The sequence below is a fragment of the Mycoplasma anseris ATCC 49234 genome, assembly GCF_000702805.1.
Lineage (GTDB): Bacteria > Bacillota_I > Bacilli_A > Mycoplasmatales > Metamycoplasmataceae > Metamycoplasma > Metamycoplasma anseris.
Genome location: NZ_JNJX01000006.1, coordinates 1 through 55858, shown reverse-complemented (window position 1 = coordinate 55858; position 55858 = coordinate 1). Strand labels below are relative to the sequence as shown.

Here is a 55858-nt window from a genome sequence, read left to right as displayed (position 1 = left end):
CTTTCTGATGAAGAGTCTTTCTTTTCAAAATATTTATATATTAAATCATAAACTTCTTTGAAATTAAATTGATTATTATTGATTGCTGTTTTTAACTTCTCAAACTGTTTTTTTTGATTAATATAGTCATTCAATTTAATATTAACTTCATTCATTAACACTTTAATATCGCTCATATCTTGTATTAATTTAGTTTGATTATCAAACAAATAATAATTATTTTCTATATTTTCTTTAAATTCTTTCAATTTAGCAAGAAACTTGTTAGTTTCTTCTGTGCTAAATTCTAAACTTTCTAATTTATTTTTTAATATATTTGATTCATTAAATAATGATAATGCATCATTAAAAATAATGTGATAATTTCTTATTTTTTCAAAAAACCTGTTTTTTTCTTGTTCATTGTCCAAATTAGCTATAGTATTAACAAATTCATTTTTAATACTTTCTATTTGATTAGCACTCAGACTTGTAAAATCATTAACAATCTGGTTTGTTTGCTCAATAAAATTGTGAGTACTACTAATATATTTATCTAATTTTGTTCTTGTTAAATTATATTTAGAAATTGAATCATTGAATTCTTCAATATTATTGCTTCTTAAAACTAATAATAAGCAATCTTCTACTTGGGTTTTTATTGAATTAAGATTTGCCTTATAAATTTCTATACCTCAAATATTATTATTGAAAAGATTTCATGAATCTAAAACAATTTCGTCAACATTTTTATTTTCAATGGCCTTTATTTGAAAACTATTTAAAATCTTCTTTACTAATTCAATTTGATTTTTAAAATCAATATTTTTTTCATTAAAATTATCATTAAATAAATTTTGATTTAAAATTTTGAATTTGTTAATTATTGAATCTCATATAAAAGATAAATGGTTAGTTACTTGAATATGTTTTTCAAATTTATTAGATATATTATCATTGATATTTTTAAATATGGTTGATAAATCTTTAAAAATTGAAATTCAATCAGTATACATGTTATTTAACGTTTGAAATTTATTTTGAATTGAAGCAAATAATTCTTCATTATGTGAATCTTGGGCTTTGTTTATGTTGATTAAATTATTTAATTCCTCAACGATATATTTATTAACAGAAAAATTAAAAATATCTTTAACTGAATTATCTAAGAAAGCATTATTATCTTTAAATTTCAAGACAAAATTTTTATAGTCTGATAATTTTTTCATTCAAATAAGATTTGGTTGAACATACATTGTCTGATGTATTTCATTATATTTAGTTTCTTTATAAAAATCATTATGTGGTGTTAATTTATAAAAATAAAATTTTAGATTTTGATTATATTTTATTTTTTTTGATAATTTAATTTCTAGATTTTCACCAATTACTGATGAACCAATCAATTCATCTTCTAAATAAACATTGCAATGAAAATTCTTAGCACTTTGACTAAACTGAACAAAATCAGTATTATCTTGCAACGATGTAATTTCAATATTCTTATTTATTATAGGATCAAACAAATTTCTTGTAATTTCTTTTGGTTTGACAGCAAAATTTCTTTTAATAATTTCACTAACTAAATTTTCTACTGGAAAATCCATTGGCAAAATTCCTAATCTGACGATTTCAGGATGTTCTCTTAAATAATTTAATAGCCATGGGTTTAATTCTTTTGCAGTATATCAAGGTTTTTCTCCATTGGCTCTACTTATAAAATTAACATATGTTTTAAGATTGATTTCATTATTAGACATATTTAAAGTATCAGAAATTGCTACTTTTTTATTTTCATGATTAAGGTTATATAGGTCTTGAAAAATAATATTGTTATTTCTATAAAGTGGACCGAAATCAGCATTTGTAGTAATTAAATGATGAAAATGATTAAAAGTTAAGATTTTTCCTCTTAATTCTTTAACTGAAGGGTTTGCATTTTTATTTTTGTTACTGTTTTTGAATAAATAGTCATTATATTTAGGTTTCTTCATTACATTTAAAAAATATTTTTCTCATTCCCTATCTTCAGCCTTAACAGATGTATTTTCATCTTTAACACGAATAATAATAAATTCAGTGGGATGATTTTTTAAAAATTCAACAAAACTGTCTAAAGTTTTCTCTAAATTTTGATTGTTTGCTCAAACAACTCCGTGAGCCATTCACAATTCTGGATTTCTTGTCAATCTTAAATCAAAAAAACGAATTCCTAATTTTAATTGTTCAGCAAAATTTGCTCCTTGAGTAAGAGCATATCATTTTCCAAAAGTACAAGCAGCTCCTACACAATCAAACATGGCAGAATCATGAGTTCCTGGAATATTTAAATCACTTAATAATTTCTTGTCATTCAAATCGCTCATTCAATCTGATAAATCATGGGTAATATTATGACTATCATTGAATGATTTATTACCATTTAAATTTTCATTTGATAATTTAGCGCTAATTAAAGATGAGGCTGAACCTATTATAGCTATACTAGTTAAGAGTAGTTGATTTAGTTTTTTCATTATGTCCTTTCTAAAAAATCATACCAAAATTAATTTATAAGAAATTATAGAAAATAAATTATATTACCTTTTATTATAAAAAACCAAGATTAAATCTAATCTTGGGAATTTCAGGAATTTTAGTTATTTTTTTATACCTTTATTATGACATTTTCTGCATCTAGCTTCATATTCATTAAAGTTTCCTAATACTTGGGTTTCATCAGATTCGATTTTTCTAAATGAAGTAGAAGCAGCATGTTGGCAAACAACGCAAATGGCTTGTAATTTAGTTACCCTTTCAGCAATGGCCATTAATTGTGGCATTGGTCCAAAAGGTCTTCTTTTATAATCTTGATCTAACCCTGATATAATCACTAATAAGCCCTTATTAGCTAAATTGTCTGCTACTTCAATTAAATCATTACCAAAAAAATTAGCTTCATCAATTAAAACAGCTTGATAATCATCTTGCTTTAATAAATCATAAATTTGGTTAGCATTTTCAATTGTATGAGTTTTATGTCTAACCCCACATCTTGAGACAATTTCAGTTTCTGAAAACCGTTTATCAAAAACAGGTTTAACTACCAATGATTTAAATTTAGCATATTCTAAAATTCTTAATCTTTTTAATAATTCTTCACTTTTTCCACTAAACATTGGCCCAACAATGACCTCAATCATACCTTCATTAAATGTCTTGTACATAGCTCTCCCCTTTGGTAAATAAATTTTAATAAATTTAATTAATTTTTTAGAATATTTTTTTATTTTTTCTCTGGTTTTAGCAAATATATTAAAATTATAAAATATGAATCGAATTGAAGAATGATTAGAATTTTATAAAGATAATAAGAAAGCTACAAATCAAATTAAAAAAAACGCTTTGAAATATGGAAATGAAATTTATAATGATAGCAATTTAAAAGTTGTAAATAATGCTTTTGTTGCCCAATATTTATATTTACCTTTGGGTTTTAATGAATTAATAATTAAAAAAATTGCACAATGTTTTTTAAATTATTTACGTTTAAAAAACCTTGATATTGCAAATTATTATGTTGTTTTGGCAACTAATGATTATCAAAACCCAATTAAAAAACAGATTTTATCATATTTAAAAGAAGTCCTACAATCTTCAAAATTAAAAGTATTAGAATTTGAAAATAACAACAATTCGTCTTATTCATTTTTACAATACAGTATTTTAAAAATGGAAAATGTTGATTATGCTTTTTTTATTGATGATTTTTTAATTGAGCAAAAATATTTTGCTCTTAATATTTTAGCATGTCAAAATCCTGAATTACAACAAGAAATTATTAGTTATATTCAAAAGCAAATTAATGATTTATATTTTGAAGATATTAGTGATTTTCATGATGATTCTATTAAAATTAACACCTCAAAATTGATTAATGAATACATTAACGACATTTTAAATTTCAAATTTAACAAAAATGCTAATCGTATTATTAAATTGGGTATTATTCCTAATAAATCCAATAAACATTTGATTAGAAAAGCATTAGGGAGAGATGATATTTCTTATCAATTTCTTCATACACAGATTAATAATAAGCAAAATAAAATCATTTCATGACATCAAAAATTTGATTATATAATTCATTTTTTAAATGATGATCAATCAATTAAGATTTTTGCTCCTGAAAAAAAGGGGTTGAAAACAATTTATAAGTCAATTGAGTTTTCTAATCTTTTAGCAATATATCTAAATTTTATATACACCAATAAATCAAAAAACGAAAATTCCATTAAAATTGAAAATTTAATATATTCTTTTGGCACTAATAATTTTTTATTAAATTTCATTGCCAAAAAAATGGATTTAAATCAAAAAGAATTAAAATTATTAAAAAATGAAAAGGCCTTTAATATTCCCAATTTATTATATTTAGATGAAGAACAAAAATTTTTTATTACAAATCCAAAGATTAAAGAATTTGATCAACTTTTACAAGCAGTTATATTGGTTGATATGTTAAATTATTATAAAACCCAAAACATGAATATTACGAATTTAGAAAACGATTTAGAACAAGAAATTAATATCACCAATCTTTCGAAATTTGAAATTAAATCGTTAAATACCAATTTAGACCATTTTAAAACGAAATTATTTGCCCAAACTGAATTAGCCAAACTTAATTATAATGAATTAATTGACCTTTCTAAATATCAAAATGAAACAGAAAAATTTGTTGCCAAATATGAATTTGAAGAAGAAGAATGATTGGTTATTAAACAAGATTTAGTTAATGAAAGATTAGTTTTCTTTGTCAATGAAACAAAGAAAACAAAAAATAATATTAGCAATCGTTTGCAGAAATTCTTTTTAAGGTTTTTAAATAAATTTAATTTTAATTTTTCTTTAGATTAAAAAAAGTTGAAACACTATTAATCAGTTTTCAACTTTTTTTGTTCAGCGATTTCAATTGCTTTATTTGTTGTTTTAAAAGAAATTTTTGCAATTTGATTTAAAGTATCTATACCATAATGAAGAATAATTTCACTAGCTACTTCATCAACTATTTTGGATGCTCCTAATGGAAAAACTAAATTTCATTCTAGATTTTGTTTTTCCATTAATTTCAATAAATAATATCTAGCAATAATTGAAGCACAAGCAACTGATAAAGCCTTATCTTCCGCTTTGGTTTCCAATACAATTTGAACTTTTGGAATTTTTAATTTTATTCAATCGATATTATTTAATTTAAATAAATGATGATCAAAAATATTTCTTGAACTAGTATATTGATCAATAATGACAGAATTATTCAAATCATGTTTTTTAAGAAAATTGTTTAAGGAATTAATATGTAAAAGGGTTTTAATTTCATTGTTATTGATTTTGCTTTGAATTAATTTATTATAACCACCCTGTGTTAAAACAGTTTTTTGGAAATGGACTAAATTAATTAATAACGGGGCAATCTCACAGATTTTTTTATCACTTAATTTCTTACTGTCCTTAACATTTAATTCGATCACTTTTTGATAATTTTCTTTTGGAATAAAACAAGCAACTGAAACAATTGGAGAAAAATAATCACCTACTCCAGTTTCATCTATTCCAATAAAATCTTTAAATAATTCCATATCGATCATCATTTTATTGTTCTTCCTCTTCTGAATAGAAATTATCTGCACTTACAACTTGTAATTTATCTTTGTTTTTATTAGCACGAGTTAAACCCATTTTAATGTATTTTTCTGGGTTTCTTAAAAATGCATTAATGAAATATCCAACTGCACCCTCTTTATTCGTTTGTTTCATAACAACTGTTGATAATTGTTTAATAAAAGGCTCAGCATTTGCTGGCGCTACTCCAACATTTCCAACTTCGTACATTGAAGCGTCATTGAATGAGTCTCCAATAACAACAGTGTCTTGAATATCAATATTGTAGTATCTCATAATTAAGGAAATTACTTTTCCTTTACTTACTCCTATTGAAGTAATATCAAATACAGGGCTTAATCCAGCACCTTTTGATCATGATGAGAATTCACCTAAATCACCATATCTTTTTCTTAAATAGGTTAAAAGCTCAAAAACATCAGTATCCAATTTACAATCAAAAACAATTCCGGTTGGTTTTAAAGGTAATTTTTGTAAATTGATTTCTTCTCTAAATTTTGTCGCTTTATCAAAACCAAAGACTCTTTCTAAGTTTTCATCACGATGAGCAAGTTGAACTCAGTCCGGTCCTTCAATTGCATAATTTACAATTTCTTGTTTAACCTTAGGATCCCCTAAGATATATAGAACTTCATTTAAGTCTAAATATGAAATAGTAGGAATGAAAAATGGATCAATTGGGTTATGGATGTGTGCTCCGTTATAGTTTCCAACAATTGCATTAAGACCTAATTTTTCATAAATTGGTTTAGTAGATCTTCAAGGTCTACCAGTAATAATGCAGACAATATGCCCTTCTGCAACAGCTTTCTTAATTGCTTCCTCCGTCTTTGGATGTACAGTACCAGTTGCTGAATCAGCAAGCAGTGTTCCATCTAAATCTAAAGCAAAAAGAAATCTTCTTTTTTCTGAAATTTTGTTTTTTGCCATTATTATCCTTTGTGTAATTAAAATGTAAATTTATAAAATAAATTTTAACATAAATATTTGATATTTGTTTTAGTTAATCTCCAAGGGTAGATTATGGGTAGATTTCATTTATATTTACCAGTGTATCTCAAATCCCGATTTTTTCTTTTTGCGCTAGATTTTGTGCATGTTGTAATTGATTGAAAAATTCTTCATTATCAGTATAATATCGATTATTTTTATTGAGGGAAATATAAGCCATTTTTGCCTTACCTTTTCTTACTAATTCTAAATTTAAATTAAAGAAATTCTCTTTAATTTTTACAATTACAATCACCAATACTCTTCCGTATTTATCTTTGAAATCATGTGGATCTTTGGAATAAAAATTTCTTTGTGGAACAACATAAATTTCATCAGCGTCTTCCAATATTTTTTTAGAAAATAGACTTGCTATTTTTCCATATTTTTCTTGGATAGAATTTTTAGCATTATATTTTTCAGGCGTGTCTATCCCAACAAAGCGAAAACCCAATTCATCTAAATAAAAAGTGTCCCCATCAGCAATATTTGTTGGTTTAATTTTAGTCATCTTATTAATAGTTAAATTAGAAGAAACCTCATATTTAAGATTTTTTATTAAACTATAAAAACTAATGGTTTCAAATAGCCCAATTTGAATTGTTTTTTCAAATGTTAATAATAATTTCTGGTTGTTTTCTTGATAAGCTTCAAATTTTAATATTGCAATTTTTTGCTCTTTTTGAATTTTGGTTTCAATTAACTTGAAATTGATCTCATTGGTCTTAGATTTAAATGTGACTTTATCAATTACAATATTTTGTTCAGAATTTCGAAATTTAACATCAATAATTTCCAAATTATGAATAATTTTTTCTTTGGATTCTTTAGTGTTATTGCAACTTATAACAAGAACACTAGGTAAAGAAATTCCAATTATATTTCCTAAAGTTAGCAAACCTTTTAATAATTTTTTCATATTTAATTTTATTTTAATTCAATAAGTTTTTTCTTTTTAAAAATTAGTAAAAAATAAAAACAAAACTAGGAAACTCCTAGTCTTGCTATATTAGTATATGAATTGATTTTTTCTTAATCAATGTCTGGTCTTATTGTTGTTCAGGTGCCATTTTCATTTCTAAAGAAACGACCATCAATGGTTAGTAATTTATACAACTCGCCTCTTTTTATTTCCAACATTTTTTCATCTGATATTGATTCTATAGTTTCTTTTCTTCATTTAGAAAAAAGAATTTTTGCTGTTTCATCAAATAATTTTGCGAAATCAGCTTTACCATGAGAATTCAAAATAGATTCAGCAACGTCAGCCATTGTTCTTGCTTCCATATTAAACCCCTTTGTATTATTAAGAATTAATTATATAAAATTTATAGATAATTGAACACAATTTGATTGTGTGTAAGAAATAAGAAAAAGAAAGGGAGAAAAATAATCAATGATAAATTTCCTTATACAAATGATTATTTGAAAAATTTTAAAAAATAAAATAATAATAAGATATTGAAAAGTGATTTATTACGGAGATTTCACAATATTTACATACTCAAATTTAAGAAAAGAGTATAATTAAAGTTGTATAAATAAAACCCGATAAACCAAGGTAGCAATACCTATAGTCTCAATAATTTTGCAGACGTTATCATTTTACTACAAACTAACAAATCTTTTTTAAAATTGAAAATAGTTAGGGGGAAATTTATACAAAAAATTAAAAATCTTAAAATTTGAAAGGATACAAATATGTCTGTATTTGACAAACGCTTTAAAGGTATTCATGTTTACTCAGAAATTGGTGAATTACAAACCGTTTTAGTACACGAACCAGGAAGAGAAATTGACTACATTACTCCTGCTCGTTTAGACGAATTATTATTCTCAGCTATCTTAGAAAGTCACGATGCTAGAGCAGAACACAAAAAATTCGTTGCAACACTAAAAGAACAAGGAATTAACACTGTTGAACTAACAGATTTAGTTGCTGAAACATACGATTTAGCAAGTCAAGAAGCTAGAGATAACTTATTAGAAGAATTCTTAGATGACTCAGCTCCTGTTCTATCAGAAGAACACAAAGAAATTGTTAGAACATACTTAAAAGGTATTAAAGGTACAAGAAAATTAATCGAAACAATGATGGCTGGTATTACTAAATATGATTTAGGTATTGAAGCAGAACAAGAACTAATTGTTGACCCAATGCCAAACCTATACTTCACACGTGACCCATTTGCATCAGTTGGTAATGGTGTAACAATCCACTACATGAGATACAAAGTAAGACAACGTGAAACATTATTCTCAAGATTCATTTTCTCAAATCACCCACAATTAGTTAACACACCATGATACTACAACCCTGCTGAAGGATTATCAATCGAAGGTGGAGACGTATTTATTTACAACAATGACACCTTAGTAGTTGGTGTATCAGAAAGAACAGATTTACAAACCATTACTTTATTAGCTAAAAACATTAAAGCTAACGAAGAATGTGAATTCAAACGTATCGTTGCAATTAACGTTCCAAAATGAACAAACTTAATGCACTTGGATACATGATTAACAATGTTAGACACAAACAAATTCTTATACTCACCAATCGCTAACGACGTATTTAAATTCTGAGACTACGATCTAGTTAATGGCGGAGACGAACCTCAACCAGTAGATAATGGTTTACCTCTAAATGAATTACTAAAATCAATCATTGGTGAAGAACCTATCTTAATTCCTATTGCTGGAGATGGTGCTACTCAAATTGAAATCGAAAGAGAAACTCACTTTGATGGAACAAACTACTTAGCAATTGCACCTGGAGTTGTTATTGGATATTCACGTAATGAAAAAACCAATGCTGCTTTAGAAGCTGCTGGAATTAAAGTATTACCATTTAAAGGACACCAATTATCTTTAGGTATGGGAAATGCACGTTGTATGTCAATGCCTCTATATCGTAAAGATGTTAAATAAAAATCCATTTATAGTAAAAGGCCTGTAGGAAACTACAGGTTTTTTATTCAAGAAAACATTATATGATTGTTTCTATTTTTTAATTTATTGTAAATTATTAAAATTAATATAGAATTTTAATATGGAAGGTTTTAAATGAAAAAAAGAAAACAAGAATTAAATATACTAAAAAAGGCTGAAATTAAATCACTTTGATTTTGAATTTTATCAATGTGTATTGCTGCTGGATGTTTGTTATTATTAGCATATGTTGGCATCATTTTAAAAAATAATTATGCAAACACTCCGTCTTTAGAAAGAATTAACGATGTTGTTTTAACAACATTTATTGGGATTGTTATTGGTCTTGGATTGGTTATCTTTTCCTTTATTTTCCTAAATGTATTTAAAAAATTACATATTAAAGATTTTTTTGAATACTATTGTTATTTAAATTCTTTGAAAAACAAGTCAAAGTTGATTTTAATAAAAGATAAAAGAATTATTGAATTTTATTCAGTTAAAAAACAATATTTAACTCGAACCCAATTTATTGATGTGTTAGCCGAAATTTTTAATTATTCTAAAACTTCATTGGAATATAAAAACCTAATCAATGAAGTTGTTGAAGATTTTGCTAAACATATGTTTTTAGATCCTAATTTCAAAATGCAAAAACGCAGTGGTTTAATTAAAGCGGTTGTTTTTGAATTTGTTATTCCATTGCTAGTAAACATCATTATTATTGTCTTTTTAATTGTTTATAATTGAAAATTACAACAAGGTTCTTTAAAAGCTCTATCAAGATTTTTAATTATTTGCATTAACATTATTTTTACTTTATCAATATCACTTTTTGTATACGAATTGTATTTAATTAAACATGTAAAAAATGTAAAAAGTTTTAATGATTATTATTTCTTATCTTTCAATAATTATTCTTTTAAATATTTAAATTCTTCATGAGTTCAATCATATTAGTTGCATGATTCTATTTCAAAATGAAATAGAATTTTTTTTATTGATTATTGTTATAATTTATGCGACTTTAGAATTTAATTTTAAAGTCATGTTTTTAAAATCTTAAAGAAAGGAAAGTTATGAACGACGAACAATTAACTACTACCACTAGTACCAAGAAAAAAATCGGCTTTTTCTCAGCGATTTTACTTGTTATGGGTGGTTCAATAGGTGTTGGAATTTACTTACGGGCAAAATCAGTTCTATCTGCTTCAGCTGGTAATTTAGTTTGAGCTGTTATGATCTGATTAATCGCTGGTTTTTCAGTTATTGTTATGGCTTTAGCATTAGTTGAAGTAACCTCTGGACGTAATGACAACTTAGGTATAATTGGATGGTCAAAAGCATTTAACACTCTTTATATTTATAAGGGATGTAAATTCTTCATGGTATTTATTTATTTACCATTCTAATTCTTCTTCATGCCTTATTATGCTATCTTACAATTCCAAGATGGTTTCGGTGGATTAGGTGTTGATACAACATTTGGTGGCTCACAAGCTGCTCCTTGATTCTATTTCTTAATTGGTTTAGCAATCACTGTATATTTCTTATTAACCTCTGGTCTATCTTCACGTATCGGTAATATCCAAAACTGAATCGTTATGTCAGTTAAGTTTATTCCATTAGTAGTTGCTGTGATCATTGGTTTTGCCTTTGCTGGTAGAAATGGTGTTGATTACCAAAGAGTTACTTTAGCTTCATTATTTGATTCTGAAAGTTTAACATTATTTGGCCTTTCACCATTCTTTGCCTTCTTTAGTGCAATGGGTGGAATTTTCTTCGCCTTTGACCAATTCTATGCTGCTGCTGGAATTCAATCAGAAATGAAACACCCTGAAAAAACTGGAGCCGCTTTAGTTTACGGTCTTTCAGGAATGACATTCATTTTTATCTTAATTGCTATTGCAATGTCTGTTGGTGCTAAAACCGGAGGATTCTATGACTACGGAGATCTTTTAGGAGATGCTGGTTATAGTTGAGCCTTTGGTGTAATCAACATCATGATTGCCATTGGTGTGTTAGGTGTGCTAAATGGTTTTGCGCTATGATGTACAAGATATGTAGAAGATCTTGTAAAAGAAGGAGAATTACAAATTCCTTCAAGAGCATATAAATATATGTTAAATTCAAAACTACCAGTTGTTGGTATGGTATTCTCATTAGTATTATCATTACCACTAGTTTTACTATTTACTATTTTAGGTGCTTATTTTTACAAGGACTTCTCAGAATATGGAACAGGTTATGGATATAAAATTGGAGAATTATTATCATTCTCAGACTTATTAGCTAACTGAACTGCTGTTATTGCTTATTCATTTATTGCATTCGCCATTGTTGGATGCATTAAGAACAGAAAACAAAACTTCATTCCAGTTGTTAAAAATAAACATACTATTTGAGCAGGATACACCTCAGTATCAATCGTTCTTGTTGTTATGATCTTCTTAATCCTTGACCCTATTATTTCAATTGGTATAGCTGGTTCATCATACATGGCTGGAAATGAAGCTGCTAAATCAACTTTAATTGCACAAGGATTATTAGTATTAGTATTTATTGTGTTTATGGCAATTATTTTTGGACCAATTCCTGTTGAAAAATGATTGGCAAAAAGAACATTAATGAAATTAAGAAACAAATGAGAAAATGAAAAAGATATCATGACATTTAGAGAAATGGAAGATGTTCAAAATGGTATTAAACTATCTGAATCTATTCTAAAAACTTTCAAAGAAGCGCGTTTAGCATAAATATATACAAAAATAAATAGGGTGTTTTAAACACTCTATTTTTCATTTATTTTAATTTTTATTTGTCAAAAGAAACAAAAAAAATTGCCCAAACAAGGATAAAAAAATGTCTTTTTTCATTTTTGTTTTTATTTATAAATAAAATTAACTTTTTAACTTTACAATTAAAAAGATACTTTAAAATCGCTTAACAAATCAAGCGAGTATCATTCTGGATTTGTAAAACTTAAATATATATTTAACTTTTAGAAAGGAAAAACTAATGAACGACGAACAATTAGTTGTTACATCCGACAATAAGAAAAAAATTGGCTTTTTCTCAGCTATTCTTCTTGTTATGGGTGGTTCAATAGGTGCCGGAATTTTCCTACGTGCTAAATCAGTTCTTCAAGCAGGAGCTGGAAACATCGTTTGAGCAATTATGATTTGATTAATTGCAGGATTTAGTGTTGTAGTTATGGCTTTAGCACTTGTTGAAGTTGCATCAGGACGTAATGATAACTTAGGTATAATTGGTTGATCTAAAGCATTTAACACCCTTTACATTTACAAGGGATGTAAATTCTTTATGACTTACATTTACTTACCATTCTCATTCTTCTTCATGCCATATTACGTAATTCTACAATTCCAAGACGGATTTGGAGCATTAGGTGTTAACATCAATTTTGGTGGCTCAACAGCAGCACCTTGATTCTACTTCCTAATTGGTATGGCAATTACCCTATACTTCCTATTCACTGCAGGATTATCTTCACGTATGGGTAATATCCAAAACTGAATCGTTATGTCAGTAAAATTCATTCCATTAGTAGCTGTTGTTATTGTTGGATTTGCTTTTGCTGGAGTTAACGGTGTTACTTACAATAGAGTTACTCTTTCAAGCTTATTTGAAGGTTCAAGTTTAACTTTATTTGGTATGTCTCCATTCTTTGCTTTCTTCCAAGCTATGGGTGGTATCTTCTTTGCATTTGACCAATTCTATGGTGCTGCTGGAATTCAATCAGAAATGAAAAACCCTGAAAAAACTCCTGCTGCTTTAGTTTATGGTCTATCAGCAATGACTGGTATTTACATTATTATTGCTATTGCTATGACCTTAGGTGCTAAAACCGGAGGATTCTACGACTATGGTGATTTATTAGGTGGCGTAGGACACAGCTGAGCATTTGGTGTAATTAACATCATGATTGCTATTGGTATCTTAGGAATTCTAAATGGATTCTCAATGTGATGTACAAGATGAGTTGAAGACCTTGTTAAAGAAGGTGAACTACAAATTCCTGGTAAAGCTTACAAATACATGTTAAACTCAAAAGCTCCAGTTGTTGGTATGTTATTCTCATTAATCTTATCATTACCATTAGTTCTATTATTTACTATTTTAGGAGCATATCTATACAAAGACTTCGGAGGTTATGGAGATTCTCCATTAACTAACGAATGATACTATGGATACAAGATCGGTGCTTTATTGTCATTCTCAGACTTATTGGCTAACTGAACTGCTGTTTTAGCTTATGTATTCATCGCATTCGCAATCATTGGATGCATCAAGAACAGAAAACAAAACTTCATTCCAGTTGTTAAAAATAAACACACCATTTGAGCTGGATACACCTCAGTATCAATCGTTCTAGCTGTTATGTTATTCTTAATTTTAGACCCAGTTGTTTCAGTATTCATAGCAGGTTCTGCTTTAGCTGCTGATGCTAAAAATGAAGATGCTCAAACTACTTTAATTTCACAAGGTCTATTAGTAGCTGTATTTATTCTATTTATGGGTGTAATCTTCGGACCTACTCCAATTGAAAAATGAAATGCAAAAAGAATAATCTTAAAATTAAGAAACAAATTAGCAAACGAAAAAGACTTAATGACTGCTTCAGAAATCGAAGCTGCTAAATTGGAATTAGAACTAAACTTAGAAGTTTTAAAAACTTTTAAAGAAGCTCGTTTAGCTTAATAAAATTAAAACAAAAATAGAGCCTATTAATTAAGGCTCTATTTCTTTTTCCTTATTTTTTCCTATTTTTTTGTTTTAAAACAATAATGAAATTAAAATGAAATATGAAGGAGGAAAATGGAAGGTTTTGAAAAATTAAATGAACAAGAATTAAATGAATATGAAGGTGGTTTTGCTATTTCTTCAGTAATTAGTGCAATTATTTCTTTTATTCCTACTGGAATTTCGATTGCTTCTTCAATTGCTGGATTAGTTAAATCCGTTAATTCGCCAAAAGGAGAAATTAAAACTAAAGATTTAAATTTTAAATGAGATAGTTCTCAACCTAATATTGAATTTAGCACAATGCTTCATTATTGCAATTAAAAAACAGGAAATTCCTGTTTTTTTATAACAAATCTTATTTAGCAGTTTGTTTAGACTTTTCTAATATTTTGTTAAATCTTTCTACACGACCACGGGCTTTAACTGTTGAACGATCACCGGTGTAGAAAGCGTGACAATTAGAACATACATCTAAAGAAATTTTTTCTGCTGTTGATCCAAATTCATGTTCAGCATTACATGAAGTACATGTTGCTTTAACTTGTGAATATTGTGGATGAATGTCTTTTTTCATATATGCTCCTATATAGATTTATAAAATATGTTAATTAACTGTTAAGTATTTTACCATAAAAAAGATTTTAGATTATTTTATTTTTTTAAGATTTTCCCATTTTCAATTGTTGATTTCAGGTAGGTCATAACCATATTCACGAATATAAGCGGTGTGTTCTTCAATTTTTTGGTCCATTTGTTGCATAAACTCTTTACCATTGTTGCCAAAAACTCTTTCAATTGCATCTTTGGCAATGTGGAATCTGTCCATATGACTTAATTGACGAATATCAAAACTTGTAGTAATATCACCATTTTCTCTATAACCATGAATAATTAAATTGTGATTATGACGAACAAAGAAAATGTCTCTAATTAATCCTTCAAAACCGTGGAAAGCAAAGATAATTGGTTTATTTTTTGTAAACACTTTATCAAATTCTTCATCACTAATTCCACGAGGATCTAATTTTGGATGTCTCAATTTCAATAAATCTAATACATTGACAAATCTAATTTTTAAATCTGGATAAGCTTTATTGATAATAGAAATAGCAGCTAGAGTTTCTAAGTTTGGTTCAACCCCAGAAGCTACAAAAACAACATCTGGTTCTTCATTAATTGAAACATTTGAAGCTCAGTCGATTACTTTATAACCTTTCTCAACCATTTCTCTAGCTTCAGCAATTGAATAGAATTGGTCTCTTGGTTGTTTTGAAGCAACAATTAAATTAATTACATTTCTTTCTTTAAATGCTTTTTCCATTGTTGCTAATAAACAGTTAGAATCAGCAGGTAAATATTCCCTAATTAATTCTGGTCTTTTATCTGCTAAATGTCCTAAAATCCCCGGATCTTGGTGTGTATAACCATTGTGATCTTGTTGGAAAGCAGTAGAAGTAGCAATCACATTTAATGATGGAAAATCAGCTCTTCAAGGCAATTCTAATGATTTCTTCATTCATTTCATATGTTGAGTTAACATTGAGTCAATAACTCTTAAGAATGATTCATAACTTGCAAAGATTCCATGACGACCTGTAATTACATATCCTTCTAGAAAACCTTCTGCTTGGTGTTCAGAAAGTTGTGAATCAATAACTCTACCTTCAGGTGACATTCATTCATCTAATTTAGTGTCATATGGTTCTAGTCATTGTCTTTTAGTTACATTGAATACATCATACATTCTGTTTGATTTAGTTTCATCTGGTCCAAAGATTCTGAAATTATCTTTATTTAAAGTAATCAATTGTGTAAATCATTTACCTAATTGAACCATATCTTGATTTTTAATTGAACCGGGTTTATCAAATTTTAGAGCAAATTCTTCTCAATTTCCTAAGTTTAACACATGGGGATTAATTCCACCGTTGGTAATAGGATGCATTGCCATTCTTTTGCTACCTTTAGGCGCTAATGCTTGAATTTCTTCTAAAATTCTTCCGTTTTCATCAAATAATTCTTCTGGTTTATATGATCTTAGTCAATCTTCTAATTTATCAACATGTTTCATATTTAAACCACTTACTGGAATTGGAACTTGGTGTGCTCTAAATCCACCTTCAACTGCTTCACCATTTCATTCTTTTGGTCCAGTTCACCCTTTTGGTGTTCTGACAAGTAAAACAGGTCAAGCAGGTCTTTTTGCTTCACTTGCAGGTTTTTTTCTTGCTTCTGTTTGAATGGCAAGAATTTTTTCAATTGCTTCATCTAATTTTGAAGCCATAATTTTATGCATTTCTTTTGGGTCACTACCTTCAACGAAAATTGGATCTCATCCAGCTCCCATGAAGTAATTCGTTAGTTCGGCATTAGATTTTCTAGCCAAAATGGTTGGGTTTGAAATTTTTCCACCATTTAAATGAAGAATAGGCAATACAGCTCCATCATTTACAGGGTTGATGAATGCATTTGAGAATCAACCGGCACATAGTGGACCAGTTTCTGCTTCTCCATCCCCGATAACAGTAGCTGCAATTACATTAGGGTTATCTAAAATTGCACCTGTTGCATGGCTTAAAGCATATCCAAGTTCTCCACCTTCATGAATTGAACCAGGTGTTTCTGGTGCAGCATGACTTGCTGTTCCACCAGGGAATGAGAATCTTTTAAACATTTTCTTCATTCCTTCTTCATTTTGTGAGATTTCTGGATAGATTTCTGAATATGAACCATCTAGATATGAGTTTGAAATCATAACTTGTCCACCATGTCCAGGACCTTCAATGTAAAACATTTCTAGATCATATTTGTTAATAACTCTATTTAAGTGTGTGTAAATAAAGTTTTGTCCAGGAATTGTTCCTCAGTGACCGATTGGATATAATTTAACGTCATCAGCAGTTAATGGTTTTCTTAACAAAGGATTGTTTCTTAAGTAAATTTGTCCTACACTAATGTAGTTAGCTGCTCTAAATCATTTATCCATTAAATTAAAATATTCTTGCGTATCAAAAATATTTTTTTTCATTTTTCACCTCTTATTAAATTATTGTTTTTGTAAATTATCTTAAAACGTTTTTAATATATTAAAAAATAACTTGTATTAATTTTACCCTAACTTTATTTAAAAACAAAGATTTTGATTGTATTTTGATAATAAACACGTTAGGAATTGTAATTTTTTAGTTTTTCATTTATCTTGACAATAATATATTAATATATGAATATATTAAATAAAAAGAGAGAGGAAAATTACAAATAGAATATGTATGATGTAGTTGTTAAACAAAACGAAAATCAATATTTGCTAAATAAATTCAGTTTTTTAAATAAACAAATGTTAAAAATAAACAAAGATTTTAATTTAGAAAAATACATTGATTATTTTAGTTTGGAAATGTATAAATATCATAAAGAACAACATTATGAAATCAAAAACATGAGACTTGTGTATGATAATTATTTAAATCCATACATAATGGTTGAATATAATCCAATAGGTATGATTCTATTTTCAATGATTAATAATGAATCTGTTGTTTTAGACTTATTCAACACCCATAATGTTTTAGAACAATTTAATGAGGATGATAAATTACTTTTTAATTTCGATGACTTTTCAGTTAAAAAAGTTTATTTTCCAAAAGGAATATTAAATGTTGAAAATGAAATTAAAGATAAATTAAAAAATAATGTTATTGATATTAATGAGACAATTAAAAACAATCAATTAATAGACATTGAAAAAAAATTAAGACTCTCAAAATGAAAGTTGAAGATGGGAACTCCGGCAGAAAGTTACTCATATGATTCTTCAAAAATAATAAAAGCTGAGAAAGAAGTTTCAAATGCATGATGATTTAAGACTGCTGTTGATGATGATGATTTTGGTTATGCAGATGATAGAGATAGTGTTTTACCACCAGGAAGATCTAAAGGCCTTTGTCATTACGTTGCTGGTGCTATGCTTTTACAATATGCTGAATTTTTTTGAAGTAGTGATGTATTTAGTGAAAATCAATATAACAAATATTTTGGGAGTATGGGTAATAATTTAAAAATTAGAAATTATGGAAATAAAATGAAAATTGAATGTCCCAGAATTAATACTAGGTTAACAGTCGATTTATATGAAAATAAAAAATATGGTAATGGAGCTAAGGCTACAACTTCCGTTTATTTTAGAGATGCACTTATTGGTTTTTTAAATAATTCAGAACAAGAAAATTATACTAAGAAACCAAATGTAACTTTTCATAGAAGAAGCGCTGGTTGAATAAAACCTTGAAAATGAATTAGAGATGATAAACCATGCATTGTCTTTGGATTAGTACCAGGATTTGATGGAATAAAAAATTGACATGCTGTTACAGTTTATGGTTTATTTGATAACGGAAATAAAGTGTTATGTCACTATGGTTGATCTAATAAATCTCAAGTAATATTGTCAACAAGTTTATCTGGACAATTGTGATTGATAGGAATGAGTAAAACCGGAAATGACATGCCACCAAAAAAATATTTTAAATATAATAATAACTTTTATTCAGGACCAGAAATCACTGAAATTTTAAGAAAGATGGATAATGAATAATTCTTATTTTAGTTTTGCAAACGATTTATCTTTTAATAAAAGTCAGAATAAAAAAACACATTATATTTTAAATATTTCGTCATTTGTTTTAATAGTAATTTTTGGAACAACAAATTTTATATATGGTTTAAAAAATTCTTTGTTTTTACAAGCAAATATTATTATCAATAACGGTATTAATATATTGATACCATGAATGATTATTTCAATAATTTCAATACTTGCATTATTGATAATTGGAACGTTAAATTATTTATTAAAATGTAATGATAAAAATTCAATAAATAAATTTAATGCTAATTGAATAAAAACTATTGTATTTGTGTCATTTTTTGCGTTTATAATTTCATTTTTAATGGTGATTTTTCCATCACAATTTAATGAATTTATTGGAAATATTTTAGTTGTTACAAATGCATTTTTACTTGTTAATATGTTAAGTGTTTGATTTGTTTTAATGAACAACGCAAATCAAGAAATATTAGTTAAAACGAATCTAGTTAAATATTACAAAATTGATTCAATTGTAAGACAGGTTTTTATATTTGTGAATGCAGTAATTTTATTTACAATGTTGTTTATCGAAATTATTAGTCAATCTAGAAATTTCACATACATTTTGTTTTATGCTATATTATTTATTCCCATTGTATTATTAGTTATCTTTTGGATTACTCAAATAATTTACACCTTCATAGTTTTAAGAAAAACAACACCTCAAAAACCTTGAATCGTTTTATTAACAATCGGTTTTTATAATCCGGTTTTAAAATAACACCTCATATTTTCAAAAAAAGAATGATTAAATTAGATTTAAATATTCAATTAATCATTCATAAATGTTTAATGATATAACCTCTTTATTTGCCAAAAATTGAGAGGATTTTTTATATAAAATCATTTTTTAATAATCTAGGTTATTTTAAATAAAAAACATAAATATAGTTGCTAAGGTAAAAAATATTTAAAATTATTTTAATTTTTAGCTATTTGCTGCTCATTTTATAAATAAAAAATTCAAAATCATTTAAAAAAAATGGTTTTTGGTATAATTAACACTGCAACTACAACTTTGAAACATAAGGTTACGGTATTCCGAGCTTAGTTGTTGTTCGTCTCGGATATTGAAAAATTTATGTGGAGTTAGTTCAAAATAAATGAACAAGGAGAACAATATGCAATTACAAATTAAAATCAAATCTTTTGATGCTTATCAAATTGATGACGCTGCTAAAAAAATTGTTTTATTAGCTAAAAGTGAAAAAGCTAAAGTTAGTGGACCTATTCCATTACCTACTAAAAAAGAAATTATTACAATTTTAAGAAGTGTTCACGTTAATAAAAAATCTCGTGAACAATTTGAAAGCAGAACTCACAAACGTTTAATCATTTTAGACAATGTAAGTGAAACATTAGTAGATAAAGCTAAAAGATTAGAACTTCCTGCCGGAGTTCAAATCAACATTAAATCTGTTAACTAAAACAGACTTTTGTTTTTTTAAAAAAGAAATTTAGAAAGGATAAACATGAAAGGAATCTTAGGAAGAAAAGTTGGAATGACTCAACTATTTACTGCTAACGGTGATTTAATTCCTGTTACAATTGTTGAAGTTAAACCAAATGTTGTTACTAAAGTTCTAACTAATGAAAAAAATGGTTATGTTGCAACCCAATTATCATTAGAAGACAAGAAACAATCAAAAATTAAAAAACCTGAAATTAACTATTTCAAACAAGCAAACACAACACCTAAGCGCTTCGTTAAAGAAATCCGTAATATGTCTGGATATAACTTAGGTGATACTATTGATGCTTCATTATTTCAAGCAGGAGAAATAGTTGACGTTACAGCTATATCAAAAGGAAAAGGATTTGCTGGTACTATTAAGAGATGAAACCAACATATTGGTCCTAAATCTCATGGTGGTGGTGGTGGATCACAACCTATTAGACAAACTGGTTCAATTGGGGATATTTCTGGAAACAGAGTTTGAAAAGGTATGACAATGCCTGGACACCTTGGATGTGAACAAGTTACAATTCAAAATTTAGAAATTGTTAAAGAAGATGTTGAAAACAATATGTTAGTAATTAAAGGAAGCGTTCCTGGAGCTAAAGGTGCTTTATTAGTAATTAAGAAAGCAAGAAAAACTTCAGTAAAAAGAACTCCTATTGAATTACTAAACTTAAAAGAAGCTTTATTAAAAAATGAAATGTTTGAACAAGCTAAAAAATACAATGCTGAATTAAACATGGATATGTCAGTTAAAGAAATGAAAGCCGCTTTAAATGAAGCTATTGCAAAACAACAAGCAGAAGAAGCAAAAGTTGAAGAAAATAAAGGAGATGAATAGTCATGGCTGAAACTAAAAAAACAACAACAAAAAAATCAACCACAGCTGCAACAAAAAAAGTAACAGCTCCTAAAGCTACTTCAACAAAAACAACTTCTAAAAAAACAACAATTACTAAAGAAGAATTACCAAAAATTCAAAAAAGCACAACAACTAAAAAAGTAACTTCAGAAGTTAAATTACCAAAAACTGTTTTTGGATTAGACAAAATTTATACTCAAGCTATTTTTGATGCTATTTTATCTGAAAGAGGATCAAAACGTTTAGCTACTCATAAAGTAAAATCAAGAGCAGAAGTTAGTGGAACTGGTAAAAAACCATGAAGACAAAAAGGAACTGGTAATGCTAGAGCTGGTTCATTAAGAAGCCCAATTTTTGTTGGTGGTGGAAGAGTTTTTGGACCAACAACAGCAAGAAACTATAATTTAAAAATTAATAAAAAAGCAAGAAAAAATGCTTTATTCTCAGCTTTAACATTATTAGCTCAAAACAATAATGTTCTAGTTAAAGAATTAAAAATGGAAAAACCATCAACAAGAGATTTATTAATTGAATTAAACAAAGATGGTTTAGCACTATTAAATAATGTATTACTTGTATCAAACGAAGAAAATGTATTTTTATCAGCAAGAAACCTACCAAATGTTCATGTAGTGAAAATAACAAGTTTATCTGTTGAATCATTAATTGCTGCTGACGTTTTAGTTTTAAGTGAATCTGATGTTAAATACTTAGAAGGGTTGGTTAAATAATGAACGTAAACCACGTTATTAAATATCCTGTTTTAACAGAAAAATCAGAATTACAAAGAGCAAACTCAAACGTATACACTTTTGTTATTGATAAACGTTGCAACAAAACTGAAGTTAAAAAAGCAGTTGAATACATTTTTGATGTAAAAGTTTTAAAAGTAAACATTATGAACTATGACAAAAAACCAGCTAAATTAGGAAGATACGAAGGATACAAAAATGCTGTTAAAAAAGCGATTGTATACCTAAGTGAAGATTCAAAAATCTTCTTATTTGCAGAAGAAGCAAAACAAGCTGAAAAAGAAACCAAAAAAGCTGAGAAAGCTACTAAAGAAGAAGCTCCAGCTGAATTAAGCGAAGTTGAAAAGAAAGCTGCTGAAAAAATCGCTAAAAAATCAACTAAAAAAGCTGAAAAATAATAATTAACTTTGCATTAAATATAAAGTTAGTTTAAAAAAACAATGAATTAAAATCTTAAAAGAAATAAATATTTTTAAGAAGGAGAAATTATTATGGCAATTAAAAAATTTAAAGCCTATACAAATGGTCGCCGTAATATGTCATCTCTTGATTACAAAGCAAACCTAACAGGACATAAACCTGAAAAATCATTATTAGTGGTTTTAGCAAACCATTCAGGTAGAAATAATCAAGGGAAAATTACAACTCGTCATCACGGGGGAAGATTAAAAAGATTTTATCGGATTGTTGATTTCAAAAGAAATAAGGACAATATCCCCGGAATTATAAAAACTATTGAATATGATCCAAACAGATCAGCAAACATTTCATTAGTTGCTTATAAAGATGGTGAAAAAAGATATATTATTAGCCCTAAAGGTATTAAAGTTGGACAAGAAATTATTTCAGGAGAAATGGTAGATATTCAAATTGGTAACTCTTTACCATTAAAAAATATTCCTGAAGGTACTTATGTTCACAATATTGAATTACAACCAAAACAAGGTGGAATTATCGCTCGTTCAGCTGGTTCATCAGCCCAAATTTTAGGTAAAGATGAATCTGGAAGATATATTATCTTAAGACTTAAATCAGGTGAAGTAAGAAAAGTTTTAGGCGTATGTAGAGCAACTGTTGGTGAAGTTGGAAACGAAGAACACTCTTTAGTAAATATAGGTAAAGCTGGTAGAAATAGATTAAGAGGTATTAGACCTACAGTTAGAGGTAGTGCGATGAATCCTAACGATCACCCTCATGGTGGTGGTGAAGGACATCAACCTATTGGTAGAAAAAGTCCTATGACTCCTTGAGGCAAAAAAGCTCTTGGTGTTAAAACAAGAAAAACCAAAAAAGCATCTAATCAATTTATTATTAGAAGAAGAAAGGAAAGTAAATAATGGCACGTTCATTGAAAAAAGCACCTTTTGTTGATGATCACTTAATGAAAAAAGTTGTTGCTATTTTAGATGGTAAAGCACCAAAACGTCCAATTAAAACTTGATCAAGACGTTCAACAATTTATCCAGATTTCGTTGGGTTAACATTCCAAGTTCACAATGGAAAAGTATTTATTGATGTATTTGTTACAACCGACATGGTTGGTCATAAATTAGGAGAATTTGCTCCAACAAGATACTTTACAGGACATGGTTCAGATAAAGGGAAGAAATAATTATGGCATTACACGATATTTTAAGTAAAACTGTAAAAGCATCAGTAAAAATGCAAAGAATTAGTGCTAGAAAAGCAAGATTAGTAGCTGATTTAATTCGTTATAAATCTGCAACTCAAGCATTAGTTATTCTTCAAAACACCAACAAAAAAGCTGCTCCAATTCTTCTAAAATTATTAAACTCAGCAATTGCAAACGCAACAAATAATAAAGGATTAAATGCAACCAAATTAGTGATTACTAAATTACTTGTTAACGAAGGACCTACTTTAAAAAGATTTCAACCTCATTCACAAGGTAGGGCATACCCAATTTTAAAAAGAACAAGTCATTTCTACATTGAATTATCAGAAATTAATTATGATGAAGAATTAGAAAACATCATGAAGGAAACTAAAGTCGAAGAAAAAGTGGAAGAATCAAAACCAGTTGTGAAAAAAGAAACTAAAAAAACAACAACTCCTAAAAAATCAACCACAACCAAAAAAGCTTCAACAACAAAGAAAACTACTACAACTAAAAAAACAGCATCTAAAAGTAAAGGAGAAAAATAATGGGTCAAAAAGTTAATCCAAATGGATTCCGTTATGGAATTACAAAAGAACATAACACAACTTGATATGCTGACAAACAAAATTTTGCTACTTTACTATTAGAAGATCAAAAGATTTATGATTTATTAGATAAAAAAGTAAGAGAATTCCAAATTGGTAAAGTTCAAATTAAAAGAGATCAAAGCGGACACATTTTTGTTTATGTATATACCGCAAAACCAGCAGCTGTTTTAGGTACAAATGGTGATAATGTAAAAGCATTGAATGTTCAAATGCAAAAAGCAATTAAAAACAAAAATGCTAAAATCACTATTGAAGTTATTGAACTAAAAAGACCTAATGTTAATGCAAGATTATTAGCAGAAGATATTGCTATTAAATTAGAAAACCGTGGAAGTTTCAGAATTGCTCAAAAATACGCTATTAGAACTGCAATGAAAGCCGGAGCTAAAGGAATTAAAACTTCAGTTTCAGGACGTTTAAATGGGGTTGATATGGCAAGAACCGAAGGATATACTGAAGGTGAAATGAAACTACACACCCTAAGACAAAATGTTGATTACGCAGTAACTACTGCTAAAACTACATATGGTATTTTAGGAGTTAAAGTTTGAGTTTCTTTAGGAGAAATTCTTTCAAACGATGATCAAGAAGAACCAAAAGTTGAAAAAAGAGTAGGAAAGGGCGGTGAAAAACATGCTTCAACCAAAAAGAACTAAACATAGAAAAATGTTTCGTATCCGTCATGATAAAACCAAAGCTCATAGAAACAATACAGTAACATTTGGTGAATTCGGATTGAAATCAACTAGTTCAGCATGAATTAGTGCAAGACAAATTGAAGCGGCTCGTATCGCTATTACTAGACGTATGGGTCGTGAAGGAAAAGTATTTATTAAAATTTTCCCACACATGTCAAAAACATCTAAACCAATTGGTGTTCGTATGGGTTCAGGTAAAGGTAGTCCAGAACAATGATTTGCAGTTGTAAAAGAAGGAACTGTAATGTTCGAAGTAAAAGGTAACAGTGTTGAAACAATGAAAGATGCTTTAAGATTAGGTGGACATAAATTACCAGTTACTTGAAAAATTGTTGCTCCTGAAACAGAAGTGGAGGCTAAATAATGTCTTATTCAGAATTAACAAAAAAATCAATTAAAGAATTAAACACTTTATTAGAAGAATTAAGAGCTGAATTATTCTCATTAAAATTTAAAAACACAACCCGTGAATTAGATCAAACTCACAAAATTAGTCTTGTTAAAAAAGATATAGCAAGAACTTTAACAGCAATTAATATGAAAAAGCAAGAAGCTAAAAAGGGAGATAAATAATGGAACAAGCAGTTAGAGAAAACCGTCGTAAAACATTAGTTGGGACCGTTGTAAGTACCAAAAATGATAAAACTATTATTGTTTTAGTTGAAACTTATGAAAAACACCCTCTATATGCAAAACGTTTCAAAAAATCAAAAAGATTTGCTGTTCATGATGAAAAAAATGAAGCACAACTTGGTGATTTTGTAAAAATTCAAGAAACTCGTCCTTTATCTAAAACCAAACACTTTAGACTAGTAGAAATCAAATCACATGCTATCGGAGGAAATAATGCTTAGAGAATTTTCTAGATGTAATGTGGCTGATAATTCAGGTGCTAAAGAAGTTATGATTATTAAAAATTTAGGTGGATCAGTTGTTAGAAGTACAAACATCGGTGATGTTGTTGTAGTTACTGTTAAAAAAGCAATTCCTACCGGAGTAGTAAAAGAAGGTCAAGTATTAAAAGCTGTGATTGTTAGAACTAAAAGAGGAGTAAGAAGAGAAAACGGTTCATACATCAAATTTGATGATAATGCTGTTGTGTTAATTAAAGAAGATGGATCATTAAGAGGAACTCGGGTATTTGGTCCAGTTGCAAGAGAATTAAGAGATAAAGGCTACACTAAAATTATTTCATTAGCACCGGAGGTATTATAATGGCTCAATCAAAAATCAGAAAAAATGATGCTGTCGTAATTATTTCAGGTAAAGCAAAAGGAAAAACTGGTGTTGTTATCGAAACCAACAAAAAAGCAAATACTGTTATTGTTAAAGAAGTAAACATTAAAACCAAACACCACAAACCTAACCAAGAAAACCAAGAAGGTAAAATTGAGAAAAAAGAATACCCAATTCATGTTTCAAACGTTGCTTACTTAGTAAAGAAAAATGCTAACGGACAAGCAGCTGTAGGAACAAAAATTGGTTTCCAAGTAGATAGCAAAACAAACAAAAAACAAAGAGTTATGAGAAAGGTAAACAAATTAGTTTAGGAGGAGGCATATATGGAATCTAAAAAATTAGCATTAGAATTAAAATATTTAAACGAAATTCGTCCAGAACTTGTTAAAGAATTTAATTATTCATCAATTATGCAAGCTCCTAGAATTGAAAAAATCGTTATCAACATGACTGCTGGTAATGAAGTATCAAACTCAAAAGCTATCGAAGAAGTTATGACTGAGTTAACTCAAATTACCGGTCAAAAACCATTTCAAACCACCGCTAAAAAATCATTGGCTTCATGAAAATTAAGAGAAGGTATGCCAATGGGCGGAAAAGTTACTTTAAGACGCGAAAAAATGTGATCATTTTTAACCAAATTAATTAATGTTGCATTACCTCGTGTTCGTGACTTTAATGGAATTAGTACCAAAAGCTTTGATGGAAGAGGAAACTATGCTTTAGGTATTAAAGAAGAAATCATTTTCCCAGAAATCAGTTTCGATAAAATCCGTAAATTAAAAGGAATGGATATTATTATTGTAACCACTGCTAAAACCAATAAAGAAGCACTATCATTATTAAAACATTTAGGAATGCCTTTTGCTAAGGCACAACAATAAGAAGGGATTAATATATGGCAAGAAAAGCATTAATGGTTAAAGCAGAACGTCAACCTAAATTTAGCGTAAGAAAATATACAAGATGTCAAATTTGTGGAAGAGTTCATGCCGTTTTGCGTAAATATAAAATTTGTAGAATTTGTTTTAGAGAATTAGCACATGAAGGTAAAATTCCTGGTGTAAAGAAAGCGAGTTGATAATTATGGCTATCATTACAGATCCAATAGCAGATATGTTTGTTAGAATGAAAAATGCTATTTCAAGAAAATATCATGAAGTAGTTTTACCTCATTCTAATAAAAAAGTTAAGATTTTGGAAATCATTAAAAAAGAAGGTTATATTACCGATTTCGAAGTATTAGAACCAAATGAAAAAACTCATTTCAAGCAAATCAAAATTACTTTGAAATATAAAGGATTAAACCAAAATCAATCAGCAATTTCAGGAATTAAAAGAGTTTCAAAACCAGGATTGAAAGTATATTCACAAGCAGATAAATTACCAAAAGTTTTAAGTGGATTTGGTACAGCAATTATTTCAACTTCAAAAGGTTTATTAACTGATAAAGAAGCAAGAAAGGAAAATGTTGGTGGCGAAATTGTTGCCTTCATTTGATAAGATTGTATGTCAAGAATTGGTAAAAGAATTTTAAGCATCCCTAGTGGTGTTGAAGTTAATTTAAATGCTAATCATATTCAAATAAAAGGTAAATTAGGAGTATTAGAATATACATTTTCACCATTAATTCAAGTTGTAGTTGAAAATAACGAAATTAAAACTCTAAGAACAAATGAATTAAAAACCACCAAACAATTACATGGTACAACCAACGCAATTATTAAAAATATGTTAATCGGTGTTTCTGAAGGTTATAAAAAAGAAATTGAAATTAAAGGGGTAGGTTATAAAGCAACCTTAAAGGGAAATGAAATTGAAATCATTGCTGGTTATTCACATTCAGTAATGGTAAATATTCCTCAAAACTTAAAAATTGAAGTTCCAAAACCAACTAACATTGTTATTTCAGGAATCGATAAACAAGCTGTTGGTGAATTTGCTGCAAATGTAAGAAAAATTAGAAAACCTAGTCCGTATTCAGGAAAAGGAATTATGTATAAAGATGAAGTTGTACGTCGTAAAGAAGGAAAAACTGCTTCTAAATAGTAGTTTGTTAAGGAGAAAATTATGTTATCAAGAAATTTAAAACGTAAAGCAAAACACTTAAAAATTACAAACAAACTTTCAAAAGGTACAAATGAAGTTCCACGTGTTTGTGTTTATAAATCATTACACAATTTCTATGTACAAGCAATTAACGACTTAACTCATACAACTATCGTTTCATCTTCAACAAAACAATTAGCAGCAGAAAATAAAGGTAATAATATTGCATCAGTTAAATTAGTAGCAAAACTATTTGCCCAAGCTTTAAAAGCTAAAAAAATAACCAAAATTGTTTTTGATCGTTCAGGTTATATTTATCATGGAAAATTAGCAGCATTTTGCGATGTATTAAGAGAAGAAGGGATTAATTTCTAATGGCAGAAGAATTAAGAAAAGCAGAAGTTTCTGAAGCTAAAGCAACCAAAGTTGTTTCAGCTCCAAAACAAAATAAAGAAGAACAACTAAATCCAAAACCACAACGTAGAGTTAAATCACAAAACTCATTTAAAAAACCATTATCAACTCCACAATTTGAAGAAAAAGTAGTTGATATTGCCAGAGTTACAACCGTTGTTAAAGGTGGAAGAAGATTCTCATTCTCAGCTTATGTTGTTGTTGGTGATAAAAAAGGCAAAGTTGGTTTTGGACACGGAAAAGCAAATGAAGTACAAGATGCTATTAAAAAAGCTATCAAAGATGCACAAAAAAATATTATCAATGTTCCAATTGTAAAGGGAACCATTCCTCATGAAGTAAAAGAAAAATTCTTAGCTTCAAAAGTACAACTACGTCCTGCTCCTAAAGGTGCCGGAATCATTGCTTCAGGTACAGTTAGAGCAGTTGTTGAATTAGCTGGATACACCGATATTTCTACAAAAACTTACGGTTCAAGAACAAAGCAAAATATTGTTCAAGCAACAATTAATGCTTTAAAAAATGTAAGAACAGCAGAAGAAATTGCTAAATTACGTGATATTGACGTTAAACATTTACTTTCAAAATAATCAATTAATAAGAAGGGAAGATTAAAATGGAATTACATAATTTAAAACCAACTGCTGGTTCAAGAAAAGAAAAACACCGTGTAGGTAGAGGTCATGCTGCTGGTAAAGGAAAACAAGCTGGTAGAGGACAAAGTGGTCAAAGAAAAAGAGGAACAGTAAGATTAGGATTTGAAGGTGGACAAAACCCATTATTCAGAAGAATTCCTAAAAGAGGTTTCAATAATGTTAACCATGTTGAATACCAAGTTGTAAATTTAGCTCAATTAGAAGCAAAATACAAAGCAAATGAAGTTGTTTCATATGAAACATTAAAAAAACATAATTTAATTAAAGGTTCTTTACCAGTTAAAATTTTAGGTAACGGAAACTTAAGCAAAAAATTAAATGTACAAATTCCTGCGCTTTCACTAAAAGCTAAAGAAGCAATTGAAAAAGCTGGAGGAAAAATCGAGGTTAAATAATGGCTAAAAGAAGAAGATTAGCAAAAGAGAAAAACAGCGATAAATTAGAACGTAAACTGGCAATTGATAAGTTTATTAATAATAGTAGAAATTCTTGACAAGAATGATGAAAAAATCATGATTTATTCAAGAAAATTTTATTCACGCTTTTAATTGTTACTCTTTTTCTAGCTGCTGGAACTATTACCATTCCAGGAGTTAACTTAGTCAATAAAGATAAGCTTAACCAAGGCGATTTTATTGGAATACTAAATCTAGTCGGTGGAGGAGGGATTAAGAACTTCTCCATTGTTGCGTTAGGAATTAGTCCTTTTATATCCGCTAGTTTAGTAATGATGATTTTGCAAACAAAAGCCTTTCCTGCGATTCATCGATTAAGTCAATCAGGACCACAAGGAAGAATTAAAATTAATTTAATTACTTATGCTTTCACTTTTATCTTTGCAATTATTCAATCATTATTATTAACAAAAGCATTAATTAATTCCCGTAAAGGGTTTGGTATTACTTTTTCAGAGCAAATTAAAGTTTTCTTAGGACCAAAAGGTTTTGAAATATATGGATACTTTATTTTGCCTGCAATCTTAATTGCTGGTTCCTTCTTCGCTTTATTTTTAAGTGAACAAATTACTAATAAAGGGGTTGGAAACGGAACTAGTTTATTAATTTTTGTTGGAATAGCAAGTGGGTTAATTCCAACATTCAAACACGCTTTTGAATTCTTTGTTCCAAGTGCTACAAAAGATATTCCTGTTTTAAAAGAAATCATTGAATTTTGTGTTTATTTATTAGGTTATGGTTTAACTATACTGATAGTAATTATTTTTACCATTGCTGAAAGAAGAATTCCTATTCAACAAGTTGGGGCTGGACTTTCAAAAAATGAAAAGGAACTAAGCTTTTTACCAATTAAAGCTAATCCGGCCGGAATAATGAGTGTTATTTTTGCCTTGATGGTATTAAGTGTTCCTACCATGATTGCTAATGTTATGGATCCGAACACTTCAAAATATTACAATTGAGTTTATAGCAATTTCCAATTAACTCAACCATTAGGCTTCTTCTTATTTATCTTAATCACTTTTGGATTAACAATTTTATTAGGAATTCAACAATCCAGAATTGATAAGATTAGTGAAGATTTCGCCAAAAGTAGTACTTTTATTCCTGGTATTCGTCCAGGAGATCAAACAGAGAGTTATCTTTTAGACACTGTTATTAGATTATCTTTCTTTTCATCTGGTTATTTAATCGTGTTAGGGGCAATGACCTATATTGAACAAATGTTAGGTATGCCTGCTTCAATTTCCTTTGGTGGAACTAGCATTATGATTCTTGTATCAACTGCTTATGAAACTGTTCAACAAGTTAAGGCAAGATATAAATCACAAGAATTAGCAAGAAAAAGAAAAATGATCAAAGAACTAAAAGAAATGTATGGAGAGGAAGAAGAAGATTTAATATGATAACTAAAAATGAAAATTTAGATTGTCATTTGACAAACGAAGAAAAACCAAATATTATTTTTCTAGGAGCACCTGGTGCTGGAAAAGGCTCAATTGCTTCTAGAATTGTAAAAGAATATGATTACTATCAATTATCGACTGGGGAAATGTTTCGAGAAGAAATTCGCAAACAAACTCCACTTGGTTTGGAAATTAAATCTATTCTTGACTCAGGAAAATATGTTGATGATTCCTTGACTAATCGTTTAGTAGAACAAAAAGTAACAGAATTAGTCAATAATCACAAACCATTTATTTTAGATGGTTATCCAAGAACAATTGATCAAGCTAATTTTTTAAGATCTTTAGAACAAAAAGGAATTAAAATTGGCAAGGTTATTTTGTTGAACATTACTAGTGAACAAGTGATTGAACGTTTATCAAAAAGAAGAGTTTGTTCAAATTGTAAAAAAATTTACCATTTACAATTCAATCCTCCTAAACAAGAAGGTATTTGTGATAAATGTGGTGCTAGCGTTGTAAAAAGAGCTGATGATGAACCAGAAGTTATTAAAAAACGTTTAGCAATTTATTCAGAACAAACTCAATGTTTAATTGGTTATTACAAAGATTTATCAATCTTAAGTGAAATAAACAGTTATCAAGAATACGAAAGTGTTTATAGTGACGTAAAGAAGGCTTTGAAATGATTTTAATTAAATCTCAATATGAAATAAATAAAATCAAAAAAGCTTGTTCTATCTTGGCAGAAGTCAAAACAATTGTTTATGACTTTATAAGACCAGGCGTTTCTTTAAAAGAAATTGATAGCGTCGCTTTTAAAGAAATAAGAAGTCGAGGTGGTAAACCAGCATTTTTGGGACAATATGGTTTTCCTAATACATGCTGCATCTCAGTTAATGAAGAATTAATTCATGGCATTCCTTCAGATTATATTGTTAAAGACGGAGACATTGTCAAAGTTGATTTAGGAGTAATTTGAGAAGGATATTATTCAGATTCCGCTTTTACTAAAGGTGTTGGTAATATTACAAAAGCTGATAAAGAATTAATTCAAGTAGCAAAAGACGCTTTTTATGCCGGTTTTAATGCAATTAAAGTTGGCAAAAGAATTGGCGATATTTCATATGCAATTGGTTCATATATTAAACAAAAAGGTTATTATACCCCTGATGAATATTCAGGACATGGGATTGGAAGAAGTTTACATGAAGATCCATATGTTTATAATGATGGATTACCAAATACTGGTGCATTAATTAAAAATGGAATGGTAATTTGCATTGAACCAATGATTTTACAAAAATCAAAAAATGTAGCAACTAAGGATGATGAATGAACAGTCTTCGATCCACTTGGTTATAATACTGCTCATTATGAACAAACTATATTGATTGATAATGATCAGGCTTACATTTTATCAGGAGATAATATTTAATGGCAAAAGACGTAATTAAAGTGACTGGAACAATTACTAAAATGCATTCCTCAAGAGATTATGACGTTCTAATTGAAATGCCTGCTTCAGACATGACAATGGAAATCAAAGGGACTATTTCAGGAAAAATGGCTCTAAACAACATCAAAATGATTCCTGGTGATAAAGTTGATGTCAAATTAAGTCCATTTGATATGACTAGAGGAAGAATTGTCTTCAGACACAAATAAAGGAGAAAATATGAAAGTTAGAGCTTCAATCAAACGCATTTGCAAAGATTGCAAATTAATAAAAAGACATGGTGTTAATAGAGTAATTTGCATCAACCCAAAACATAAACAAAGACAAGGATAATAATTATGGCTAGAATTTTAAATATCGAAATTCCTAATAACAAGAGAGTTATTATTTCATTAACATACATCTATGGAATTGGAAGAACATTAGCTTCAAAAATTTTAAAAGATGCAAATGTTGATGAAAACAAAAGAGTTAAAGAATTAACAGAAGAAGAATTAACACGTATTAGAGATGAAGCTAAAAAATACACCACAGAAGGTGATTTAAGAAGAGAAGTTAACTTAAACATTAAAAGATTAATGGAAATTAAATCATATCGTGGAATTAGACACAGAAAAGGTCTACCAGTTCGTGGTCAATCAACCAAGAAAAATGCAAGAACTAGAAAAGGGCCAAGAAAAACAATAGCAGGAAAGAAAGGTAAATAATAATGGCTAAGAAAAATAAAAAAGTTGTTACACAAGGTCTTGCTCATATTCACTCAACCTATCAAAATACTATTGTTTCATTTACTGATTTAAAAGGTAATGTGTTTGCATGAGCTTCTTCAGGTTCAATTGGATATAAAGGAACTAAGAAGAAAACCCCATATGCTGCTGGGTTAGCTGCAGCCGCTGCTTTAGAAAGAGCAAAAGAATTTGGTTTAAAAGAAGTATCAATTTTTGTTAAAGGTGTTGGTCCAGGAAAATCAACAGCAAGAAAACAAATTGAAACAAGTGGTTTAACAATTAAAGAAGTTAAAGACGTTACACCAACTCCACATAATGGAACTCGTCCTCCAAAGAAAATTCTTAAAAGAGCATAGAAAATAATTTAGGGAGGCATATATGGAAAAAATTCAACAAATTAGTTATAAAGAATTAGTAGCTGAAAAAGTAAATGATTTTGAAACCACATTTGTAATTGAACCTTTAATGAGGGGATATGCAAATACTATGGGAACTGTAATTAGAAGAACTTTATTATCTTCAATTACATCAACAGCCCCATTCGCTATCAAAATTAATAATGTTGATCATGAATTCGAAACTTTAGAAGGTATTAAAGAAGATGTTATTACTTTAATTGCTAATATTAGAAAAATTCGTTTTACTTATGAACCAGAAATTTTTGAAAAAGACAATTTAGTAAGAGTATCTTTTAAAACCAATAAAGAAGGCGAAATTATTGCTAATGAATTAGAAGCACCTGCTGGTTTAGAAATTGTTAATAAAGATCAATATATTTGTACAATTTCTAAAGGTGGTTCATTAGAATTTGATTTATTTTTAAGAACTGGTAGAGGATATATTGATTTTGAAGAAAACAAAAACATTATTGATGAAAATATCAGTAAATTAGAATCAAAAATCAAAAATGGTCATTTCTTAGCAATTGATAGTGATTTTAGTCCAGTAAAAAAATGTGGTATTTTCTGTGAAGAATTAAATACCTCATCAAAAACCATTGAAGAAAGATTAAAAATTAAAGTTCAAACTGATGGAACTTTATTAGCAAAAGATGCAATGGAACAAGCAGCTAAAATTATTGTTGCTCATTTCCAAATCATTGGAAACATTGATCAATTAAAAACAATTGAATTATTTGATGATTCAAAAGATAAGAAAAAAGAAGCAATCAAAATTTCATTACCAATTGAAAAGTTAAACTTAACAATCAGAAGTTTAAACGCCTTAAGAAGAGCAAATTATAATTCAATTGATGAACTTTTAAAATTAAATGAAGAAGAACTTTCAAACATTAAAAATCTTGGTAAAAAATCAGTGCAAGATATTATTGATAAATTAGCTGAATGAAAAGAAAGACACCAAGATGAAAATTATGAAGAAGTTGATTTAAACGATAGTTTAACAAATGATTCAGATACTAATGAAGAAGGAGAAGAATAATGGCAAATCCAAAACAAGTATTTCGTAGAAACACTGAATGATGAAACCATGTGGAAAGATCATTAGTTACTGATCTATTAATTCACGGTGAAATTAAAACTACTTTAGAAAGAGCGAAAAGAATTAAACCACAAGCTGAAAAAATGATTACCTTAGGTAAAATCAATACTTTAGCAAGCCGTAGACAAGCTTTAAGATACTTAAGACTAATTCCTTCAAAACAAGCTGGAAAAGACTCAGTTCAATATTTATTTGATGTTTTAGCACCAAAATACAAAGAACGTAATGGTGGATATACAAGAATTATCAAAATAGCAAATCGTGCTGGTGATAATGCTAAAATGGCTATTATTCAATTAGTTTAATATTAATTATTAAAAAATATAATTAAATAACAATTTAAGGAGAAAAAATGGCTATAGTACCAAAGAGAAAAACATCAAAACAAAGAAAACATTTACGTAGATCACACCACGCTTTAGAAGCCAATACTTTAGTTGCTTGTGCAAATTGCAAGCAACAAATCTTGCCACACATGGCATGTAAATATTGTGGTTTCTATAAAGGAATTAAAGTTATTAAAGAAGCTTTAAATGACAAAGTTAAATAATTAAAAAACCAAATTGAATTTTTTTTAAAAAAACATCCATCAAACAATGTTATGGATGTTTTTAATTTTCTTTTAATTTTAATTCAATATCAAATTCTTCATCATATTTAACTAAATCGATTCCAAAGGCATCAAAAATTTTTTTAGAAGCCAGAAAATCATCAGCTTCAGGACGATATGCTTGTTCGTAAATAACTTTGCCGATTTTAGATTGTACTATTAATTTGGCACAATGATAACAAGGTGAATGAGTTACATATAAAATTGAACCTGGCTCAATTTTAGAACTTGTAATATTAGCATTAATTATGGCATTTGCTTCAGCATGGACTACATAAGTGTATTTAGATTTTATTACTTCATCTTTATTTTCTGGTCGTTCCCATGTAAAGGAATTATCATTATTCTTTCTTGTGTTTTTATAACTAGTTGGCATTCCGTTATAACCTAAAGACACAACATAATTATTACTATTTACTATACAAGCCCCTACTTTTGTATCAGGATCTTTTGAACGCATAGCACTCAATTTAGCAAGTGACATGAAATAAGCATCTCATTTGATACTATTATTTTCATTATTAAATAAACTTTTATTCTTTTTCATAATAGAATCTCCTTAAATAAATATTATAAACTAAAAAAGTAAAATGAAAACGGGCTCCGCAGATCCCATTTTCGATTATTCATTGAAATATGCATTTGCACTGATAAGACATTAACTATGTTAATCCAGCTTCTTTAAGCTGAATTAATATTATTATACCAAATCTAAGCAAAAATGGTATAAAAAAATAGCATTCTTGCTATTTTCCTTTTGTTCCAAATAAACGATCACCAGCATCTCCAAGTCCTGGAATAATATAATTATTTTCATTTAATTTCTCATCCTTAGAAGCCAAGAAAATATCAACATTAGGGAATTTAGATTGAATTAAGTCAATTCCTTTTTGAACCCCTACTAAACAAACTAATTTAATATTGCTAAAACCCTCATTAGTTAATTTAGTAATTGCATCGCAAGCACTCACTCCTGTAGCAAGCATTGGATCCACTACTAAAATATAACTATCTTTATTCACGTCAGGGATTTTATAAAAATATTCTTTTGCTTTGTAATCTTGTTCATCTCGGTAAATTCCAATATGACCGACCCTTGCTTGTGGGACTAAATCTAAAATTCCTTGAACCATTCCTAATCCAGCCCTTAAAATAGGGACAATAAGAATTTCTTTTTCTAAAGTTTCACCTTCAAATTCAACCCCAATTGGTGTTTTAACTTTTCATATCTTAGTTTGGTAATCTCTTAAAATTTCATAAACCATTAATGAAGCAATTTCGTTTAAATTCGAGCGGAATTCAGCATGTGATGTATCTTCGCTTCGCATTGTTGTTAATTTAGTTTTAATTAATGGGTGATCGATTATTTTTAACATATTATTCCTTTTTAAAACTATTTATTCTTTAAATCTTCCATAATGTTAACGGATTTAGACATACCTAATCTATTTGCACCTAATTTAACCATTTCAATAGCGTCATCACCATTTTTAATTCCACCAGAAGCTTTAATTAATAAATTGTCTTTAGCAATTTTCTTCATTATTTTGATATCTTCAAATGAAGCTCCACGATATGAAAATCCTGTTGAGGTTTTAATAAAATCTGCTCCTGATTGTAAAACAATTTCAGTTATTTTTTCAATTTCTTCATTTGTCAATAAAGCTGTTTCTACAATAACTTTTAAAATTTTGTCTCCACATTCATTTTTAATAGCTTTAATTTCATTTAAAACATATTCATATTCTTTGTCTTTAAAACGACCAATGTTAATAACCATATCAATTTCATCAGCCCCATGAGAAATTGCAATTTTGGTTTCATATACTTTAACGCTTGTTGCATTGTATCCCAAAGGAAACCCAATAACTGTACAAATTAAAATATCTGTACCAGCTAATTTTTCTTTAGCATATTTTATGTATGAAGGCGCAATACAAATAGATTTAAAATTGTATGTTTTTGCTTCTTCAATCAATTTGTCAATATCTTTAGATAAAGCCTCAGGCTTTAATAATGTATGATCTACAAGTTTGTTATATTCCATGTTATCTCCTTAAATTACATTAGTTTAGCAAGAACTGGTTTAATTTCATATTTTTGATCATTAAATTCAATAGAATTTAAAATTTCTTTTTCCAATTCTTGATTAATTGGTTTTGAAGAATATAAAGTAAATAAGATATCTCCTTTATTTACATATTCATTTGAAACTTTATTTAAATAAATACCGGCTTCAAAATCAATTGATTCTTCTTTTGTTGCTCTTCCTGCTCCTAATTTCATTGCTACATTACCAAATGAAATTGCAGAATTAATTTTTAAATAACCATTTTGATTTGATTTAATTTCATATTTGTATTTTGGATCTAATCAATTTTGATTTTCAAAAACTTTTACATTTCCACCTTGAGATTTGATTCATTCTAAAAATTTTTGATATGCTTTACCATTTTTAATAGTTTCATCAATCATTTTTCTTGCTTCATTTTCATTTTTAGCTAAATCAGCAAGAATTAATAAAGTAGAACCTGAAGAATAAATAATTTCTTTAAAATCTTCTGGAGCATTGCCTTTTAGAGTATCAATAGCTTCCAAAACTTCAATTTTATTTCCAATAGTTCTTCCTAAAGGTTGTTCCATATTGGTTATTTCAACTGCAATCTTACGGTTAAGTTGCTTTCCGATAGCAATCATTAATTCTCCAAGTTTTTTGGCTTGTTCAATGTCTTTCATAAAAGCGCCATTTCCACATTTTACATCCAATAAAATACAATTAGAACCAGTTGCTAATTTTTTAGACATAATTGAGCTAGCAATTAAAGGAATTGATTGAACAGTTCCAGTAACATCTCTTAAAGCATAGATTTTTTTATCAGCGGGAACTAATTGTTCATTTTGTCCGACGATTGCCATATTGTGTTTTTCAACAAGTTCATTAAATTCTTTTTCAGTTAAAGAAAAGTTATATCCTTCAATTGATTCAAGTTTATCTAAAGTTCCACCAGTATGACCTAAGCCACGACCAGACATTTTAGCAATTGTTAATCCTAATGATGCAAGGATTGGACATAAAGCAATACTTACTTTATCACCAATTCCGCCAGTTGAATGTTTATCAGCAACAATTTTATTTAAATGATCTCAATTTAAAACTGTTCCAGAATACATCATTGCTTCTGTTAAAAAAGCAGTTTCTTTATCAGTCATTCCATTTAATCTAATTGCCATTAATAAAGCACTAGCTTGATAATCTGGAATGTTTCCGTTTGTATAATTTTCAATGAAAAAGTTTATTTCTTCTTTATTTAATTCTTGTTTTTCAACTTTTTTGTTTATGATATCAATTATTCTCATAATAATCCTATTGGTAATTTTTTGAAACACTTAAAGCTAGTTTCATCATTTCATTAAATGAATTTTGTCTTTCTTCACTAGTAGTGTATTCATGGGTAACTAAATTATCTGAAATAGTTAATAAACAAGAGGCTTTTTTATTTAATTTTTCTGCTACCGTAAATAAAGCATATGATTCCATTTCAACACATACTGCTCCTCCTGAAGTAGCAACTCTTTCTTCAATACTTCTTTCAGTATAAAATGCTTCTTCGGTCATGACTCTTTTTTCTAAAACATTTAAATTTAATTCCCTTGCATTATTCATGATTTGTTTATTTAATTCAGCTGTTGGATATACAACTGTATCAACATTGCCTGGAATAATTCCATTTCTAAAAGCAATATTTTCGCCATAAGCTGAATCAGCAAGAATTAAACTATAGTTTTTAATTTCAGCTTTAAAACTTCCAGCTGAACCAATTCTTATAATTGCTTCCACGCCATATTCTTTATATAACTCATATGAATATATTCCTATAGAAGGAACGCCCATTCCTGAAGCACAAACTGAGACTTTATTGCCATTGTAATAGCCAGTATACATAAATACATTTCTAACATCAGAAACCAATTTAACATTGGTTAAATAATTATCGGCTATGAATTTAGCTCTTAAAGGATCTCCAGGCATTAATACTAATTTAGCAAAATCTCCTGGTTTTGCGTTTATATGTGGTGTCATATTATCTCCTTAAATAATAAAAAAAGTTTACTTATATATAAATTATATTAAAAAAGCAATTAAATAAGAATTATTTAATATCCCTTATATTGTTAAAGTTTCTTATAAGTTTTGCTCCATTATTAATTAAGTTGATATTTTCATCTTCTTTGTTTGATTCATTACTTAAAAAACAATTAATTGGTTTGTTGTTGACAATATAATAATCAATTAGTGGATACATTAAATTTCCATTGGTGGCAAATAACACTAATTTAAAAGCCAAAGCATTAACAATTCTGTTTCGAAAACTAAAAGATTTTTTTGTTGGGTGATAATCATCAGGATATTCGCTAAGTATTAAAATCCTTTTTAAATCTTGTTGAGTTAGAAAATTATTATTAAATTTGTTTAAACCGCAAGGAGCAATTAAAATTAAATTTAATTTAGGATTTTTTAAAATCCTTTTTACAATATACTCATCTAAACCATTTCATAATAGATTAATAAATGTTGTTGGTTCATTTATCTCATCAATTTTTTCTAAGAGTTTTAAAGTTTCATGATTCAAAACATTGCCAGTTAGACAAATAATTTTTTCATCATTTAATAATCCGAAGTTACCATGATAAAAAATAATAAAGGGGGCAAAATCCATTTTTAAAAAGGCAACTGGATAATCGGCATCTAAAATTGTAAAATATTTTGTAATCGCTGTTTGTCTTTCATCTTGATATTTTTTGAATAATTCGTTATCAACTCATTCATAAGTTTTAAAAGCTTGATAAATTTTGTTTCAATCGCCATTATATTTGCGACAAAAATAATATATATAATCGTTCATTTATTCTCCTACATTAATTTTTTCATTTATTTCTTTAAATCCCTTAAAAATAGGAAAAAAATGAGAAATAAAAAACTGGAAGAATCCAGTTTTGATTAAATAACACGATAAACCGCTTTCTGTACCTTTGCAGGCGCTAACTATTTATCTAAGTAATATATACTTCCATATCGCTGTTCATTTCCTTTGATATAGTTCCCCTACCAAAATTTGGGTTTCTAACTCATGGAGTTTACATCGTTGCACCTTAATTTAATAAGCTCGTCTCTGTTGCACTAGTCGTCAACTAATCAGGTTGCCTAGATTTCTTAGATCTAGCATGAACACTACATTCATCGCAGAATGTGTTAGAGCGGATTTTCCTCTATTTGCATAGCAGTTAGCTGTGTCAAGTATTATTTTAACACAATTAATTGTTTATGACTTTATATTTATTAATTGTGTAATTATTTTCTAAGGCGTCTTTATTATCTTTAAACAAATGATTTATATAACGAATATGAATATAATTCAAATAAATCACAATTCCAATTAAAAATAGAGTTAAGGCAATTTCAAGAACTAAAAGGATGATGAATAAAACAAATAATTTAGCTTCCGGATAAATAAATGTGAAGTTAAATAGTAATAAATGATTGATGAATATTGCTAAAGGGAAACCAAAGCTAGCTAGTGTTAATTTATTTACTTGATTTTTAGAAAGACGATATCAAACTACAAAATAAAAGATTATTGTGATAATACCAATAGTTAATAAAATGGATGAAAAAATCTTAAAGAATAATGGGTTTGTTAAGTATTTAGTATTGTCTGGATTAAAACAAATTAAAAAGGCTGAACCAACAACATTAGTTGGTGAAGCAACTATTGCTTGAGAAGTAAGTAAGTTTTTGTCTTGATTACCTTTGATAACAATTTTGAACATTGAATAAATTCCAAAACTAAAGAAACTAACAATGGCAAATAATCAAACAATTTGATAAATTAAAACTGGTATTAAGAAATGAAAATTAACACAATAACATCCCCCAATTCCAAACCCTACAAAAGGAATTAGAAATGAACCATATGCCTCTGTTTCTTTTTTAAATAAACGATGTTTAGTAACAATTTTAATAAAGAAACAAAGTGTATATACGATTTGCAAAATTAAGGCTAATAAGGAAATACTTACAGGAAGGATACACAAATATAAAGCTGTTTGATTTGCTAAATTTAAATGATTAATTAAATTACAAACAACATTTCCAAAGGAATTTAAAGCAATTAAAAAAATGCCAATAAGACCACTTAGTTTTGGATTTAAAAAATCTTTTTTAGTTTGGTTTGGAAAACCAATGATTTTGGTTGAAATCAAAATAACATAGAAAGTTGCCAAAAATAATGTAACAAGAAGAAACCCAACAATGCTTCATCTTATTGCTTCGCTATTTGGATCGACTTTATCTAATAAATAAGTAATGATTCCTGATAATGCTAATGTTGCTAATAAAACCCCATTAAGTGATAAAGGAATATCTTTGATTTTCTTTATATTTGTCATTATCAGCCCTTTAAGAATAAAAAAAATGAGATTTAATTTTTAATAAAAATAATCTTCAATATAACATTGTAATATTTTAACATATTTTTCATTTTTATCTTGTGGTTAGTTTAAAACTTCATTTCTATTAAGACAAAAATAAAACAGTGTTAATTCAACACTGTTATTATTTAATATCTTTATCTTGAACTTGATAAGGAACAAGTTCTTTAATTTTTAAGGTTTGATTGATGGAACAATCATAATTATGAAGATGTACTAACCCATCTGGCTTTAAAAATTGAATGATAACTTGTAAACAACCACAACATGGATAAAGAATGTGTTTTTTATTGCTAATAACATGAATTTCGGTAAATGAACCAACTTTAGCACCATAAGCAACACTGCCAAATAAAGCGCTTCTTTCAGCACAAAGACCACTTGGATAAGCAGGATTTTCAGTATTAACCCCATAAAATTCTTTACCATCTTCAGTAATTGCTAAACTTGCTACTTGAACACCAGAATAAGGAGAATAACTATATTTTAATTTTTCTTTTAATTCTTGTAAATTCATATCTTAATTTTATCATAAATTAATAATTGCTTTTAGGTTTAAAAAGATATAAAAAACTAGCTTTTGGCTAGTTTGATATAAATTATTTATTGTTTTTAATTTCTTTAAGTCTGGTACTTTTACCTTTTAGATCTCTCATGTAGTATAGTCTTGCTCTTCTAACTTTGTTTTTTCTTACTACTTCAATATGAGAAATTAAAGGTGAATTGATTTTGAAGTTTCTTTCAACTCCAACTCCATATGAATCTTTTCTTACTAAAATTGATTTATTAATACCTTCGCCATAAGCAGCAATTACTAAACCTTCAAAAACTTGAATTCTTTCTTTGTTTCCTTCTTTAATTCTTACATGAACTTTAACATTATAACCTTCTCTAATTTCAGGAAGATCTGATCTTATTTGATCACTTTCTACGATTTCTAATAATTTAGTTCTCATTTTCTATCCTTTCAATTATGTCTTTTCTATTCTTTAAAGTTTTTTTATAAGCTTCTTTTTTCCTTCATTCAGCGATTTTTTGATGATTTCCACTTAAAAGTATTTCAGGTACACTTAATCCTTTGTATACCGCCGGTTTCGTGTATTGTGGAAAATCTAATAATCCATCATCCTCAAAACTTTCATTTTGGTGCGAACCTTTTTTTAAAACTCCAGGAATTAATCTTGCAACTGCTTCAGTAATTGCCATTGCCGGAATTTCTCCTCCAGTTAAAACATAATCACCAACGGAAATTTCTTCATCAACAAAATGTAAAATCCGCTCATCAAATCCTTCATAATGACCACAAATTAAAGTTATTTCATCATATTTAGCTAATTCATGAGCTACTTTTTGATTAAATACTCTTCCTTGGGGGCTTAAAAGAATTTTATGACTATTTGGAACAGTTTGCAACGCCAAATCAATTGGTTCAACTTGTAAAAGCATTCCATCTCCGCCACCATAAATTGTGTCATCGACTTTATGATGTTTTTCTTTTGAAAATTCTCTAAAATCAATAACATTAATTTCAATATGGCCGAGTTTAATTGCTTTAGCAATAATACTTTGAGTTTTAAAGGCTTCAAAGTATTTCGGAAATAAGCTTAGAATATTAAATTTCATAATTATTTTTTATTAGCTATGTATTTAGCGTAGAAATTGTCTTTCTTTAATAAAGTTCTTACAGTTTCAGTTGGTTTAGCGCCTTCATCTAAATATTTTGATACTAATTCATAATTTAATACAAGTTTTTTGTCATGTGGATTGTAGTGTCCTAATTCAGCAATAAATCTACCATCTCTAGGAGCTCTAGCATCAGCAGCTACTACCTTATAACATGCATTAAATTTTTTACCAGTTCTTTTTAATCTTAATTTAACCATGGTTTTTCCTTTCAAATTGTTTTGTTAATTAATAATCAAAAAAATTTTACCATAAAAAATAAATGTCAAGCAAAAATACTTGACACTTTTTTACTTAGTTTTCTTTTTAAAAAATTTCTTTTTATTATTTTCAATTGCTCTTGTATAGCGGCATTTAGGGAAATTAGAACAGGCAATAAATTTTTCTTTTTTAATTTTTGTATAACGGTATAGTAATTCGTTATTGCATTCTGGACATTTTTCATTAATAAATTCTTGAGGTAAAACACTAATTTCCATTGTTTTAGAAGCTTCATCTAAATTGTTATTGAATTTTTCTCAAAAACTTGCCATTAGAATTTTATAATCCCTTTGTCCTTGAGCAATTTCATCTAAATCTTCTTCAACTTCAGCAGTATATTCTTCATTCATTGTTTTAGGAAAACCTTCAACTAATTTTTCTAAAACAATTCTTCCAAAAGCAGTCGGGTGTAAAGCATTATTGATTGTTTCAACAAACATTCTTTCTTTAATAACTTTTACTGTTGAAGCAAAAGTTGAAGGTCTACCAACTTTAATATCATCAAGCATTTTTATTAATGAACCATCATTATATCTTGCTGGTGGATTGGTTTCTTTATCTTCTTTAATAAATTCTTGTACTTTGATTTTTTCACCAATTTCATATTTGTCTAATTCTTTAGGATTTTCATAGCCAAAGATTTTATAATATCCATCAAAAATAACTTTTGAATATGACATTTTAAAATTGTATTCACCATGTGACAGATCATAATGATAAATTTCTCTTATTGGAGTTTTCATGATGGCTGCTATAGTTTTGTTATATATTAATTCATAAATATATGCATCAACTTCATTTAGTTCATATTCTTTAGTAGCAACATTTGGTAATAAAGTTATATCGGTTGGACGAATTGCTTCATGAGCATCTTGTTGGCCACTAAAACCTTTTACATCATCAGCAACATATTCACTACCAAATTGTTTTTCAATAAAGTTCTTGGCCTTTAGAATAAAGTTTTCATTCATTCTTGTTGAATCAGTTCTTGGATAAGAAATAAGCCCTCTTTCAAATAATCTTTGAGCAGAACCCTGAACAATTAATGAAGAATATTTTGCTTCTTTATACAAAACAGATTGTTTGAAAGGAGTAATTTGTGCTTCTTTTCTTTTTGAAATTTTAAAATCAGTTACAACAAGACTTTTTTCATTATTTAAAAATTTAATAATTTCTTCAGCCTTTGCTCTTTTGATTCAAGTATTATCATTATCAAAATCATTTTGATTCTTAAAATAAAAACTTGCTTCAGTATAATCATTGATTTTAGCAATAATTTTGGCATATAAAGTTGGGATAAAACTTTCGATTTCTTTTTCGCGATCACAAACAAGTTTTAAAGCAATTGATTGAACTCTTCCAGCACTTGGCGCTGTTGGGGCATTTTTAACCTTATTTTTCATTAAATTTGATAATTTAAAACCAATGATACGATCAAGCATTCTTCTAGCTTTTTGAGCTTTTACTAAATCATCATCAATTTTTAAAGGGTTATTGATGGCATATTCAATTGCTTCTTTAGTAATTTCATTGTATTTAATTCTTTTATATTTTTTTTCAATTTTAAAAGTATCAACAATGTTTTGTGCAATTGCTTCTCCTTCGCGATCAGGGTCAGTTGCAATTAAAACTTCTTTGGCGTTTTTAATAGCTTCTTTTAATTCTTTAATTACTTTGGTTTTGGTATTGTCTTTAATCATGATTGGTTCTCATTTGTCAAAATCAATCCCTAAACCACTTTCACCACCAGTAGATAATTTTAAAATATGCCCTACAGAAGATAAAACACTATATTCATTTCCAATATATTTTTGGATAGTGTTTACTTTATTTGGTGATTCCACAATTAAAACTTTGTCTTGCATAATTACCCCCATAAAATATTGCTATATTATAATATGTAAAAAACTAAATAAATAAAAAAGATCCTAAAATTCTTTTTTTCATTTATCGAATATAGAATCTTTTGAATTATCGAAAACTTCTTTTAATTTATCAATATCAGTTTTATTAATGTCTGGAATATAAGGTTCTAAAGAGATAATTAAATCACCTTTTTTATTGGTTCGACGATTTTTAAAACCATATCCACTTAATTTTAATATTGCATTTGGCTTAGTATTTTTAGTCAATTTAATTGTTTTTTCACCATAAGGAGTTGGGATTGCCACTTCTTCTTCCAAAATAATACTTTTTATTGAGATTGGAACATTTAACAAGATATCATCATTCATTCTTTCATAATATTTATGAGGTTTGATGTGTACAAAAATATATAAGTCCCCTCTTGGTCCACCTTCTAATGATGGCATACCAAAGCCAGTCAATTTAATTTGTTCATTTTCTTTAATTCCAGCTGGTATTTCGATGTCTACAAGTTCAAAAGAAGATTCATATTTGCTGCCCTTACATTTTGAACAAACTCTTTTAATAATTTTACCTTTGCCATTACATTTATTACATTGTACAATGGTTGAAAAAAAGCCCATGCTTTGCATTTTTTCACCAGTACCATTACAATTTGGACAAGTTACAATATCTTCTTTAGTTTCGGCTCCAGTTCCCTTACAATGTGAACATATATTATTTTTATTTAAGCTTACTTTAGATTTCTTTCCAAATACTGAATCAATAAATTCAATTGTAATTGACATTTGTAAATCATCGCCCCGACTTGGACCACGGCGTTTTTTGCTTGAACCAAAACCAAAAATATCTTCAAAAGGATTGCTTGAATTAAATCCTCCACTAAAAGCACTACCAAATTGAGAAAAAATATCTTGAAAAATATCTTCTGAAAAATTAAAACTATTTTTATCAAAAGCTCCATGACCAAATTTATCATATTTAGCTTTTTTTTCAGGATCAATTAATACTTCATAAGCTTCAGTTGCTTCTTTGAATTTTTCTTCTGCATCAGCCTCTTTATTTCGATCGGGATGATATTTCATTGCTAATTTACGATAAGCACTTTTAATTTCCTTTTCGGTGGCATTTTTGTTTATACCTAATACTTCATAATAATCTCTTTTTGCTTTTTCACTCATAATAAAATAAATTTTAGCACAATAATTTAAAGAGTGCTAAAATTACAAATCATTTTTTGAAATAGTAATAATTCTTTGCTTTTGATTAATATCTTTTTTTATAATAGCTTTGGGAAAATGAGTTTGAAAATAAGTTGCAGAAAAAGGATCAATTTCAAAAATTAATTTTCCATTTTCTTTTAAATATTTTTTGGCTTCTTTTAATATTTCTTTATAACATTTTAAACCATTGTCTTTAGCAAATAAAGCTCTTTTTGGATCATATTTTAAAGATTTATCAAAATTATGTTTTCTATTTAAATAAGGAGGGTTTGAAATTATCAAATCATATTGACGATTTACTTTTTTAAATCAATTTGATTTAAATACATTTACATCTAAATTGTTTAATTTGGCATTAAATTTTGTTTGTTTTATTGCTTGGTTAGATATATCAACTAAATCTACATAGCAATCAATATTTTTTTTAATTGCCAAGCCAATAAAACCAGAACCACAACCTAAATCTAAAATATTGCTATCCTTATTTAAATATTGATAAGCCTCAATAATTACCTCTTCAGTTTCATATCTCGGAATCAAAACCTTATATCTTAAATCAATTCAAACATTTTGCATTTCTTGTATTCCGATAATTTTTTGAACAGGAACATCCTTTTTTAACATTTTTAGTTCCTTTTTAGAAACAAAAAGAGGCATATCATACCTTAGTTTTTCTCTAAGCAAAACCTCTTTTTCAATCATTATAAACCAGCCTCACTAATTTTTTTGGCTTTTTCATCAGCACTAAGTTGTTCAATAATTTTTGCCAATTCACCTTCCATAACAACTTTTAAAGAAGTAGAAAAACCAATTCGGTGATCAGTAACTCTGTCTTGTGGATAATTATATGTTCTAATCTTTTCGCTTCGATCCCCAGTTCCTGCCAATTTTCTTAAACCACTTTCTTCTTCTTCACGTTTTTTAATTTCTAATTCATAAAGTTTAGCTCGTAAAATTTTCATTGCTGTTTCTCTGTTTTGAATTTGACTTCTTTCATCTTGCGATGTAACAATTATTCCGCTAGGTTTGTGGGTAATTCTTACTGCTGAATCTGTTGTATTGACAGATTGTCCTCCAGCTCCAGAAGATCTAAATACATCAACTTCAATATCATCAGAAGAAATATCAATTTTTACGTCTTCATCAACTTCTGGTAAAACAGTAACAGTTGCTGTAGAAGTATGCACTCTTCCTTGGGTTTCGGTTTGAGGAACTCTTTGAACTCGGTGAACTCCTCTTTCATATTTTAATTTTGAGAAAACTTTTTCACCTTTAACAGTAAACACTATTTGACTAAATCCACCAGCTGTTCCATATGTATAATCAATAATTTTTATTTTAAAATCATTAGATTCACAATATTTTTGATACATTTTGAATAAATCACCTGAAAAAATGTTTGCTTCATCTCCTCCAGCAGCGCCTCTTATTTCCATAATAACATTCTTATCATCATTTTCATCTTTTGGTAATAAAAGTTCTTTTAAATCCTCTTCTAAAACATCCATTATTTTTTCTTGTTCTAAAATATCTTGTTTAGCTAATTCAATCAATTCAGCATCTTTTTCATTATTCAAAATTTCTTTTGCTTCTTTATACATACTTTCAGCCTTTAAAAAGTTATTGAAAGCATCATAAATTTCTTTAATTGAACTTTGTTCCTTGTTTAATTTTGTGTATTTCTTAATATCGTTAAAAATTTCTGGGTTTAGTAATTCATTAGCAATTTCTTCATATTTCGATTTAATTGCCATTAATGATTCATGCATTGATTTTTCCATAACTTAAAAATTATAACAAACCCCGCCTTAAAAGACAATAATTTTTAGCAGAATTATTGAATTTATGATTTGGTCTTATATAATTAAAAAAAGAGGTTAAAATGATTTTTAAATATGATGAATCAGCATTGGAATTTCTTAAAAATGTTGATGAAAAATTACAAAAAATAATTAATAAATTCGGGAAGCTAGAAATTAGTTTGGAAGAAGATGTTTTTCAATCAATTATAAAAAATATTATTGGTCAACAAATAAGTATTCAAATTCAAAATAAATTATGAAATAATATCAAGCAGACCTTAAAAGAAATAAATCTAGAAACTACTAAAAATTTAAATCTTGAAGATTGAAAAAACTTTGGGTTATCAAGCCAAAAAGCACAATATATTTTTGAATTTATTACTAAAATAAGAAGGCATGAATTTGATATTGATAAGTTAAATAATATGAGTGATGATGAAGCAATTTCTTATTTAACGACTTTAAATGGAATCGGACCATGAACAGCTGAAATGGTTTTAGTTTTTTGTTTAAACCGTTTAGATGTTTTTAGTATCAATGATTTAGGAATTAAAATTGGTTTAATGAATTTATATGGTTTAAAAGAAATAACCAAAAAGCAATTAAATGATTTTAAAAAGAAATTCTCACCATATGGTTCAATTGCTTCATTTTATATTTGAAAATGTGTTGAAAAAGATATTTGAAAACCAAAAGGAATTTGACAATTAGATAAGTATTTTGATTTTTATCAATCAAAAATTGGTGTTATTTTATTACAAGCAAATGAAGATGAATTGACCAAAATATCAATTAACCCGGATCAAAAATATAAAAAAATAAATTTCTTAGAAAAACACCACTTTCCTTTTATAAATAATGATTCTAAAATCATTAAAGAAACCAAAACATGATTAGATAATTATTTCAATAATAAAATTTCTGTATGCAATGTTCCTTTAAAAATGCAAGGAACACCTTTTCAAAAAGAAGTTTGATTGCAAATAAGTCAAATTCAATATGGCAAAACCAAAACATACAAAGAAATTGCTAATCAATTAGCAATAAAAAAAGGGATAAAAAACATGTCATGTCAAGCAGTTGGAACAGCATGTGGCAAAAATAATTTTCCCATAATAATTCCTTGTCATCGTGTTTTAGCTAGCAATTCAATTGGTGGTTTTAATGGTAATATTAAAACCAAAATCAATTTGTTAAACCATGAAAAAGTCAAGAAAAATAGCTAATAAATTTGTTTAAAATTTTAAAAAATCTATATAATAATTAATGAGTTGCCGTTTTAGCTCAGGGGCAGAGCACTTCCATGGTAAGGAAGGGGTCGCTAGTTCAATTCTAGTAAACGGCACCATATCAAAATGACCAAAATGAGATTTTTCTCATTTTTTTTATTTGCAAAATAATAAAAAAATGGAGCAAGCTCCATATGGCAGGGGTAGCAAGACTCGAACTCACAACACACAGGGTTGAAGCCTGTTGTTCTACCATTGAACTATACCCCTATTAAATATAACAATATTATTTTATACTAATCATTGATAATTTTGTTATATTTATCTATTTTAATTTAGTTTCTAAAGTATTGATAATATCACTAATTGTTTTAAAGTTTAGTAATTCTTCATCAGAAATAGTAATTTTTAATTGTTCTTCAACTTCGCTTATTAAAACCACTAAATCTAAACTATCAATATTTAAATCTTTAATACTAGAATTTTCATCAAAGGATTTTTTAGTTAACTTTTTAATTTGTTTAAAAACATAATCTTTAATTTCCATAGCCTTTTAATTATATATTATTAGTACAGATTTTATAAGTTCTAAATGCTTTTTGAGTATCATTTTCTCAAATGAAAGATATCTCAACATCATTTTGAGCAATTCGGTTATATGCATATTTTATTTCTCCGTCATTGATTATCAATTTTGAAATAATGTCTTTGATAACAAAGGCAATCATCTCATCATCAATTCAAGCATTTGAATCTTTAAAATTCAAGTGATCATAATATGTATTATCATCAATGCTTGGAAAAACTAAACTTGAATCAATGATTTCTTTTTCAATTGTAGGTTCATCATTGTTTTTAGGTTGTTCATTATGTGTGTTTTCTTCTTTATTAACTTTTTCTTCTTTTTTATTTTCTTTGTCATCATCAATGGTAATGTGATGATTATTCTTGTTTTGTTGTTTAGCTTTAGATTTAATAACAAAAACTGAAGTTACACCAGCAATGCTTAACAAACCAACGGTGGAAATTGATGATATTAAAATAATTTTTTTTGTTCTTGATTTCATTATTCTCCCCCTTTATTTTCTATGTCTAATAATGTTTTAGCTTCTTCAATCACTTTATTTAAATTTCGGTAATAAATTGTTTTCCATTTAGCTTGTTCAAAATAGTTTTCTTCTTGTTTAATTTTCATTTTAATTAATCCTCTTTTGGCATGCAAATAAGGCTGATTAACCACTTGGTTGTAATGTAATTTATAATCATTTAGATTTTCGCCAATACTAAATTCCATATCATGAGAAAAATTACCAACAAAATTAGGTGAAATGCATATGCCTCTTTTAGCATTAGGATTGTTTGTGTTGAAAATCATTTTTTTGTTTTCAACATCATAAAATGAATAAGAATTGATTAAAATTTTCTTTGTCGGGCTAGTATAATCAAAAATAAATTCAGGTTTGTTTGTTTTGTCATTACAAATAGTGATATTTTTAATATTTAAGGCTGAATAATCACTTTGATTGGGAATATTGTTTTTGTTATTCAATATATCTAATTCATAAAGCGTTTCAATTTGATTACCAATTTTCAAAACTTTTGGTTTAAAAACATAATACAAATATTCAATGTTTGAATGTTTTATTAATAGATCGTTAAGATTTTCATCATTAGAAAAAATGATATTAATCTTTTTGATTATCCCAATCCCAATCCCATTACTATCTATAACAAATTCTTTATTAATGTTTTGCCGGTCTAAATAAATACTTAGCCCATAAATTTGCTTGATATTGTTATCATTTTGCAAAACAAGCTCGATATTGATATTTTTTATTTCAGAAAATTTGATTTTAGTTTTGGCAGTTTCTGAAATAAATTTAATTTCAAAAGTGCCATTATTTGAAATTAAATTGACATTTTGTAATATCACTTTGTTATTAATTGTGATAGTCACAAACAATTGGTTGTTAAGATATTTTAAAGTATCATTTTGGTAATTAAAATTTAAAATAAATCCATCAATATTGATTATTCTTTCAAAATTAAGTTTAAATTTTTCACTGGCATTTAATAAGTCTTGATTATAAATTCTTTTTTCCACCCGATAAGCTAATTTTTCGTTTTCAATATTTTTAATTAATTGATTATTTAATAGCATACAAAAACCTTAAGAAATTGTTGACTACTAGATGTAATTTCTTGTAATATGTTGTTTTAGATCAATGATTAAGATATCAATTAGGCTCAGGGTTATTAAAAATAAAATTTTCTAAAAATACTTTTTTGTCATCCTTTTGTAATGAATCAATAAACATTGTTAAATAATCTTTGTAATTTTGTATATTTTTAATTTTTCTTGATAATTCTAAAATTTTCATGTCATTACAATATTTGGAAATAAATTTCTTTTTCTCATTTAGTGATAAATTTGAAATAATTCCAATCTCATTTAATGTGTATTCCATTTCTCTCTCCTTGCTTTAAATTAAAATAAATTAGCAAAAATTTATTGAAATAATGAGACAATTAGTTAACTATATTTATAATATAAATATCAATTAAAAAAGTATCAAGTGGAGAAGCACATGAATCAAGAAACAATTAAAATCCAAAAAGCAATTAGTATGTCTGGTTATTGTTCAAGAAGAGAAGCAGAATTATTAATTGCACAAAATAAAGTTAAAATTAATAATGAAATTGCCAAAATTGGTCAACGTATAACAACTAAAGATGTTATTTTAATTGATAATAAAAAAATTGATTGAAACAAACAACCAAATATCTATCTTGTTTTAAATAAACCTAAAAGAACTATTTGCACTATTGAGGATCCAGAAAACCGTAAAACTATTTATCAATGAATGAATTTAAAAGAATATGCTTTTTCAGTAGGGAGATTAGATTTTAACACTACTGGTATCATTATTATTACTAATGATGGTGATTTAGCCAATAAATTAGCTCATCCTTCAAGCCAAATTAAACGTTCATATATTGCCACTTTAGATCGAGCTTTATCAACAGAGGAACTTAAATTTTTAAATAGTCATCGCGTAATATTAGATAATAAAAAATCTGTCCAACAAGTTGAATTTGTTGGTGATAATAGCTATCAAATTACTTTGGTTGAAGGAAGAAATCATCATGTTAAAAAACTATTTAATTTAGTTCAAAGTAATGTAATTAAATTGCACCGTGTTTCTTATGGATGTATTACTGACAAAAATCTAAAAATTGGTAAATGAAGAAATTTAACAGCAAAAGAAATAATTGATTTAAAAAACCAAATAAAATAAAAAATAACCTCTAACAAGTGGGGGTTATTTTTCTCATTAAAATAATTTTTTATAATGTTATAAAAGATTTTATACGATAGATCATTTTATGAATTGCATATTCTAATAAATTAACACTATATCTTTTTTCAATAGTTTTAATAAAATCTATTGCTAGTTTTCATTCGTGTGCGATTAAATAATTATAAATTTTTGTTGTAAAGTTTTTACTTAAGTGTTTAATAAAAGTAGCATCATAATTAATTGCTCCATTTAACATAATTAAGGCACTTAATAATTCTTGTTTAATTAAGGCAATTGAGTTATGATTAATATTAATCAGACATTCATCTTCAGTGTCTATATTAATAACTTTTAAACAATAATCTTAATAATGTATATCATAATAAGCCGAGGCATTAATATTTTCAAAACCACTTACTCATTGTGCTAAATAGTTATTAATGGTTGTTAAATACGTTTGATCAATCATACTATCCATTCAATGAAATTAATTTTGTATCATATGGTTATTTTATTTATAAACAATTGGAAATATTAATTATTTACAAAAGTTATTATTAAACCCATAGTAATTTCATCTACCACATATTCTTTAACATCCATTTGTTTTCTCATAATAACTAAATTACACCATAAATTTATAAAATTATTAATAAAAAATGACCTGATTAAAACCGGTCATTAATAAATAATCAATCTCATTATACCATAAATCAAATGACTTTATTAAAACTCATACATTTCACGTTCTATATATTTTGATAAATCTACATCATATTGCGAATTAAGGCTTTTGATTAAATCCACATATGGTTTTCATTCATTATTAATTAAATGATTATAAACTTTAACATTGAATTTCTTAATATCATCTTCTAGAGTTGGAGATGCTTTATAATAAGGGTATCTATCGTATTTATAAGGGAATTCACTGTAAGGTAATGTTTCTAAATAACTTTCAAGACCATCTATGAAAAATGATGGGTTTTCACTAATATATTTGAAAAGATATAATGACGCAACCAATGCTTCTTTAAAAGTGTCTGTTTCATTAAAAGCGAAAGAATACATAATAAGATCTTTTTCAATTAAAGTAATTAAAATAGTTTTAAAATCTTGTTCTTTGATAAGATTATCATTTACTCAATCTTTGCTTAATGTTGTTTTAAATTTAACATTATATTTACTATATTCGGTAATTAATTCTTGTTTTACAAAATTAATCAAAGTTTCATTAGATTTGTTATTGTTATAAACATCTTTTACAAAAGCATCAATTTGATCAGGTGAAGTTAATAAATCAGCACTATTAGATAAATTAATAAATAAAGAATTTATTTTATAAGATCTTTTTAAATAATTAATAATTGAGTTGTTATTATAATAATTTTTATAATAATTAATATTTGATTGATTATTTTTACTATCTTTTATTTTTTCAAGAACAACACTTTTATATTCTTTTTTTCCTTTAACAATTCAATCTGCTTCAGTATAATGATTTTCTAATTCATAACCATGTTCATTAATTTCTTTAATGAAAACATCTCTTTGTAATTCTACATCACCTTCTTGATAAGCATATTTTTTATTATTTTTAATTGCGCTTTCAATTGCATATTCAATATTAAAATGTCCAATTCATTTTAATCCACCTAAAGCATTATCTTTAAAGATAATTTCTTTACCAACTACTTTATCATAGAATTTACCTGTGTTTTCATCAACATCTAATAGTGTATAATCTTTAGTCCCAATATTTTTAATAATATCTCCAACTTGATAAGTTTTAATTACTTCTCCACTTTGGAGATTTAAAATCGCAATTTTAAAGACACCATTATTATCTTTGATAATTAATTCTTCTGGGTTGTGTTGAAAATAACGTCCAAAATAATCTGGATCGTGGCTTAATAAATTAACCACAAGATCACCATTAGCTAAACGATCACCAACTTTTAAAGTACTAATATCAAAATGATTAGTTGTTGGTGTAGTAGGGTTTGGATTTGGTTGTGGATCTGGAGTGTTAGGAACACTTGGTTGTTTAGGTTGATCTTGAGAAGTGGGTTTTTCACATTTTGAACTAATTAAAGGTAATGTGGTAATTACCCCTGTTGTACAAAAAAGAAAGTATAAATAATAAATTTTTTTATTTTTTTTGCTTTTCATTTTTTATCCTTTTCTAATACATTTTTTTATTTATAAAACTAATTTTATTTGTTTGCAAAAAAAAAAAAAAAAACTGCTTGGATTTTGTTAGTTTTTCAAAAAAAATCCAATTTTTGTTCTTTTTAAAATGATTTTTAAAGTTTTAAAATGAAAATTTTAATTTTAATATATAAAAAAAGAGAATGAATCCTCTGAATCCTCTTTTTAATTTATTTTTTTAAGAATTGATAATATTTTGTATAGTTTCTTTTAAATTTTCTTTTTGATATTCATATACAAATTTAACATTATTATTTTTTAACAAATCAGGAACATAGCCAATATTGTATTTAGCAA

Annotated in this window: 69 protein-coding genes, 2 tRNA genes, 1 other RNA gene and 1 pseudogene; 42 read left to right on the top strand and 31 right to left on the bottom strand. The window is 27.4% G+C overall.

Annotated features, from left to right (window positions below):
• Positions 1–2495: phosphatidylinositol-specific phospholipase C domain-containing protein (locus T401_RS06820; RefSeq protein ID WP_033178824.1), on the bottom strand; the 2495-nt coding region annotated here is incomplete at its 3' end.
• A 123-nt stretch (positions 2496–2618) separates the two neighbouring features.
• Positions 2619–3185, bottom strand: a complete 567-nt coding sequence (locus T401_RS0102035) for a thymidine kinase (RefSeq protein ID WP_033178823.1) — start codon at positions 3183–3185, stop codon at positions 2619–2621.
• Positions 3186–3288: 103 nt separating this feature from the next.
• On the opposite strand from T401_RS0102035, the gene T401_RS06815 reads away from it, so the two are divergent.
• Positions 3289–4878 carry a hypothetical protein gene (locus T401_RS06815; protein ID WP_033178822.1) on the top strand — a complete coding sequence of 530 codons (1590 nt, stop codon included), beginning with the start codon at positions 3289–3291 and terminating at the stop codon, positions 4876–4878.
• Positions 4879–4895: 17 nt separating this feature from the next.
• On the opposite strand, the gene T401_RS0102025 is transcribed toward T401_RS06815, so the two are convergent.
• From T401_RS0102025 to rpoE, 4 genes are all read right to left on the bottom strand, one after another.
• On the bottom strand, positions 4896–5600 hold the full coding sequence (locus T401_RS0102025) for a ribonuclease HIII (protein WP_274541135.1): 705 nt from the start codon (positions 5598–5600) through the stop codon (positions 4896–4898).
• A gap of 13 nt (positions 5601–5613) precedes the next feature.
• A complete protein-coding gene (locus T401_RS06810) occupies positions 5614–6573 on the bottom strand; it encodes a Cof-type HAD-IIB family hydrolase (RefSeq protein ID WP_033178820.1) in 960 nt (319 codons plus the stop codon).
• 91 nt (positions 6574–6664) lie between these two features.
• On the bottom strand, positions 6665–7552 hold the full coding sequence (locus T401_RS06805; protein ID WP_033178819.1) for a thermonuclease family protein: 888 nt from the start codon (positions 7550–7552) through the stop codon (positions 6665–6667).
• A 113-nt stretch (positions 7553–7665) separates the two neighbouring features.
• Positions 7666–7920: a DNA-directed RNA polymerase subunit delta gene (rpoE, locus tag T401_RS06800; protein ID WP_033178818.1), complete on the bottom strand. Its 255-nt coding sequence runs from the start codon at positions 7918–7920 to the stop codon at positions 7666–7668.
• A 414-nt stretch (positions 7921–8334) separates the two neighbouring features.
• Between rpoE and arcA the strand changes: the two genes are divergently transcribed.
• The 6 genes from arcA (at position 8335) to T401_RS0101985 (ending at position 14652) form a co-directional block, all read left to right on the top strand.
• Positions 8335–9564, top strand: a complete 1230-nt coding sequence (gene arcA / locus T401_RS0102005) for an arginine deiminase (protein ID WP_033178817.1) — start codon at positions 8335–8337, stop codon at positions 9562–9564.
• A gap of 135 nt (positions 9565–9699) precedes the next feature.
• Positions 9700–10524, top strand: coding sequence for a hypothetical protein (locus T401_RS0102000; protein WP_033178816.1), 825 nt, complete (start codon positions 9700–9702; stop codon positions 10522–10524).
• A 119-nt stretch (positions 10525–10643) separates the two neighbouring features.
• Complete coding sequence (locus T401_RS06795; protein ID WP_274541134.1) at positions 10644–10976, top strand: amino acid permease; 333 nt, start codon at positions 10644–10646, stop codon at positions 10974–10976.
• 9 nt (positions 10977–10985) lie between these two features.
• Complete coding sequence (locus tag T401_RS03305) at positions 10986–12320, top strand: amino acid permease (RefSeq protein ID WP_274541132.1); 1335 nt, start codon at positions 10986–10988, stop codon at positions 12318–12320.
• A 262-nt stretch (positions 12321–12582) separates the two neighbouring features.
• A complete protein-coding gene (locus tag T401_RS0101990; protein WP_033178815.1) occupies positions 12583–14286 on the top strand; it encodes an APC family permease in 1704 nt (567 codons plus the stop codon).
• 117 nt (positions 14287–14403) lie between these two features.
• Positions 14404–14652, top strand: a complete 249-nt coding sequence (locus T401_RS0101985) for a hypothetical protein (RefSeq protein ID WP_033178814.1) — start codon at positions 14404–14406, stop codon at positions 14650–14652.
• Positions 14653–14686: 34 nt separating this feature from the next.
• Here the strand turns inward: T401_RS0101985 and rpmE are convergent, their stop codons facing one another.
• Positions 14687–14905 (bottom strand): 50S ribosomal protein L31, encoded by a 219-nt coding sequence (rpmE, locus tag T401_RS0101980; RefSeq protein WP_033178813.1) that lies wholly within the window; start codon positions 14903–14905, stop codon positions 14687–14689.
• A 72-nt stretch (positions 14906–14977) separates the two neighbouring features.
• Positions 14978–17359 (bottom strand): phosphoketolase family protein, encoded by a 2382-nt coding sequence (locus T401_RS0101975; protein WP_033178812.1) that lies wholly within the window; start codon positions 17357–17359, stop codon positions 14978–14980.
• A gap of 237 nt (positions 17360–17596) precedes the next feature.
• On the opposite strand from T401_RS0101975, the gene T401_RS06790 reads away from it, so the two are divergent.
• The 32 genes and pseudogenes from T401_RS06790 (at position 17597) to rpmF (ending at position 35435) form a co-directional block, all read left to right on the top strand.
• Positions 17597–18925: a putative cysteine peptidase gene (locus T401_RS06790; RefSeq protein WP_052169654.1), complete on the top strand. Its 1329-nt coding sequence runs from the start codon at positions 17597–17599 to the stop codon at positions 18923–18925.
• A complete protein-coding gene (locus T401_RS06785; RefSeq protein WP_033178811.1) occupies positions 18918–19700 on the top strand; it encodes a hypothetical protein in 783 nt (260 codons plus the stop codon). The genes T401_RS06790 and T401_RS06785 overlap by 8 nt, the downstream gene beginning before the upstream one ends.
• A 400-nt stretch (positions 19701–20100) precedes the next feature.
• Positions 20101–20406, top strand: coding sequence for a 30S ribosomal protein S10 (gene rpsJ / locus T401_RS0101960; RefSeq protein WP_033178810.1), 306 nt, complete (start codon positions 20101–20103; stop codon positions 20404–20406).
• A gap of 45 nt (positions 20407–20451) precedes the next feature.
• A complete protein-coding gene (gene rplC / locus T401_RS0101955; protein WP_033178809.1) occupies positions 20452–21279 on the top strand; it encodes a 50S ribosomal protein L3 in 828 nt (275 codons plus the stop codon).
• Between the two features lie 2 nt (positions 21280–21281).
• On the top strand, positions 21282–22031 hold the full coding sequence (gene rplD, locus T401_RS0101950) for a 50S ribosomal protein L4 (protein ID WP_033178808.1): 750 nt from the start codon (positions 21282–21284) through the stop codon (positions 22029–22031).
• A complete protein-coding gene (gene rplW / locus T401_RS0101945; protein WP_033178807.1) occupies positions 22031–22450 on the top strand; it encodes a 50S ribosomal protein L23 in 420 nt (139 codons plus the stop codon). Before rplD ends, rplW begins: the two co-directional genes overlap by 1 nt.
• 93 nt (positions 22451–22543) lie before the next feature.
• Positions 22544–23389, top strand: a complete 846-nt coding sequence (gene rplB / locus T401_RS0101940) for a 50S ribosomal protein L2 (RefSeq protein WP_033178806.1) — start codon at positions 22544–22546, stop codon at positions 23387–23389.
• Positions 23389–23664 carry a 30S ribosomal protein S19 gene (gene rpsS, locus T401_RS0101935; RefSeq protein ID WP_033178805.1) on the top strand — a complete coding sequence of 92 codons (276 nt, stop codon included), beginning with the start codon at positions 23389–23391 and terminating at the stop codon, positions 23662–23664. The genes rplB and rpsS overlap by 1 nt, the downstream gene beginning before the upstream one ends.
• 2 nt (positions 23665–23666) lie before the next feature.
• A pseudogene (gene rplV, locus T401_RS05005) lies at positions 23667–24038 on the top strand (50S ribosomal protein L22); the annotation flags it as partial.
• A 179-nt stretch (positions 24039–24217) separates the two neighbouring features.
• Positions 24218–24937 carry a 30S ribosomal protein S3 gene (gene rpsC, locus T401_RS0101925; protein WP_033178804.1) on the top strand — a complete coding sequence of 240 codons (720 nt, stop codon included), beginning with the start codon at positions 24218–24220 and terminating at the stop codon, positions 24935–24937.
• A complete protein-coding gene (gene rplP, locus T401_RS0101920; RefSeq protein WP_033178803.1) occupies positions 24915–25343 on the top strand; it encodes a 50S ribosomal protein L16 in 429 nt (142 codons plus the stop codon). The genes rpsC and rplP overlap by 23 nt, the downstream gene beginning before the upstream one ends.
• Positions 25343–25552: a 50S ribosomal protein L29 gene (gene rpmC / locus T401_RS0101915; protein WP_033178802.1), complete on the top strand. Its 210-nt coding sequence runs from the start codon at positions 25343–25345 to the stop codon at positions 25550–25552. Before rplP ends, rpmC begins: the two co-directional genes overlap by 1 nt.
• Positions 25552–25833, top strand: coding sequence for a 30S ribosomal protein S17 (gene rpsQ, locus T401_RS0101910; RefSeq protein ID WP_033178801.1), 282 nt, complete (start codon positions 25552–25554; stop codon positions 25831–25833). The genes rpmC and rpsQ overlap by 1 nt, the downstream gene beginning before the upstream one ends.
• On the top strand, positions 25826–26194 hold the full coding sequence (rplN, locus tag T401_RS0101905; protein ID WP_033178800.1) for a 50S ribosomal protein L14: 369 nt from the start codon (positions 25826–25828) through the stop codon (positions 26192–26194). The genes rpsQ and rplN overlap by 8 nt, the downstream gene beginning before the upstream one ends.
• Complete coding sequence (rplX, locus tag T401_RS0101900) at positions 26194–26529, top strand: 50S ribosomal protein L24 (protein ID WP_033178799.1); 336 nt, start codon at positions 26194–26196, stop codon at positions 26527–26529. The genes rplN and rplX overlap by 1 nt, the downstream gene beginning before the upstream one ends.
• Positions 26530–26541: 12 nt before the next feature.
• Entirely contained in the window at positions 26542–27102 is a 561-nt protein-coding gene (gene rplE, locus T401_RS0101895; RefSeq protein WP_033178798.1) for a 50S ribosomal protein L5, read from the top strand.
• Positions 27103–27116: 14 nt separating this feature from the next.
• Positions 27117–27302: a type Z 30S ribosomal protein S14 gene (locus T401_RS0101890; protein ID WP_033178797.1), complete on the top strand. Its 186-nt coding sequence runs from the start codon at positions 27117–27119 to the stop codon at positions 27300–27302.
• Positions 27303–27304: 2 nt separating this feature from the next.
• A complete protein-coding gene (gene rpsH, locus T401_RS0101885) occupies positions 27305–27721 on the top strand; it encodes a 30S ribosomal protein S8 (protein ID WP_033178796.1) in 417 nt (138 codons plus the stop codon).
• 6 nt (positions 27722–27727) lie between these two features.
• Positions 27728–28267, top strand: coding sequence for a 50S ribosomal protein L6 (gene rplF / locus T401_RS0101880; RefSeq protein WP_033178795.1), 540 nt, complete (start codon positions 27728–27730; stop codon positions 28265–28267).
• Positions 28268–28288: 21 nt separating this feature from the next.
• The gene (gene rplR / locus T401_RS0101875; RefSeq protein WP_033178794.1) at positions 28289–28642 is read left to right on the top strand and encodes a 50S ribosomal protein L18; all 354 of its coding nucleotides are present in this window, start codon (positions 28289–28291) and stop codon (positions 28640–28642) included.
• Positions 28642–29271, top strand: coding sequence for a 30S ribosomal protein S5 (rpsE, locus tag T401_RS0101870; protein WP_084274556.1), 630 nt, complete (start codon positions 28642–28644; stop codon positions 29269–29271). The genes rplR and rpsE overlap by 1 nt, the downstream gene beginning before the upstream one ends.
• A 26-nt stretch (positions 29272–29297) precedes the next feature.
• A complete protein-coding gene (gene rplO, locus T401_RS0101865; RefSeq protein ID WP_033178793.1) occupies positions 29298–29732 on the top strand; it encodes a 50S ribosomal protein L15 in 435 nt (144 codons plus the stop codon).
• A complete protein-coding gene (gene secY / locus T401_RS0101860; protein WP_033178792.1) occupies positions 29732–31201 on the top strand; it encodes a preprotein translocase subunit SecY in 1470 nt (489 codons plus the stop codon). The genes rplO and secY overlap by 1 nt, the downstream gene beginning before the upstream one ends.
• The gene (locus tag T401_RS0101855) at positions 31195–31893 is read left to right on the top strand and encodes an adenylate kinase family protein (protein ID WP_033178791.1); all 699 of its coding nucleotides are present in this window, start codon (positions 31195–31197) and stop codon (positions 31891–31893) included. The genes secY and T401_RS0101855 overlap by 7 nt, the downstream gene beginning before the upstream one ends.
• A complete protein-coding gene (gene map / locus T401_RS0101850) occupies positions 31884–32636 on the top strand; it encodes a type I methionyl aminopeptidase (RefSeq protein WP_033178790.1) in 753 nt (250 codons plus the stop codon). Before T401_RS0101855 ends, map begins: the two co-directional genes overlap by 10 nt.
• Entirely contained in the window at positions 32636–32866 is a 231-nt protein-coding gene (gene infA, locus T401_RS0101845; RefSeq protein ID WP_033178789.1) for a translation initiation factor IF-1, read from the top strand. The genes map and infA overlap by 1 nt, the downstream gene beginning before the upstream one ends.
• Positions 32867–32876: 10 nt before the next feature.
• Positions 32877–32990: a 50S ribosomal protein L36 gene (gene rpmJ, locus T401_RS0101840; RefSeq protein ID WP_033178788.1), complete on the top strand. Its 114-nt coding sequence runs from the start codon at positions 32877–32879 to the stop codon at positions 32988–32990.
• A 5-nt stretch (positions 32991–32995) separates the two neighbouring features.
• Entirely contained in the window at positions 32996–33364 is a 369-nt protein-coding gene (rpsM, locus tag T401_RS0101835) for a 30S ribosomal protein S13 (RefSeq protein WP_033178787.1), read from the top strand.
• Between the two features lie 2 nt (positions 33365–33366).
• The gene (gene rpsK / locus T401_RS0101830; protein ID WP_033178786.1) at positions 33367–33741 is read left to right on the top strand and encodes a 30S ribosomal protein S11; all 375 of its coding nucleotides are present in this window, start codon (positions 33367–33369) and stop codon (positions 33739–33741) included.
• Between the two features lie 22 nt (positions 33742–33763).
• Positions 33764–34825: a DNA-directed RNA polymerase subunit alpha gene (locus T401_RS0101825; RefSeq protein ID WP_033178785.1), complete on the top strand. Its 1062-nt coding sequence runs from the start codon at positions 33764–33766 to the stop codon at positions 34823–34825.
• A complete protein-coding gene (gene rplQ, locus T401_RS0101820; RefSeq protein ID WP_033178784.1) occupies positions 34825–35190 on the top strand; it encodes a 50S ribosomal protein L17 in 366 nt (121 codons plus the stop codon). Before T401_RS0101825 ends, rplQ begins: the two co-directional genes overlap by 1 nt.
• Before the next feature lie 47 nt (positions 35191–35237).
• On the top strand, positions 35238–35435 hold the full coding sequence (gene rpmF, locus T401_RS0101815) for a 50S ribosomal protein L32 (protein ID WP_033178783.1): 198 nt from the start codon (positions 35238–35240) through the stop codon (positions 35433–35435).
• Positions 35436–35496: 61 nt separating this feature from the next.
• Here rpmF and T401_RS0101810 read toward each other — a convergent pair whose 3' ends face one another.
• From T401_RS0101810 to prfA, 16 genes are all read right to left on the bottom strand, one after another.
• Positions 35497–36042, bottom strand: a complete 546-nt coding sequence (locus T401_RS0101810; RefSeq protein ID WP_052169653.1) for a deoxycytidylate deaminase — start codon at positions 36040–36042, stop codon at positions 35497–35499.
• A gap of 199 nt (positions 36043–36241) precedes the next feature.
• Positions 36242–36871 (bottom strand): uracil phosphoribosyltransferase, encoded by a 630-nt coding sequence (gene upp / locus T401_RS0101805; protein ID WP_033178782.1) that lies wholly within the window; start codon positions 36869–36871, stop codon positions 36242–36244.
• A gap of 17 nt (positions 36872–36888) precedes the next feature.
• The gene (deoC, locus tag T401_RS0101800) at positions 36889–37542 is read right to left on the bottom strand and encodes a deoxyribose-phosphate aldolase (RefSeq protein WP_033178781.1); all 654 of its coding nucleotides are present in this window, start codon (positions 37540–37542) and stop codon (positions 36889–36891) included.
• 14 nt (positions 37543–37556) lie between these two features.
• The gene (locus T401_RS0101795; protein ID WP_033178780.1) at positions 37557–38852 is read right to left on the bottom strand and encodes a thymidine phosphorylase; all 1296 of its coding nucleotides are present in this window, start codon (positions 38850–38852) and stop codon (positions 37557–37559) included.
• 7 nt (positions 38853–38859) lie between these two features.
• The gene (deoD, locus tag T401_RS0101790; protein WP_033178779.1) at positions 38860–39576 is read right to left on the bottom strand and encodes a purine-nucleoside phosphorylase; all 717 of its coding nucleotides are present in this window, start codon (positions 39574–39576) and stop codon (positions 38860–38862) included.
• A gap of 70 nt (positions 39577–39646) precedes the next feature.
• Positions 39647–40399: a DNA-processing protein DprA gene (locus T401_RS06780; RefSeq protein WP_033178778.1), complete on the bottom strand. Its 753-nt coding sequence runs from the start codon at positions 40397–40399 to the stop codon at positions 39647–39649.
• A gap of 103 nt (positions 40400–40502) precedes the next feature.
• Positions 40503–40790: RNase P RNA component class B (gene rnpB / locus T401_RS03410), an RNA gene on the bottom strand.
• An 18-nt stretch (positions 40791–40808) separates the two neighbouring features.
• A complete protein-coding gene (locus tag T401_RS06775) occupies positions 40809–41942 on the bottom strand; it encodes an SLAC1 family transporter (protein WP_033178777.1) in 1134 nt (377 codons plus the stop codon).
• Positions 41943–42108: 166 nt separating this feature from the next.
• Positions 42109–42501: a cytidine deaminase gene (locus T401_RS0101775; protein WP_033178776.1), complete on the bottom strand. Its 393-nt coding sequence runs from the start codon at positions 42499–42501 to the stop codon at positions 42109–42111.
• 82 nt (positions 42502–42583) lie between these two features.
• Positions 42584–42940: a 50S ribosomal protein L19 gene (gene rplS / locus T401_RS0101770; protein ID WP_033178775.1), complete on the bottom strand. Its 357-nt coding sequence runs from the start codon at positions 42938–42940 to the stop codon at positions 42584–42586.
• A complete protein-coding gene (gene trmD, locus T401_RS0101765) occupies positions 42930–43607 on the bottom strand; it encodes a tRNA (guanosine(37)-N1)-methyltransferase TrmD (protein ID WP_033178774.1) in 678 nt (225 codons plus the stop codon). The genes rplS and trmD overlap by 11 nt, the downstream gene beginning before the upstream one ends.
• 2 nt (positions 43608–43609) lie before the next feature.
• Entirely contained in the window at positions 43610–43867 is a 258-nt protein-coding gene (rpsP, locus tag T401_RS0101760) for a 30S ribosomal protein S16 (protein WP_033178773.1), read from the bottom strand.
• 90 nt (positions 43868–43957) lie between these two features.
• Complete coding sequence (gene topA / locus T401_RS0101755; protein WP_033178772.1) at positions 43958–45793, bottom strand: type I DNA topoisomerase; 1836 nt, start codon at positions 45791–45793, stop codon at positions 43958–43960.
• Positions 45794–45856: 63 nt separating this feature from the next.
• On the bottom strand, positions 45857–46975 hold the full coding sequence (gene dnaJ, locus T401_RS0101750; RefSeq protein WP_033178771.1) for a molecular chaperone DnaJ: 1119 nt from the start codon (positions 46973–46975) through the stop codon (positions 45857–45859).
• A 42-nt stretch (positions 46976–47017) separates the two neighbouring features.
• Entirely contained in the window at positions 47018–47719 is a 702-nt protein-coding gene (gene prmC, locus T401_RS06770; RefSeq protein ID WP_033178770.1) for a peptide chain release factor N(5)-glutamine methyltransferase, read from the bottom strand.
• Positions 47719–48798, bottom strand: coding sequence for a peptide chain release factor 1 (prfA, locus tag T401_RS0101740; RefSeq protein WP_033178769.1), 1080 nt, complete (start codon positions 48796–48798; stop codon positions 47719–47721). Before prfA ends, prmC begins: the two co-directional genes overlap by 1 nt.
• Positions 48799–48899: 101 nt before the next feature.
• On the opposite strand from prfA, the gene T401_RS03345 reads away from it, so the two are divergent.
• Both T401_RS03345 and T401_RS0101730 read left to right on the top strand, forming a co-directional pair.
• Positions 48900–50045, top strand: a complete 1146-nt coding sequence (locus T401_RS03345) for a methylated-DNA--[protein]-cysteine S-methyltransferase (RefSeq protein ID WP_052169652.1) — start codon at positions 48900–48902, stop codon at positions 50043–50045.
• A 47-nt stretch (positions 50046–50092) separates the two neighbouring features.
• Positions 50093–50167: transfer RNA gene (locus tag T401_RS0101730), tRNA-Thr, on the top strand.
• A gap of 76 nt (positions 50168–50243) precedes the next feature.
• Here T401_RS0101730 and T401_RS06765 read toward each other — a convergent pair.
• The 5 genes from T401_RS06765 to T401_RS0101705 form a co-directional block, all read right to left on the bottom strand.
• Positions 50244–50318: transfer RNA gene (locus tag T401_RS06765), tRNA-Trp, on the bottom strand.
• Positions 50319–50373: 55 nt separating this feature from the next.
• A complete protein-coding gene (locus T401_RS0101720; protein ID WP_033178768.1) occupies positions 50374–50595 on the bottom strand; it encodes an acyl carrier protein in 222 nt (73 codons plus the stop codon).
• Between the two features lie 10 nt (positions 50596–50605).
• A complete protein-coding gene (locus tag T401_RS06760; protein WP_052169651.1) occupies positions 50606–51115 on the bottom strand; it encodes an MHO_1590 family protein in 510 nt (169 codons plus the stop codon).
• The gene (locus T401_RS0101710; protein WP_033178767.1) at positions 51115–52209 is read right to left on the bottom strand and encodes an MHO_1580 family protein; all 1095 of its coding nucleotides are present in this window, start codon (positions 52207–52209) and stop codon (positions 51115–51117) included. Before T401_RS0101710 ends, T401_RS06760 begins: the two co-directional genes overlap by 1 nt.
• Positions 52196–52516, bottom strand: coding sequence for an MG284/MPN403 family protein (locus T401_RS0101705; protein ID WP_033178766.1), 321 nt, complete (start codon positions 52514–52516; stop codon positions 52196–52198). Before T401_RS0101705 ends, T401_RS0101710 begins: the two co-directional genes overlap by 14 nt.
• 120 nt (positions 52517–52636) lie before the next feature.
• Between T401_RS0101705 and T401_RS0101700 the strand changes: the two genes are divergently transcribed.
• On the top strand, positions 52637–53347 hold the full coding sequence (locus T401_RS0101700; RefSeq protein ID WP_033178765.1) for a pseudouridine synthase: 711 nt from the start codon (positions 52637–52639) through the stop codon (positions 53345–53347).
• A 49-nt stretch (positions 53348–53396) separates the two neighbouring features.
• Here the strand turns inward: T401_RS0101700 and T401_RS06755 are convergent, their stop codons facing one another.
• Together T401_RS06755 and T401_RS06750 are read right to left on the bottom strand one after the other, a co-directional pair.
• On the bottom strand, positions 53397–53606 hold the full coding sequence (locus T401_RS06755; RefSeq protein WP_033178764.1) for a hypothetical protein: 210 nt from the start codon (positions 53604–53606) through the stop codon (positions 53397–53399).
• Positions 53607–54076: 470 nt separating this feature from the next.
• Entirely contained in the window at positions 54077–55522 is a 1446-nt protein-coding gene (locus tag T401_RS06750) for a hypothetical protein (RefSeq protein WP_033178763.1), read from the bottom strand.
• Between the last annotated feature and the right edge of the window lie 336 nt (positions 55523–55858).